The sequence below is a fragment of the Streptomyces sp. NPDC086080 genome, assembly GCF_044540255.1.
In the GTDB taxonomy this organism is placed as follows: domain Bacteria; phylum Actinomycetota; class Actinomycetes; order Streptomycetales; family Streptomycetaceae; genus Streptomyces.
The window spans coordinates 1-55,359 of the sequence record NZ_JBITRU010000005.1 but is presented as its reverse complement, the minus strand read 5'-3'; the positions used below and the strand labels follow the sequence as shown (position 1 = coordinate 55,359).

Below are 55,359 nucleotides of genomic sequence, written 5' to 3'. Positions count from 1 at the left end.
GGCAGGTCGCTGACATGCTGGGTGAGCAGCAGATGCAGCCAGGCCAGCCGCTCCGGCCCGGTGACGGTGACGACCCCGCGGTGGGACAGGTCGACGAAACCGGTGCCGTCGGCGAGGGCGCGCTGCTCACGGAACAGGTCGCCGTAGTGGGCGGCCACGCCTTCGTCCACGCCCTCGGCGGGGACGGCGCCGGGCAGGGTCAGCAGGGGGCTCTTCATATGCCAAGCCTACGACTCGGCTCCCGAGGCCTTCCGGGCGCAGTCCTCGCACCGGCCGAAGATCGCGAAGTGCTTCATGTCGGTGTCGAAACCGAAGGTGTCCCGCAGCTTCGCCGTGAACTCGGCGGCCACCCCGACGTCCGCCTCGATGACGTTCGTGCAGTCGCGGCAGACCAGGTGCAGATGGTGGTGCCGGTCCGCGAGGTGGTAGGTCGGGGCGCCATGCCCGAGGTGGGCGTGGCTGACCAGCTCCAGCTCCTCCAGCAGCTCCAGGGTGCGGTACACGGTGGAGATGTTGACCCCCGACGCCGTCTTCCGCACTTCCGCCAGGATGGCGTCGGGGGTCGCGTGCTCCAGGGTGTCCACGGCTTCGAGCACGAGTTGGCGCTGCGGCGTCAGCCGGTAGCCGCGCTGCCTGAGATCGCTCTTCCAGTCGGTGCTCACCACACCACGAGTCTAGGCGCTGCGGCCCTCGTCACGGTGCGGCGGTGAACGTTCCCGTCAACAACGCTTCCGCGAGTGTGCGACGGTACTCGCCGGTCACCCGGGCGATCTCGCTGTGCGCCCGGACCTTCTCGTCGAGCGCGGCCAGGGTCGCACCGATGGTCCGCTGTTCTGCTTCCGGTGGCAGGAGTACGGGCAGCTCACCCAACGTCCGGGTTCTCACCGACGGGATCACCGACCCGGCCGCCCGGCTGCGAATCCAGTCCTGGGCCGCCTCCGAGCCCAGGTACGCCGCCAGGTACGCCGCCTGAGCCGGTCCTTGGACCGCAAGCCGTAGCCTCACCAAGCCATGGTGATACAGCCAGCCGGCGTGCTCACCGGTCACCAGCGCGAGCCGTCCCGCCGTACCCGTCCGCGCGATGAGGATGTCGCCCTCCTGGAGCAAGTACTTCTCCAGTGTCCGAGCCCGTTCCCAGGGCATTGCGGGCACGGCGGCGGGGTCCGCGGTGATGACGCGGTTTCCGCGCAGATCACGCGGCAGCACGATCGGTACACCCCCGTCGGCTTGTGTCCGCCCTTTGTCCACGGGCCGTACCGCCGGGCCGGCCTGAACGGACTCGCACAGGTCCGTCAGCTGACTGCGGCTCCAGCCGCGCGGCACGAAGCGGTCCGGCGAGGTACTGCTGTCAGCCATCATCACAGGTCATACCTTCCGAGCTGCCGATTCACCTCGGCCTGGACGCTCTCCGCCCACGCGTGCAGGTGGTCGAGCTCACCGGCCAGTTCGCCGAGCCGGTGCCGTACCTCTGCCGGATCGGTCACAGGGAACGGGGCCGTCCCCGTCGGGCGCACGTACAACACAGGTTCCAGACTGTTGTCGTGCGCGGCGATCTCCGCAGGTGTCGCCACCTTGCTCAGTCCGGGTGTCCCGGCGTGGTCGCGCCCGGCTGCCGCCGCACACCATGAGCTGTACTCCCGAACCAGTCGTGCGATGTCGTCGTCCCTCAGGGCGCGCCGAGTCCGCGTGACGCTTTGCCCGAGGCCGGCACCCGCTACGAACAGCACGTTGCCTGCCGACGCGCCGGGGACATCCGGAGCCCGCAGGAACCAGATGTGTGTCCTGATCGCCGTGCGCTCGAAGAGCTGGGCGGGCAGCTCCATGACGCATTCGACAGCCCCGTTCTCCACCAGTCCTGTCCTGACCGCTCGAGCCGCTCCCGCGTTGAAGGCCGCGCCTGCGGGCATCAGCACGGCGGCCCGGCCACGTGGCGTGAGGCGGGAAGCGGCGTACTGGAGCCAGTCAAACTCGGTGCGACGGGCACGACCGTACTTCCAGTACGAAGGCGGGGGCACGTCGTCGGGCAGGCGCCCACCGAAGGGCGGATTGGTGATCACCGTGTCGAAGGAACCGGGCGGGTCCACCGGTCCTGTCGCGGGGGTGAACGGCCCCTCGGCGAGCTCCACGAGTTCCGGCTCCGCGCCATGTACACAGAGGTTCATGTTGACGTTGCGCAGGTCGCGTTCGTGGAGCACCCGGCCGCTGGCACCGCGTGTCTCCGAGCCCTGGGCTGCAGCGGCGTCCAGGTAGGCGGTGAGCAATTCTCCAGTCCGGCAGTACGGGTCGTGCGGCATCGACGCCACGGGCTGTACGGCGGCCAGAGCACCGGCCATGGTCCGGCTGACGGACGGCGGAGTGAGGAAGTCGCCGCCTTCGCGTGCGTCGGCATCGCGCAGGAGCCCGAGCACCAGGTCGAACGCCTGGCGGGCCTCCTCGGGAGAGCCAGGAGGGCTGTGGTCGATGAGTTCCTGAAACCCGTCCGGCAGCGAGCGAGGATACTTCTCCTCCGGCACCGCGCATTCATGCGCGAACCGGTCGAAGTCTCTCCGCCCAGCAGCCCCTCCGTCGGCTTCGACGATCGCGCAGTAGACGAAGTAGAGCAGCCACTCGAGATACACCTTCAAAGGAACTGGCCCACGCACCCGTTCCATGGCGGAACCCGTGAGCCCTCTGACCGCCGCGAGCAGTCCTCCGGCACTTCCACCCGCCAAGCCGGTACGGAACCGGTCGCCGTACGTGGTACCCGCCGGCTCGCCGGGGCGCCGCGCGTTGGCGGGCACGGTACGGACGGACAGCCAGGCCAGAACCTCGTCCGCGCGAAACCGCTCAGGTTCGGCGCCTGCCTGCCGGACAGCCGGAGCGGGATAGTCCGGGTGACGTCGCTCCCAGTTGCTGACCGCAGGACGTTCCACCCCTGCCATGCGCGCGATGGCAGACCGGGACACGAGCACACCCGCGAACTCTTTGTCACCGCTCTCATCGGGCCGCGAGTCGAAGTCTGACACAGCATCTCCTGAGGGTCCCGGCGGTCAGAACTGAGGTGGTCTGGTGCCGCGAAGGGCGTCTCCCCGGTTGGCAAGCACCTCTGGGAACCGGTCCATGACCTGCATCTCCTTGGCCAACTCGGGACTGAGGTAGCCGAGCACACGGTAGATCGTGCGGTGGCCTTCCGCTGGGTCCAGGTGCTGCCAACGAGGGCACCTGGATCGGCATCGGTGATCGACCGGCTCATGGTGCATGACCCTGTTACGGAGCCAGCACAGTGCCTGCAGGCTACGGTGCAGGTCCTTCCGTGGCCCGGAGTAGTGTGGAAACGCCTTGTGTGTGGCAGCCACCCAGAACCCTCGGTCGTAGCCCGGGGTGCTGCTCACCAACGAGACCCAGAAGCCGAAGGTCAATTCGGCGACGATGCTGCCCACAGGCGCCGGAGCCGTGCCGGTCTTCTCCACTTTCTCGCGCGCAGCATCGACAAGCCGAAGGCCATTCCGATTTAACGGAGCACTCACCCACCAGTCCGGTCTGCCATGCTGTCGCGCAAGCACGTCATGAAGGGCGTTGCGCAAAGTAACCTCCAGGCAGTGCAGCGGTCCGTACAGGGCTGCTGACGCCTCCAGATTCCACCAGTACAGACGCATCGCCACCTGGGGGTCGCCTCCCGCCGCCCCCAAATAGGCGGTCATCCGCGGTTTCGAAAAGGCCCGCACCATCCATTCCGGCAGATCACTCACCGTGTTCCCCCCTCCACTCACCCGTGACACGCGGCACTGCCCCCTTCGGGAGCGCCGTGCTAACGTCGTATGCGTACGCCCTGGGTCCGCCTCTGCATCGCAAGCCGCCCGGAGCACAGTAGGTATCCGGGAGCCCCGGCTGCAGCCGTATTGCAGCCGGGGCTCTCCCTGTAGACGCGCGGATTCAGCATGCGCCCCCGACGCCATCGCCACTCTAGCCACAGACACCCCTTCCCTGCAAGCGCATTGCAGTGCGCTTGAAACTGTTAAGGCAGGAAGGGGTTAACAAAAACCAAGCGCTCATCGCGATCACCAATTGGCGCCACCCTCAAATTGGTGGACACCCCCCTCAGCCAGTGCCCGAGGCATCTCTCACGCGATGCCCCGAACATCGCCGAGGTCGGTACCGTCGTCAGCAGCACCGGCTCTTGACCCGGAGGACTCTCCATGACCGCTCACCGCCCGGAACCACTCACCGAACCCATCGCCCCCATGCCCGCTCTCACCCCCGAGGCGCTCCGTACTGCGGTCGAGAGGCTGACGCCGAGCCGGGTACCCGCATTCGTTCAGGACCTCGTCGAGGCGACGACCAACGCGCAGCAGGCGCAGTCCCTCGCGCCTCTGCGTACCTTCGTCCACACCTGGGGGGTGTTCGTCGCGATCCAGCGCCGGCCGTCCCGCGCCGCACGCCTGCGTCACCTGGAAGACATGGTGAGCGCGGGTGCGGACGATCCGGCGGACGCCATCGCCGAGATTCGGCAGATCCACGCTGAGGCAGAGGCGGAGGCCGGCCTGTGAGCGACTGGAAGTGGGACTACAACCCGAGCGAGGAGTACCTCACGGCGGGTCTGCCCGTGGGCGTCGTGGCCGAGGTGGAGCGCATCGCCACCGAACTCGCCGACCTCGGCCGCGATGCCGAGACCGCGGGCAGTCGGCCGGAGGGGAAGCCCGGCGGGTTACGGAACTTCCCCATCTTCGGCGGACGTGGCTTCATCCAGTTCCTGGCGGTCCCCCGGCACGAGTGCGTCTACATCTGCGCCATCGTCTGGAGCGGGTGAGCCAGGCGAACAAGGAAGTGGGGAACTACTTGAAGAAGGCGATCCCGTCGTCCGGCATGTCGTCCGGCAGGGCCTTGGCCCAGCGCTCGACCTCCTCCGGCGTGACGACCTTCTTCAGGTGCGCCGACATGTAGGGGCGCAGCTCGACCTCGGGGGTCTGCTTCTCGCCGACCCACATCAGGTCGCTCTTGACGTAGCCGTACAGCCGCTTGCCGCCGCTGTAGGGGCCCGAGGCGGCGGTGCGCGCCACCGCGTCCGTGACCAGGTCGATCTGCGGCTTCTGGTCGGCCAGCTCGCCGTACCAGATCTCGACGACGCCGTCGTCGCGGGTCATCGTCACCTCGACCTTGCGGTCGGCGTCGATCCGCCAGAAGCCGTGCTCGGACTCCAGCGGCCGGACCTTGTTGCCGTCGTTGTCCAGCACCCAGGTACGGGAGGCGTACTCCAGGAAGTCCCGGCCGTCGTGGGTGAAGCTGACCTCCTGGCCGAAGTTGCACTTCTCGGCACCGGGGAAGTCGTGCACGCCCGCGCCCGCCCAGTCACCGAGCAGGAAGGCGAGCGGGACGAGGTCCTTGTGCAGGTCGGACGGGATCTCGATCATGAGCGGTACTTCCTGGCGTCGGTGATCAGCGCTGGCCCTGGTACAGCTTCTTCACGGTCAGCCCGGCGAAGGCGAGAACGCCGACGGCGACCAGGACCAGCAGGGCTTCGAAGAAGATAACCACGAGGTGCTCCTTGAGCGGGGGGGGTGCGAGGGTGTGTGCACGGGGCCGGACCCCAGCTTACGCGGCCGGGGCCGGCCCCCGTCGTGCGAGGTCCTGCCCCGCCGCGCACCTCAGCCCAGCAGCTGGCTCTGCAGCACCACCGTCTGCTGGAACGGCACCGCGTGGGCGGTCCCCTTCCGGGACTGCAGCACCACGGCGAGCACGTCGCCGGCGGCGAGGTAGGCGTACCGCTCCCGCTCCCACATCGAAGCGAGCATTCCGAGTCCGCGCGCACAGGAGACCCGCAGCCGGCGACCGAGGTTGTGGCGATCTTGATTACGATTCGGTCATGGCCAAGAAGCTTGTGATCAAGGTGACCGCGGGAACCGACGCACCCGAACGCTGTTCGCAGGCGTTCACGGTGGCGGCGGTGGCCGCGGCCAGCGGTGTCGAGGTCTCCCTGTGGCTCACCGGGGAGTCCGCGTGGTTCGCGCTGCCCGACCGTGCCGCCGAGTTCGAGCTGCCGCACTCCGCCCCGCTGCCCGATCTGCTGGACTCGATCCTGGCGAGCGGCCGGGTGACCCTGTGCACCCAGTGCGCGGCCCGCCGCGACATCACGGAGAAGGACGTCCTGGAGGGCGTACGCATCGCCGGCGCGCAGGTCTTCGTACAGGAGGCCATGACGGACGGCACCCAGGCTCTCGTCTACTGAGCACCCCGCACCCACAGACAGAACGGATGCCCGGAAGGGTCGAGCAGCACGCGCACGTCGTCCTGCGGCTGATCGTCGGCGAGCGTCGCCCCCTCCGCCACCGCGCGGGCCGTCCCTGCCTCCAGGTCGTCGACCTCGACGTCGAGGTGGAGCATCATCTGCTGATCGCCGGCTTTCCGCGTGGGCCAGACCGGCGGGACGTACTCGGGCTCGGTCTCGAAGGCGAGCGCCGTGCCCGCGGCCCCGTCCGGCGGTCCGATGAGCACCCAGTGGGACTCCTCGGCGCGCACCGCGTAGTTGAGAAGCCGTGCGTAGAAGTGAGCCAGCTCGTGCGCGTCACGCGCGTCGAGCACTACGGTGGACAGTCTTGCCGACGGCGGCACGGACGCTGAGGACATGCCCCCTTCCTAACGGGGGCGCTTCTTGCCGTCCAGTTCGTCCCACCACTCGTCGGACTGCGGGTCGCCGGAGGGGTCGTCCCACCAGCGGTCCTCGGGGCCGCGCCGGTTGGCGACCACCGCGGCGAGCGGCGGGATGACCATGGCGACCAGGCACATCGCCACGGCGGCCGGCGTCGACCAGAGCCGCACCACACCCCACGCCAGGACGAACAGCCCGATACAGGCGCCCATCATGACGAAGTAGGCATGCCGCCTGCGCGCGTACATACGCCCAGCGTAGGTCCGCGGACGCCGAAGGGCCGCATCCCGGGCGTCCAACCCGTGGGATGCGGCCCTTGCGCCGTGCTCGTGTCCTCAGACCGCGATCGCGACCTCGGCCAGACCGCCCTGCTGGGCGACGACCGTGCGGTCGGCGGTGCCACCGGGCACCAGCGCGCGGACGGTCCAGGTGCCCTCCGCCGCGTAGAAACGGAACTGACCGGTGGCGGAGGTCGGGACCTCCGCGGTGAACTCGCCGGTCGAGTCCAGCAGACGGACGTAGCCCGTCACCGGCTCGCCGTCACGGGTCACGGAACCCTGGATGGTGGTCTCACCGGGCTTGATCGTCGAGGCGTCCGGGCCGCCGGCCTTCGCACCGCACATGTCGTACTCCTGAGGGGGTCTGGAAAGGTCGGTGGTGGGGATTACTTGGCCGGGCCGAGCTCGATCGGCACGCCGACGAGCGAGCCGTACTCGGTCCAGGAGCCGTCGTAGTTCTTGACGTTCTCGACACCGAGCAGCTCGTGCAGCACGAACCAGGTCAGCGCGGAGCGCTCACCGATGCGGCACAGGGCGATGGTGTCCTTGGACAGGTCGACCCGCTCGTCCTCGTAGAGCGCCTTGAGCTCGTCGTCGGACTTGAAGGTGCCGTCGTCGTTGGCGTTCTTGGACCACGGGATGTTGCGGGAGCTCGGCACGTGGCCGGGACGCTGCGACTGCTCCTGCGGCAGGTGGGCCGGGGCGAGCAGCTTGCCGGAGAACTCGTCGGGCGAGCGCACGTCGACGATGTTCTGGTTGCCGATGGCGGCCACGACGTCGTCGCGGAAGGCGCGGATGGACGCGTCCTGCGGCTTGGCCTTGTAGTCGGTCTTCCGGCGCTCCGGCACCTCGTCACCGGGGACCAGCTCGCGGGCGTCCAGCTCCCACTTCTTGCGGCCGCCGTCGAGCAGCTTGACGCTGTCGTGGCCGTACAGCTTGAAGTACCAGTAGGCGTACGACGCGAACCAGTTGTTGTTGCCGCCGTACAGCACGACCGTGTGGTCGTTGCCGATGCCTCGGTCCGACAGCAGCTTCTCGAAGCCCGCCTGGTCGACGAAGTCACGGCGGACCGGGTCCTGAAGGTCCTTCGTCCAGTCGATCCGGATGGCGTTCTTGATGTGGTTCTTCTCGTAGGCGGACGTGTCCTCGTCCACCTCGACGATGGCGATGGTCGGGTCGTCCAGGTGCTCCTGGAGCCAGTCTGCGTCGACCAGGACGTCGCTGCGGCTCATGCTGTTCTCCTCCGGGGCAGTTGCGGCGGGGCGTGCGAACAAGAGGGTGCGCGCCCAGGGCGGGCAGGCGCACGGATGCCCTCAGCGGGGCGGGGTGAGAATGCGGACGTCGACGCGTCCGCTCAGAAAGTGCGACAGAGCATGGCGGCGACGCGGCAGAGGTCCACTGCCCGCCGCTTCGTGAGATCCGCCCGTCCACGCGACTGGAGGACGACGTGTGTCTGCCACTGCATGGGGTCGATCGTAGGGACGACAGGGCAGGTGTGTCACCGGCGTGTCGCATGCTGAGACGAGATCGTCCGCCATCCGGGACGTCTGCCCCGGGAAGTCGCTCCCCGGCCGCCCCGGCCCCCGGCCGCCCGCCCCTCACATCTGGATGACGGACATCGCCGTCTCGCCTGGCGGACAGGACTCCCGGCCGAAACGATCCCTACCCGACCAGACGGACGTCGGAACCCTTCACCATGATGTCCACGCCGTTCTCGCCCGCCTCGACCTTGTCCAGCCGGATCCCGCCGGGCAGTCCGTCGATGCGCTGCTCGAAGTCCGTGATCCGCCGCAGCCGCGACTCGGCGAGCGCGACCCCTCCGAACTCGGGCAGGGCGTCGGCCTTGACCCGCACGGTGTTGCCGTCCACCACCGTCACCGAGCTCAGCACGGAGACCGGCTCAGGGAGTTTGTTGCCGAGCACGGTGGCCTCCACGGTGACCTCGATCTTCCCGTTTCCTCCGTCGGAGAGGCCGATGACCTCGGCGGTGACACCGGGGGCCACCTGGGTGGACTCGGACTTCGCCTTCTTCAGCAGCTCGGCGTAGGCGACGGTCGCCGTCCCGGTGGCGCTGTCGGCCACGGCGGAGCTGAAGTCGCTGGAGAACTCGACGCCCGTCATGTCGGCGCGCAGATCACCGATACGGATCTTCTCGGCACCGTCGCCGGTGTTGGCCTCGTACCCCTCGATGCCGACCTCCACCGCGTCGAGGGAGCCGCCGGCCACCTGGGTGAGGAAGGGGAAGCCCTTGATGGACACGTCGGGGGTGGACGCGAGATTCTCGTTCGCCTTCAGGCGGTCCGCCGCCTCGCCCTCGGCGACATTGACCGCGATGCGATCCGCGATCACGAAGATTCCGCCCAGGATCACGAGGACGATGAGCAGTATTCGCAGTGCACGCATGCGGTGTTTCCCCCACCTGGGCTGTTGACGACGGCGTTCCGCAGGACGACCGGGTGGCCGTCCTGCGCGAGCGTAACGCGCAGGTGTGTGTCAGCCGCGGGAAACTGTCGATCACTCTTGAATCCTCCCCCAGCTGAAGCAGGGGGATTCCTGGCTCACGCCGCCTGCGGGTCAGCGACCCGACAGGTCTTCCACGATCAGCACCAGCCGGGTTGAAACCAGCCCGGGGTCATACGGCAAAGCTCGGAGGTGCATGTGCTGTCTTGGCTCTCGATCAGCACGACGTACGCGCTTGGTTCTCGCAACGTACGGCGTGCAGTTCACCCGGCCGGGTGGGCGGTCTTTCGCCCTGACGGCAAAACCCCGTTTCCTGCCCTGCTTCGCAGGGGTCCGATTCTCCCCCGCAAGCGGGAGGTACCCCCACCCCGGCCTGAAGGCCGGGGCATCCTCGGGGGAGCCAGGTGACAGGAGAGCCCGTTCGCGGGGGCACGGGCGCGCGGGACGACCCCGGGGGCGGGGGGTACGGCCCGGCCGCCCCTCCGCCCGCCCGGCCGTCAGCCGACGACGCGGCCCAGGATGTACACCGCGGGCCCCGCCGCCGCCAGCGGCAGTGCGACGCCGGCCGTGAAGTGCACGAACCGCGAGGGGTAGTCGTAGCTCGCGACCCGGTGACCGATCAGCGCGCAGACCGCCGCGCCCGCGCCCAGACCCGCACCCGCGGCCTCCATCCCCCCGGCCGCGAACCCGGCCCCCGCCGCGACCGCGAGCGCGACCACCACGGACGCCGCGGTCGGCAGCGGCAGCGCCCGCGCCACCACCGCCGCCGCCACGGCGACCGCACCCACGGTCACCGCATCCGCGTCCGCCGCCAGATACCCGCCCGCCGCGATCGCCAGCGCCGCCGCGACGACCGTCGCCATCAGCCCGTACATCCGCTCGTCGGGATCCGCGTGCGACCGCAGCTGCAGCACCAGGGACAGCAGCACCCACACCCCGAGCGTCCCCAGGATCGCCGCGGGCGAGCGGTCCGACGCCAGCAGCGCCGCATCCGCCACCAGCGCGCCCAGGAACCCCAGCGCGATGCCCTGCCGGGCCGGCCACATCCCGTTCAGCCGGAACCAGCCCGCCGCCGTGACCCCCTGGAGCACCACCAGCGGCACGAGCAGCGCGTACGTACCCAGCGCCGCCCCACCCGCGAGCAGCAGCCCCAGCACCGCGGTGAGCACCGCGGGCTGCATCCCGGGCTCGATGACGGGCGAACGTCCCTCCGCCCGCGCCCGCTGCGCGTCGGTGACCCGCGAGTTCCCGCCCAGGGTGGCCGGCCCGTACTCCTCCTGAAGCGGACGCGCCGGCGCGTCCGCCGCCTCGGGCACCGGTACGGCCTCGGGCACGGGCGCAGCGGCCACCGGCGGCTGCATCGTCGTCTCCCAGGTCTGTCCCTGCCACTGCTGTGTGTGCTGCTGATCGGCGTACGGATCGGCGTACGCCTGCTGCTGCCCGGGCCACGCCTGCGGCTGCGGCTGCGGCTGCGGCTGCGGCTGCGGCTGCTGGTAGGGCTGCGGCTGCTGGTAGGGCTGCTGGTACGGGTCGTACGACTGACCCGGGTCGTACGACCCGTACGGCTGGTTCGTCATCAACACCCTCCTGCGAACGGCGGAAGCACCTCGACCGTGCCGCCGTCGGCCAGCCGTACCGCGTCGTGTGCGCGCTTGCCCACGGGATCACCGTCGACAAGGAACGAGCACCGCAGCAGGACGCGCGTCAGTTCGCCGGAGTGCCGCTCACGCGCGGCGTCGAGCGCGTCGGCGAGCGTGTCCGCGTCGTACGCCTCCTCGGCCACCCCGGCCGCGGCCTTGGCGGCGGCCCAGTACCGCACCGTGACCTTTGCCATCTGCTGGTTCCTCAATCGGAAATCGGTTGACGGTGAACACGGTCAGGCTAGCCCGCCCGGGCGACCACCCAGTCCCCGATCCGCCCGAGCAGCGGCTCCGGCACCGCGTTCTCCGCGTGCCCCATCCCGGGCTCGACCCACAGCTCCCCCTGCTCGCCTGCGGCAGCGGCCAGCATCCGCGGGTGGTCGAGCGGGAAGTACCCGTCCTGGTCCCCGTGCACGATCAGCAGGGGGGTGGGCGCGATCCGCGGCACCGCCTCGACCGGCGACAGCGGCACCGGGTCCCACCGCCGGTGATGGATCCGCGTACGCAGCCCGTAGCGCCCCACCAGCCGTCCGGAGGGCCGGGTCACGAGCCAGTGCAGCCGCCGCATGGGAGCGGTGCCCCGGTAGAACCACCGCGCGGGAGCGCTCACGGACACCACGGCGTCCACCCCGGTCCCGGCCCCGGCCTCCGCATCCGCCCCCGCCCCCCGGCTGATCGCGGCGTGTCGCAGCACCACGGAGCCGCCCATGGAGAACCCGACGGTGGCCACCCGCGCGTATCCCAGCCCACGCGCCCACCCCACCACCGCCGCGAGGTCGAGCACCTCCCGGTCCCCGACGGTGGACCGCCCGCCCGACGCCCCGTGCCCCCGGAAGGAGAACGTCACGACGCCACCGTGGCGCGAGAAGGCCCGCGCCACCCGCCGCACATGAGGCCGGTCCGCCTCTCCGGTGAACCCGTGCGCGATCACGAACACAAGATCGGAACGGGAGGAGGAATCGGTTCCCGGTTCGTATACGGAATCGATCGCGACGCCGTCCGCAGTGCGCAGGAACGTCCGCAAAGACCCACCGCCGCGCGTTACCCCATGCGTCTCGGAATATGGACGAGTGACCGGGGGAACGCGGGCTCGATCGGTGGATCGCGCCACATGACCTGCCGTACCGGTGCTCATGTCGGCTATTCTGCTGCGAAGAGGACTCGGGCAGTGAAGCCCCCGGGTCCTTTTGTGCTTTCGGAAGCGTTGTATACGAACGCGGGAAACCGCCGGTGTACGGGTTGTCGAACGCACGCAGCAATGCCGTAAACGTCCTCGCAGGGACCGAGGAGGAACCAGACGTTATGGGCGAGCGAACCGTGCACGACCGCAGAACGGACCGAACGGCCCCGACCCGAGCAACCCGGATCCAGGCAGGTGAGGAGACTCGATGAGTTCGCTGCTGCTCCTGACCAACGCGCTCCAGCCGTCGACGGAGGTGCTCCCCGCCCTCGGCCTGCTCCTGCACAACGTGCGCGTGGCGCCCGCGGAGGGCCCGGCCCTGGTCGACACCCCCGGCGCCGACGTCATCCTCGTCGACGGCCGCCGCGACCTCCCGCAGGTCCGCAGCCTCTGCCAGCTGCTGCGCTCCACCGGCCCCGGCTGCCCGCTCGTCCTGGTGGTGACGGAGGGCGGTCTCGCGGCCGTCACCGCGGACTGGGGCATCGACGATGTGCTGCTGGACACCGCGGGCCCGGCCGAGGTCGAGGCCCGTCTGCGCCTGGCCATGGGCCGTCAGCAGATCGTCAACGACGACTCCCCGATGGAGATCCGCAACGGCGACCTGTCCGTCGACGAGGCGACCTACTCCGCGAAACTCAAGGGCCGGGTCCTCGACCTGACCTTCAAGGAATTCGAACTCCTGAAATATCTCGCGCAGCACCCCGGCCGGGTCTTCACCCGCGCCCAGCTGCTCCAGGAGGTGTGGGGCTACGACTACTTCGGCGGCACCCGCACGGTCGACGTGCACGTCCGACGCCTGCGCGCCAAACTCGGCCCCGAGCACGAGTCGCTGATCGGCACGGTCCGTAACGTCGGTTATCGATTCGTTACGCCGGAAAAGGTGGAGCGCCCGGCCGACGAGGCGAAGACCCGGAGCGACCGGCAAAAGCCGTCGGATACGGACGAGGCGGCCGCGGAGGCGCCCACCGAGGCGCCGTCACGGAGGTGACCGTCGCACGGATGAGCGTTGCGTTCGCACATACGAGCCGTCTCTGTGCTGTTCGGCACCCTCTTCACTCCCTGCCCAAACGGAATATATCCGCGTAGACTCCGCGCGTGGCCAAGGTAACCAGGGATGATGTGGCGCGGCTGGCGGGTACGTCCACCGCCGTCGTCAGCTATGTCATCAACAACGGACCCCGGCCGGTCGCCCCGGCCACGCGCGAGCGCGTTCTCGCCGCGATCAAGGAGCTGGGGTACCGGCCCGACCGCGTCGCCCAGGCGATGGCGTCTCGGCGCACGGATCTCATAGGCCTGATCGTGCCGGACGCGCGCCAGCCCTTCTTCGGGGAGATGGCGCACGCGGTCGAACAGGCTGCGTCCGAGCGCGGAAAAATGGTGCTCGTCGGGAACTCCGACTACATCGGCGAGCGCGAGGTCCACTATCTGCGCGCGTTCCTGGGGATGCGTGTCTCCGGACTGATCCTGGTCAGCCACGCGCTGAACGACCTGGCCGCCGCGGAGATCGAGGCGTGGGACGCCCGGGTCGTCCTGCTGCACGAGCGCCCGGAGGCGATCGACGACGTCGCGGTCGTCACCGACGACCTCGGCGGCGCCCAGCTCGCCGTGCGCCATCTGCTGGAGCACGGGTACGCGTATGTCGCGTGCGTCGGCGGCACGGCGGACACCCCCGCCGTCGGCGACCCCGTCTCGGACCACGTCGAGGGCTGGCGGCGCGCGATGGAGGACGCCGGTCTGCCGACCGAGGGCCGCCTGTTCGAGGCCCCGTACAACCGCTACGACGCCTACCGCATCGGCCTGGACATCCTCTCCGGCCCCGACCGCCCGCCGGCGATCTTCTGCTCCACCGACGACCAGGCGATCGGCATCCTGCGCGCCGCGCGGGAACTGCGCATCGACGTGCCGGGGGAACTCGCGGTCGCCGGGTTCGACGACATCAAGGAGGCGGCGCTCGCCGACCCGCCCCTGACCACCGTGGCCTCCGACCGTTCGGCGATGGCCCGCGCGGCCGTCGACCTGGTCCTCGACGACGGCCTGCGGGTGGCGGGCTCGCGCCGGGAACGCCTGAAGGTGTTCCCCTCCCGGCTGGTGCTGCGCCAGTCCTGCGGCTGCCCGTAGCCCGGCCCGCACACCGAACCCCCGCGCCGCGGACGTTCACCCGGCCTCGCCCGGCCCGCGCCCCGCCCCCCGTCCGGCGCGCGCCCCGCCGCCCGTCCGGCCCTGCACCGCGGCCCCCGTCCGACCCCGCACCACGGGGCCCCTCCAGCCCCGCGCCGCGGCAGCCCCCTCCGACCCCGCACCGCAGCCCGCCTCCCATCCCCGCACCGCGGCCCCCTCCGACCCCGCACCGCAGCCCGCTTCGGCCCCGCACCACGGCCCCCGTCCGACCCCGCACCGCGGCAGCCCCCTCCGACCCCGCACCGCAGCCCGCCTCCAATCCCTGCACCGCGGCCCCCTTTCGACCCCGCACCACGGCCCCCGTCCGACCCCGCACCGCGGCAGCCCTCTCCGACCCTGCATCGCAGCCCGCCTCCCATCCCTGCACCGCGGCCCCTTCCCGCCCCGCGCCACGGCGCGCCCGTCCGGTCCCGCACCCCAGCCCTCGTCCGGCCCTGCACCACGGGCCCCTCCAGCCTCGCGCCACGCCCCCTTCGGCCCCGCACCACGGCCCCCGTCCGACCCCGCACCCGGTGGGCCTTTATGTCGGGCATACGAGGTTCTGTCGTGCTTCTCAGCGAGCACTCAGGATGCTCTCATCGTCCGGCGCGAGGCTCATGAGCATGACCGAGAGCCCCCGCCCGAGCGGCGCGTACGACAGCAGCCCCCAGCAGGTGAACCCCGAGTGGCCGCCCCCGCCGGCGTACGCGCCGACGCCCGCGCGCCCCTCGGACCCGGACCCGTCGGCCGCCCCCGCGCGGAGGCGGAAGCGCACCCGCGGCCCCGCCGGCCTGCTCGCCGCCGTGGCGATCGTCGCGGCGGCCGTCGGCGGCGGCACCGCCTACGGCGTGCAGGAGCTGACCGGCAGCGACACGGTCGCCTCGTCGAGTTCGACCGGCACCAACGTCGTACCGTCGAGCCAGAAGGACACGGTGGCCGGCGTCGCCGCGGCGGTCAGCCCGAGCATCGTCGAGATCCGCGCGGCCTCCAACGCAGGCTCCTCCACCGGCTCCGGTGTGATCATCACCGACGACGGCGAGATCGTCACCAACCACCACGTCGTCGCCGGGGCCTCCTCGGTCAAGGTGCGCACCGCCGACGGCACGACGTACACCGCGAAGGTCGTCGGCACCGAGAGCGAGAAGGACCTGGCGCTGCTCAAGCTCGAGAACGCCTCCGGCCTGAAGGCGGCCACCCTCGGCGACTCCGACGGCGTGCAGGTCGGCGACCAGGTCGTGGCGATCGGCTCCCCCGAGGGCCTGACCGGCACGGTGACCAGCGGCATCGTCTCCGCCCTCGACCGGGACGTGACCGTCTCGACGGACCGGAGCCAGGCGCGGCAGGGACAGCAGGGCGGCGGCTGGCCGTTCGAGTACGGCGGCCGGCAGTTCAACGGCGACACGGGCTCCTCGACCACCACGTACAAGGCGATCCAGACCGACGCCTCCCTGAACCCCGGCAACTCCGGCGGCGCGCTGATCGACATGAACGGCAACATCATCGGCATCAACTCCGCGATGTACGCGCCGAGCGGCGCCGACTCCTCGGCGGCGGGCAGCGTGGGACTGGGCTTCGCCATCCCGGTCGACACGGTCAAGGCGGATCTGCCGGCCCTGCGCTCCGGTGCCACGAACTGACGCGCGACCCGGGAAACGTGCGACGCTGAAGACCCTGGGAGACCGGCCCTCCCCTGCCCTCCCCCTCCCCGCCGCACGCCCCGTCCAGACGAAGGACCCGACACACCATGAGCCCCGCCCCCGCAGAAGGCGACCGTGCCCCCCAGCGCATCCTGATCGTCGACGACGAGCCGGCGGTGCGTGAAGCGCTCCAGCGCAGCCTGGCCTTCGAGGGGTACGGCACCGAGGTCGCCGTCGACGGCGCGGACGCGCTGGAGAAGACGGCGGCGTACCGGCCGGACCTGCTGGTCCTCGACATCCAGATGCCCCGCATGGACGGCCTCACCGCCGCCCGCCGGATCCGCGCCACGGGCGACACCACGCCCATCCTGATGCTGACGGCCCGCGACACCGTCGGCGACCGGGTGACGGGGCTGGACGCCGGGGCCGACGACTACCTGGTCAAACCGTTCGAGCTGGACGAGCTGTTCGCCCGTATCCGGGCGCTGCTGCGCCGCAGTTCCTACGCGGGCGCGGTGGCCGCCTCCGCCGAGTCGGACGACGTCCTCACCTTCGCCGACCTGCGCATGAACCTGGCCACGCGGGAGGTCGCGCGCGGCGACAGGACCGTGGAGCTGACCCGTACGGAGTTCACCCTGCTGGAGATGTTCATGGCCCACCCGCGCCAGGTGCTCACCCGTGAGCAGATCCTGAAGGCGGTCTGGGGCTTCGACTTCGAGCCGTCCTCCAACTCGCTCGACGTGTACGTCATGTACCTGCGCCGCAAGACCGAGGCGGGCGGCGAACCGCGTCTGGTGCACACGGTGCGGGGGGTGGGGTACGCGCTGCGGCAGGGCGGCGCGGAGTGACGGGTCCGGTGCGCCGCTTCCGCGCGCTGCCCATCCGGGCGCGGCTGTCCCTGCTGGTCGCGGCGGCGGTGGCGTTCGCGGTGGCGGCGGTGTCGGTGACCTGCTGGTTCATCGTGCGGGGCAAGCTGTACGACGAACTCGACGACGATCTGAGGTCGTCGGTGCTCACCCTCCAGCAGGAGGAGTTCGAGCAGCTCACCGACGCCTGTGTGCCGGAGCCGTCCGACACGGGCGTCATCACCCCGCGCAGCAACCAGTACGCCCAGCTGGTCCGCGCCGACGGCCGGGTGTGCGTCCTGCCCTATTCCGCGGCCGCGATCGACGTCACCAGCGGCGACCGGGCGGTGGCCGCGCGGCCCGACCCCGAGAAGGGCACCGTCCGCGACGGCACCGACAGCGACGGCGAACGGGTGCGCGTGCTGACGACGGCCGTCGTCGTCAAGACCGGCCCGCTCGGCCGGGCCGTGGTGCGGGACTACGCCTTCGTCGTCGCCCTGCCGCTCGGCAACACCCAGTCCACGCTCAACGAACTGGCCCTGCTGCTGCTCCTCGTCTCCGGTGTGGGCGTCGTCGGCTCCGCCGCCGCGGGTCTCGCCGTGGCCCGCGCCGGACTGCGCCCGGTCGACCGGCTCACCGAGGCCGTCGAACACGTGGCCCGCACCGAGGACCTGGGCATCCGCATCCCCGTGGAGGACGACTCCGAGGACGAGATCGCCCGCCTCTCCCGCTCCTTCAACTCCATGACGTCCGCCCTGGCCGGCTCCCGCGACCTCCAGCAGCAGCTCATCGCGGACGCCGGCCACGAACTGCGCACCCCCCTCACCTCGCTGCGCACCAACATCGAACTCCTCACCCGCAGCGAGGAGACGGGCCGGCCCCTGCCCGCCGAGGACCGCAAGGCCCTGCTCACCTCGGTCAAGGCCCAGATGACGGAACTCGCCGCACTCATCGGGGACCTCCAGGAACTGTCCCGTCCGGACACCGATCCGCACGCGGGCCGCGCCCAGATCGTGGCGTGGCAGGACGCCGTCGAGTCGGCCCTGCGCCGCGCCCGGCTGCGCGGCCCGGAGCTGACCATCACGGCGGACGTCCGCCCCTGGTACGTACGGGCCGAACCGGCGGCGCTGGAACGGGCGGTGGTCAACGTCCTCGACAACGCGGTGAAGTTCAGCCCGCCCGGCGGCACGATCGAGGTCCGCCTCACCGACGGGGTCCTCACCGTCCGCGACCACGGCCCCGGCATCCCCGCCGACGAACTCCCCCACGTCTTCGACCGCTTCTGGCGCTCCCCCACCGCCCGCGCCCTCCCGGGCTCCGGCCTCGGCCTGTCCATCGTGGCCCGCACGGTCCAGCAGGCGGGCGGCACCGTCACCCTGACCCCGGCCGACGACGCCGGCACCACGGCCACGATCCGGCTCCCGGGGGCTCCGACGCCACCACCGGAAGCATCGTGATGTCGCCTCGGACGGAGGTGCCCACGCCTACCGAGTCCTGGCTGCCGTAGCGCTGCCATAGTGCTGCCGTAGCGCTGCCGCAGCCCGTCCGGTGCGGGCTCCGTGCGGTCGGTGCCGGTCGACGGCACGGTCGGGCGTGGGCTCGTCCGGAGGAGCTTCGCCGGCCGGGTCCGGCACGGGGCGACCGACCGCTCTCGCCCACTCGGACGACGGGTGTGGCACCGTGGGGGCATGTCGACACCACCGGACGGGCTGCCCGAGTACCGCGTACTCACCGGACCCGATGACGCGGCGTTCTGCCGGCGCGTCAGTGAGGCCTTGGACATGGGGTACAAGCTCCATGCCGGACCCGCCGTCACCTTCGACGGGGAGCGGGTGATCGTCGCGCAGGCGGTGGTGTGGGCCGGGTAGGGCAAGGAATGGCCCGGAGGCCTACGGCGTGCTGATCCACCGCCTCAGCACATCGATCGTGTTCCCGGGCTCCGTGTTGAAGCCGAGCCGGATTCCGGGTACCGCCTCGGTGAGGACGTCGACCAGCCGCTCGAACAGCAGAGTGTGCTCGGGGAACAGGCGGACGCCACCGCCGATCACCGCCACGCCGAACGCCTGCTTCCCGAGATGTTCCCGGACGGTCGCCTCGGCCTGATCCGGGGCGGGGTCGACCGGGCACCAGACGACGTCGTACCCCGCCTCCCTCAGCGCCGCGTTTCCCGCCTCGATCCGGGCGGTGAGCGTCACCTCGTCCAGCCCGTCGGGAATCCGGCTGTAGTCGAGGGTGCTCGGGTGCAGGCCGATGTACAGGACCTTCGTGTCCTTCGGCAGCGGAGTTGACGTCGTCGGTCGGCTCATGGTGGGGCCCTCTCAGCTCGGGGCGGTGGCCTTCCCGGTGGACAACGCGCGCCAGGTGGTCCGTATGCCGCGATGAGCATGCGAAAGGGCCGGTCCGAGGTGCGCGTCGGCGTCCTCGGACCGGCCCCCTCGGTGACTGCTACCGCACGATCGTGATGCGGTCCGCCGCCGGCGGGGCGAGCGGGGTGGTGGCCGAGGAGTTGGCCGTCAGGTACTGCTCCAGGGCCGTCAGGTCGTCCTCGCCGACCAGGTCGTTCGTGCCCTCACCCAGGGTGGGGAAGCCGTCGCCGCCGCCCGCGAGGAAGCTGTTCGTCGCGACGCGGTAGGTGGCGGCCGGGTCGATGGCCGAACCGTCGAGCCTGATCGAGTCCGTGACCACCCGGTCCGCGCCCGTCTTCGTCAGGTCCAGGGTGTAGGTCAGTCCCGAGGAGATCTGCAGGATCTTCGGGGCCGCCTCGTTCGGGCCGCTGACCTGCTCCTTCAGCACCTGGATCAGCTGGGCGCCGGTGAAGTCCTGGAGGTTGACCGTGTTGGCGAAGGGCTGGACGGTGAAGCCCTCGGCGTAGGTCACCACGCCGTCGCCCTCGGTGCCACTGGCCGTGTGGGTGAGCGAGGCGCGGATGCCGCCCGGGTTCATCAGCGCCAGGTCGGTCTCCGCGTCCAGCGTCCTGCCGTACGCCAGTTGGGCGTCGGCGATCAGGTCGCCGAGCGGGGACTCCGTGCCGTCACGGACGATGTCGCCGGAGATGTGGCCGATGGCACGGTTGCCGATGGGAGCGGCGAGCGTGTTCCACCGGTCGATCAGGCGGGTCATGTCGGGCGCCTTGGGGACGTCCCGGGTGACGACATGGTTCGCGGACTTCACGGCCGTACGGGCGATGTCACCCGTCCAGCGGTCGTACGTCAGCGTGGTGTCCGTGTAGAGACGGCCGAAGGACGCGGCCGAGGTGACCGTACGGGGCTTGCCCGACGGGTCGGGGACGGTGCAGGCGTACGCCGCGTGGGTGTGGCCGGTGACCAGCGCGTCCACGTCCGGCGTGACGTTCTTCGCGATGTCCGCGATGGGGCCGGAGATGCCGTCGCCGGCGCCCGGGGAGTCGCAGTCGTAGTTGTAGGAGGACGAGGCCGGGAAGCCGCCCTCGTGCAGGAGGGCCACGATGGACTTCACGCCCTTGCGGCGCAGCTCCTTGGCGTACTTGTCGATCGTCTCGACCTCGTCCTTGAAGGACAGGCCCTTCACACCCTCGGCGGAGACGATGTCCGGGGTGCCCTCCAGGGTCACGCCGATGAAGCCGACCTTGACGTCGCCCCGCTTCCACACCCAGTAGGGCTTCAGCAGGGGCTTGCGGGTCTTGTCGTTCACGACGTTCGCCGCGAGGTACGGGAAGTCGGCGCCCTTGAACCTCTTGTCGGTGTAGCAGCCGTCCACCGGGTGGCAGCCGCCGTACTGAAGGCGGCTCAGCTCGCGCGCGCCCTCGTCGAACTCGTGGTTGCCGACCGAGGTGACGTCCAGGTCGAGCCTGTTCAGCGCCTCGATGGTGGGCTCGTCGTGGAAGAGGCCCGAGATGAGCGGGGACGCGCCGACCATGTCACCGCCGGCCGCGGTGATGGAGTAGCGGTTGCCCTTGCGGGCCTCGCGCAGGTGGGTGGCCAGGTACTCGACGCCGCCCGCGTCGATGGTCTTCGTGGTGCCGTCCGGCTGGAGTTCGGTGACCCGGCCGGAGGAACCCGCCGGGGGTTCCAGGTTGCCGTGCAGGTCGTTGAAGGACAGCAGCTGCACGTCCTGGTAGCGGCCGTGACTGTGGCCGTGCGGCTTGCCCTTGGTCCCGTGGTTCTCGCCCGCGCTCGCCGCCCCGGGCAGGGCGGCCGCGGCCAGCGCGCCGGCGGTGAGGACACCGGCGGCGGTCGCGAGAAGTCGGTTCGTACGGCGTCTGCGGCGCGGGTGGTGCGGGTGGTGCGCCGGGGATGTGGCTGGCATACGTCCCCCTGTGGGTCCGAGTGGGTACCGGCGCAGCCTAGAGTCAACGCGCGTAGCTCGACTAGGTATTCAGGGTTACGAGCTGGTTTATCTTTCGCCGACGGCATTGCCGTCCGTTGTGCGCCCCCTTCGGCACGGTCCCCTTACCCTCGTACGCATGACCAGCGACGACTTCGCACGGCCAGGCCGGCCCCGTTCCCTCCAGACCTACGCCGCGCTCTCCCCGGAGCAGACCGAGACGGTGCTCGCCCTGCTCGCGGAGGCCGCCCGGACCGACGGTCAGCAGGCGGTGTCCGAGCAGGGGCGGCTGCAACTGCGCGGCGGGGAGCGGGAAGGGGTCTCGCATCTGCTGCTGTCCGTCGACGACGAGCTCGTCGGATACGCCCAGTTGGAGGACACCGATCCGGTGGAACCTCCCGCCGCGGAACTCGTCGTGCATCCGTCCCACCGGGGCCACGGGCACGGGCGGGCCCTGGGGAACGCGCTGCTCGCCGCCTCCGGCAAGCGGCTGCGGGTGTGGGCGCACGGCGGCCACTCCGCCGCCCGCCATCTGGCGCAGGTGCTCGGGCTGACGCTGTTCCGGGAACTGCGGCAGATGCGGCGGCCGTTGGCCGGGCTCGACACGCTCGAACCGGTGCTGCCGGACGGCGTGCGCGTCCGTACGTTCGTCCCCGGCCGGGACGACGCGGCCTGGCTCGCGGTGAACGCCGCCGCCTTCGCCCACCACCCCGAGCAGGGCTCACTGACCCAGCGCGACCTCGACGACCGCAAGGCCGAACCGTGGTTCGATCCCGAGGGGTTCTTCCTCGCGGAACAGGGGGACCGGCTCGTCGGCTTCCACTGGACCAAGGCGCACGCGGCGGAAGGGCTCGGCGAGGTGTACGTCCTCGGCGTGAGCCCGGATGCCCAGGGCGGCGGGCTCGGCAAGTCCCTCACCACGATCGGGCTGCGGTATCTGGCGGGCAAGGGACTACCGACGGCCATGCTGTACGTCGACGCGGACAACAAGGCCGCGGTGTCCGTCTACGAGCGGCTGGGGTTCGTCACCCACGAGACGGATCTGATGTACCGGACGGAGACATGAGCCGGCCGAGCGTGCGGCGTCGTACCGGCTCCGTGGCACTCGCCGCCCCCGTCAGCAGCACGGCGCACAACAGCACCGTCCAGCGGTCGTGGGCGGCCGGCCACCTCGGGTCGCCCGCGCCCGCGAACAGGGCCCAGCTCTCGGGGCCCAGCAGCGGCGCCAGGATCGCGGAGCCGAGCAGGAACCCGGCGACGGCCTGACCCGGCCGGGCGCTGTCCCCGCGGCGGACCGCCAGCGCGGCTCCGGTCAGGGCGATGGCCAGGATCGTCGCCGCCTCCACGGTGATGTCGGCGACCGGCGGACGTATCCGCTCCGGGGCCAGGAGCAGGGCCGCGGTCCACCACAGGGCCGCGACCGGAAGCAGCAGGGCGAGGCGCAGGGCGTGACGCAGGGCACGGCGGGTGGGTACGGCGGCCGTGGTGTGCCGGGCCGGGTCGTCCAGCAGGAAGCCCGCCCCCAGCGCGAAGGCCAGGGCGGACGCCCGCAGCGCGGTCAGCGCCGCCTGGCCGTTCGCCTCCTCGCCCATCAGCCTGGGCCACGCGGCGAACAGCAGGCCGAGTCCGCCGCCCGCCGCGATCATCCGCCAGGGCACGGTCCGTACGACCGGCCGCAGCAACACCCGCACCAGCCCCGGTCCCGGCGGACCACCGACCACCGCGCCACGGGCCACGGGCCGGCCGCCCACCGCGCCACCGTGCGGCGTTCGGCCGCCCACCGCGTCACCGTCCACCCCTCGGCCGCCCACCGCGCCACCGTGCGGCGTTCGGCCGTCCACCGCTCGGCCGCCCACCGCGCCATCGTGCGGCGTTCGGCCGCCCACGGCGCCACCGTCCACCGCTCGGCCATCCACCGCGCCGCCGTGCGGCGTTCGGCCGTCCACCGCTCGGCCGCCCACCGCGCCATCGTGCGGCGTTCGGCCGCCCACGGCGCCACCGTCCACCCCTCGGCCGCCCACCGCGTCACCGTGCGGCGTTCGGCCGCTCACCGCGTCACCGTGCGGCGTTCGCTCGTTACCCGGCCCGGCGTTCACAGGCACTCGTCCTCCTCTGCCGGGCCCTCCGGCACGGCCATGCCGAGCATCCGCGCCACCTGTTCCGTCGTCACCTTCGGGGCCGTCAGCCCGGCCCAGTTGGCCCGCACCTTCGCGGCGACCGCGTCCCGGGGCTGCTTCAGCAGGCCGACCACCAGATCCGTGTGCGCGGAGGTCATCCGCAGCGGTTCCGTCTGCGAGACGACGATCGCCGAACCCGAGTCACTGTCGTCCAGACGCACACCGCGCAGATCGGCCACCGGGTCGGGGCGGTCGGCGAGCGCCAGCCACATCACGGTGACGATCCGGGCGTCGCACATCGCGCCGGCCGTCTCCTCCTTCCCCGTGACCAGCACCCCGGCGACGGCGACGGCGAACTCCGGGACCCGGTTGCCGCCCCAGGCCGTGCCGACGGTCACCTCGTCCGGGCGGGCGGACGGGTCGAGCGCGGCGTCGCCGTCCAGGCCGTAACGCGCCTCGATCCGCTGCCGTACGGTCAGCGGCCGGTCCGCCGCGCCGGCTCCCGCCAGGGAGCGGACGTCCTCCACGATCCGCGCCCAGTCACCGGTGCGCGGCCCCCATTCGGGGTAGGCGCAGTAGGTCGTGGCGTCCCGTTCGACGCACTTCTGCGTCTTCTCCGGGGCGACCGTGGCCTGCTCGCGCGCCTCGGTCACCTCGTCGGGCACGCCCCGGGACTGCCCCACCGCACCGACCAGGGTCAGCGCCACCGCCGCGGCGACGCCCGCTTGGACGGTCCGCAGCCGGGCGGCCCCGGAGAGCAGTACCGCCAGCAGGGCCACGCTCAGGGCGAGGCCGGCGAGGTACAGGGCGTGCCAGGCGGCGGGGCGGCCGATCAGGTCGGAGGGGAGGGTGGCGAAGCTGTACTCGCCGACCGACGGCATCAGCCACCGTGTCCAGCCCTCGCTCGCGGGCCCCGAGGTGAGCGTGAAGAAGAGCAGCATGAGGACGATCAGCAGCGGGGCCCCGATGGGCGCGGGCAGCAGCCGGGCCAGCAGGACGCCGAACGCGCCGAACAACAGCACGGACAGCGGCCCGACCAGGAGTTCACCCGGGGAGCCGTGCCCGACGGCGCCCGGCCTGAGCTCATGCCAGGTGAACTGGACGCCCACACAGAGCGCGACGAGCAGCACCACGGGCACCAGGGACAGCAGATGCGCGACCGTACGGCGCCACGGCTGGACCACCAGCACGGACAGGTGCCGGTCGGTGTCGTGCCGGCGGGAGCGCAGTACGGCGTGGTGGACGCTCAGCAGCACCGCGAGGCCGACGAGCAGCGGCCCGGCCTGGGTGTCCCGGTCGACGTCCTGCAGCGCGGGGAAGCCGCCGTACGCGTCAGGGGTGCGCCACCCGGTCCAGGCGAGGTAGACCGCGAAGGCGACGAGGACGGGCACGCTCCGCAGGAGTCTGCGGGCCTCGAAGCCGGCCAGGGTGAACACGGTGGTCCAGGAGGTGCGGTGGGCGGTCGTCACCGGGACCGGGGAGGGCAGCTCGGTCGTCGTGGTCATGCCGTCACCGCCGCGCTGGTGCCGTCGAGGGTGAGCAGGTAGCCGTCCTCCAGGGTGGGTGCGAGCAGGCTGGCACCGGCGGGCGGGTCGCCCACGTTGCGGAAGGTGCCCGTTCCCGTGCGCCATCCGGCCTTCGCACCCGCGTCCCGCTCCGCGCTGCTCCACACCCGCCCGGCGGCCCGTGCGGTCAGCTCGGTGGGGGTCCCGTCGAAACGGACGGTGCCGTCGGCCAGAACCACCACCCGGTGGCAGAGCATCGCCACGTCCTCGGTCTGGTGCGTGGACAGCAGCACGGTACGGCCCTCGCCGGCCCGGGCGATCAGCTCACGGAAGCGCAGGCGCTGTTCGGGGTCCAGTCCGACGGTGGGCTCGTCGAGGACGACGAAGGCGGGGTCGCCGACGAGCGCGGCCGCCAGCGCCACCCGCTGCCGCATCCCGCCGGACAGCTTCTTGACGCGCTTGCCGCGTACGTCGCCGAGGCCGACCTCGTCGAGCGTCCGCCGCACCTCACGGTGCCGGGCGGTGCGGTCGGTGAGCTCCTTGAGGATCGCCACGTAGTCGACGAACTCGAAGGCGGTGAAGTCGGGGTGGAAGCCGGGGGTCTGTGGCAGATAGCCGAGGTGGCGCCGCACCTCCTGCCGGCCGCGCGAGGTACCGGGGTCGTGGCCGAGCACCGTGAAGGCGCCCCGGTCGGCCGGTACGGCGGTGGCGAGCACCCGGAGCAGCGTGGTCTTGCCGGCGCCGTTGGGCCCGAGCAGTCCGGTGACGCCGGGGGACAGGCGCAGTGAGACGTCGTCGAGGGCGCGGGTGCGGCCGTAATGGAGACTCAGCCCGGAGGCGGAGACAGTCGGGGTCATACGGAACTCCGTACAGGTAGAGGTACGTCGGACGGTCGGGAGCGGTGGCACGCACCGCGCTCCTCCGCGGAGGAAGGGGCCGGGGCGCCCTGCCGGGCGTGAGCACCGTCGGCCTCGGCGTGGAGGGGCCGGGGCGTCGTCCCCGGCTCCTCCACGGCGGGCCGGGAGCGGGGACGCCGGGCTGCGTCGCCTTGGCGCGGAAGGGGCCGGGTGTCCTGGCCCCGTCACCCCGGCTCGGAGGGGGATCGGGTGTCCCGGCCCGTCGCCCCGGTGGCCAGAGGGGCTCAGGGTCGGCGCCGTCGCCCTGGTGTGCGAGAGGCTCGGGGTCGGCCCCGTCACCCCGGTGGGCAAGAGGCTCAGGGTCTCCCGGCCCCGTCACCCCGGCCGGGGCGGAGCCGGGGGACGGTCAGGCCGTGTCCCCCTGGCTGTGGTCGAAGCGGTCGCGGAGCAGGACGAGGATTCCGGCGGCGAGTACCGCGACCACCGCGGACACGCCCTGACCGGCCGCGGTGAACGGGGCGAGCGGGTCGTTCCCGCCGGCCCGTACCGCTTCCGCCGTGAGCATCAGCGCGACCCAGCCGCCGCCGACGAGCAGCGGCGCGAGCGCCGGGCCCAGCCGGGCCGTGAGCGCGAGGGCGGTCGCGGTGAGCGCGAGGGCGGGCAGCAGCCAGGTCAGGGCGCGCAGTCCGTACCCGGGCAGCGCGAGCGTGGCCAGCCCGTTGAGGCCGAGCCCGGCACCGAGCGCCGCCACCGTACGGATCATCAGCAGCCGGAAACCGTGCATCGGGGCGACGACCGCCACCTCGTACGTCGGGTCCAGCCGGGGCCCGTACGACAGTGCGACCCCGGCGAGGGGCAGCAGCGGCGCGAGGGCGAGGAAGAGGGTGGGTGAGCCGGTGGTGTCCTGGCCGGCGGCGACGGCCACGGTGACCAGGAGGACGGCGACGACCGCGCCGATCCAGGAGCGGCGCAGTGCCGGGGTGGCCGCGAGCAGCCGTGCGGTGTGGTCGGCGATGCCGAGCCGCAGGAGCAGCAACTCCAGGAACCTCGGGCGGGGCACGTCGAGTTCGGCGTCGAGGCGTGCCCAGCCGGCGTCGAGGGCGACGGGGTCGCAGGCCGCGGCGAGGACGGCCCGGCAGTGGGCGCAGGCCGTGAGGTGGGTGTCGGCCGACCAGAGCATGGGCGGCGTCAGGTCGCCCCGGGCGTAGGCGCGCAGATCCTCTTCGGGGACGTGCCAGCCCGTTGTCGCGTTCGTCATGCCAGCGCCTCCCTGAGTTGCCTGCGGGCCCGCATCGCCCGTGTCTTGACCGTGCCCGGCGGTATGCCGAGCAGGACGGCGGCCTCGCGGGTGGTCAGCCCGTCGACGACCGTGGCCTGGAGCACCGCGCGCAGTTCCGGCGACAGCCGGACCAGGGCACCGGCGAGGTCCCCGTGCTCCACCCCCGCGAGCACGCGCTCCTCCGCCGACGCCTCGTCCCGGTGCCGCAGCCGGGCGAGGCTCTGCCGCAGCCGGCCGCGCGCGCCGGCGCCGCGCAGGGCGTCGACCAGCCGGCGCGAGGCGATCCGCCACAGCCATCCGGCGGCGTCCGCGCCGGGCGTCTCCCCGCGGTACCGGGCCGTTCCGCGCCACACCGCGAGGAACGTCTCCTGGACGACGTCGTCGACGATGCCCGCGTCGGCGCACCGGCTGCGCATCCGGGCGGTCAGCCACGGCGCGTACCGCCGGTACAGCTCCTCGAAGGCGCGCCGGTCCCCGTCCGCCGCGACAGCGCGCAGCAGCTCCCCGTCGCTTCTCGTTTCGCTCACGTCTCCCTCATCGGACGAGCCCGGCCGATCGGTTCACGGCACCGCGGTTTGACTTTTGCATCTCACTGCATCACCCTTTCACTACTTAACTAGTGGAAGGGTGGTTGCTGAGTGGTCGAATACCACATCAACCGGCACAGCGGCGTGGCCACCTACGTCCAGATCGTCCAGCAGACCAAACAGGCGCTGCGTCTGGGCCTGCTCGCCCCCGGTGACAAACTGCCCACGGCCCGCGAGGTCGTCGAAGCGACCGCCGTCAATCCCAACACCGTGCTGAAGGCCTACCGCGAGCTGGAGCGTGAGGGCCTGGTCGACGCCCGGCGCGGCCTCGGCACCTTCGTACGGCGCTCCCTGGGTACCGCCCCCACCGACTCCCCGCTGCGCGCAGAGCTGGAGGACTGGGCATCCCGGGCCCGTGAGGCCGGGCTTGAGCGGGAGGACGTCGCCGCGTTCTTCACCGCCGTACTCGAGACCCACTACCCGGCCCGACCGCCGGACTCCGCACGAACACTGGACCCCGCACATCCGAATACCTCTCAGGGAGACCCGTCATGACCGTCCCTGCCATCGAGGCGGACGCGCTCGGCAAGCGCTTCGGCCGGCGCGCCACCTGGGCGCTGCGCGACTGTTCCTTCCGGCTGCCCGCCGGCCGCGTCTGCGCCGTCGTCGGCCCCAACGGCGCGGGCAAGTCCACGCTGCTCGCCATCACCGCCGGACTGCTGGCCCCCACCGAGGGCACGGCCACCGTCCTCGGCACGAACCCGGCGACGGCCCGCGCCCGGGTCGGCTTCGTCAACCAGGACAAGCCGCTGTACCCGCAGCTCAGCATCGCCGAGACGCTGCGCATGGGCGCCGATCTGAACCCGGGCCGCTGGGACGCCGCCACCGCCGGGCAGATCGTGGCCGGCGGCGACCTGGACCCACAACAGCGGATCCGCGCGCTCTCCGGCGGCCAGCGCACCCGCGTGGCCCTCGCCCTCGCCCTGGGCAAGCGGCCCGAGCTGCTGCTCATGGACGAGCCGATGGCCGACCTCGACCCGCTGGCCCGGCACGAGCTGATGGGCGTACTGATGGGGCAGGCCGCCCTGCACGGCACGACGATCGTGATGTCCTCGCACGTCGTCGCCGAGCTGGAGGACTCCTGCGACCATCTGCTGCTGATCGGCGCCAGCCAGGTCCGTCTTGCCGGCGAGATCGACGACCTGCTGGCCGCCCACACCCGCGTCTCCGCCCCGGCGAAGACCGAGCTGGCCCCGCACGAGGTCGTCGAGTCCCGCACCACCGGCCGCCAGCTCAGCGCGCTGCTCCGCCCGGCCGGACCGCTGCCCGGCGACTGGCACACCGCCGCGCCGTCCCTGGAGGAGCTCGTCCTGTCCTACCTGCGCAACCCGGGCGCCCCCGCCCTGGCCTCGGCGCCCGACACCACGGAGGCCGCCGCGTGAGCACCACCCCGACCACCACCCCGACCGTGCCCACCGCCGCCGGCCCGGCCCACGCCCCCCGCCAGCTGCGCTGGCTGATACGGCTGCACCGTCCGGCCCTCCTCGCCGGTGCGGCGCTCGTCCTGCTGACCGGCGCGGCGCTGCTGTGGCTCGGCGGCCCGCTGACCGACGCCTCGGGGGCGGCCTGGAAGCAGTACAACGCCTGCGCCGGCAACTCTCTCTGCGCCTACGACCAGGACGCGGTCGTCCGCTACGACGACGTGTACAACTACACGACCGTCGCCGTGCTCGCCGTGCCGTTCCTGATCGCCGCCTGGGCAGGCGGCGCACTGACCGGCCGTGAGACGGAGTCCGGCACGGCCCACTTCGCCTGGACCCAGGGCGTCTCGCCGACCCGCTGGCTGGCCTCCCGGCTGGCCTTCCCTGCCGCACTGGCCGTCGCCGCGACGGGCCTGCTGGTCTGGCTGCACCGTCTGGCCTGGAAGGAGGCCCACGGCCGCGTCGACAGCGTCCCGTCGTGGTCCGAGACCGCCACCTTCTACGCCAACGGCATCGTCCCGGTGGCCTTCGCCTTGGCCGGACTGGCCGCGGGCGCCCTCGCGGGGCTGCTGCTGCGCCGCGCCCTGACCGCACTCGCCACGGCCGCCGTAGCGCTCGGAGCGCTCTGGGTGGCCGTCGACGCCGCCATGCCGCATCTGTGGCCCGCGGTCACCAAGGTCAGCGGCCTGCGGGACGGCCCGGACGGGACGGGCCTCTGGATCGGCGAAGGCATCCTGACCGCCGACGGCGACCGGCTGGCCGTTCCCTGCTACAACGGCATAGTGCCCGAGTGCGAGGCGGCACTGGCGGACCTCGACGCCGTCAACTTCTACCGCGAGTTCCACCCCGCCACCCACTACTGGCCGCTCCAGCTGGTCACCTCCGGCATCGTGCTCGCCGTCGCCGCGCTGCTGACCTTCGCCGCCTTCCGGCTGCTGCGCCACCGCACCGGCACGGCGCGACGGAGCGCCGGGTAAGCCGTACGGGCACGACGGCGCGGGCCCCGGCCGGCGTCACGGCCGCACCGCCGTGACGCCGCCCCGGGGCCTTCGCCGCGGGCCTCACCATCCGTCCGGCCCGGCTGACCGGAAGCACCGAGGCCGCGGTGCGTGCCGCGAGGGCCGCATGCTCACACGGCCCCTGGAGCCACGTAACCGCCGTCGAGACCCCATCAGCGGCGTCGGCCCCATGCGCACACCCGTACGTACCCCTTCCACACACCTCCGTCCCTCCACAGCCCTCCCGGGCCACCCCCACCCCCGGGGGCCGGAGGGCCCACAGGTTTGGGGGACCGGAGGCCCGAGAGACCAGGGGCCCAGGAGACGGGGGCCCGGGCCGCGGACCCACGGGCCCCGCTCCCCGCGCACCCCCGCGAGCCGCCGCCCGGCATCCCGCACGTCATGTCTCCGTAACCGTTGATTCAGACAGACTTGCGACGCTCGGCCCATGCATCCCGCCGTGCCAGAACCCGCACCGCCCCGACGGGTGAACGGGGGGAGCGGGGGCGCCTCAGGGCCACCACCGCTCCCACCCGCGCTTTCCGACGCGCCCGTGATGCCCCGGGCGCGGAAGAATGGGGTCATGAGCCAGCCCAACGCCCAGGCACAGGTACAGCACCCGCAGCCCTCCGTGGGCTCCATCGCCGCCCACCGCCCGCACACCGTGGCCGGAGTGGTCTCCGACCTCGAACCCGACATCGACGCGGACCTCGACGGTTACGAGGAGGCGCAGACGGGCGGCGCCCCCCTGCCCCAGGGCCGCTTCCTCGACCGGGAACGCAGCTGGCTCGCGTTCAACGAGCGCGTGCTGGAACTGGCCGAGGACCCCGACACCCCGCTGCTGGAGCGGGCGAACTTCCTCGCGATCTTCGCCAGCAACCTGGACGAGTTCTTCATGGTCCGCGTGGCCGGCCTGAAGCGCCGTATCGCCACCGGTGTCGCCACCCGCTCCGCGTCCGGACTCCAGCCGCGCGAGGTGCTGGAGATGATCTGGGCCCGCTCCCGCGAGCTCATGGCCCGGCACGCCGCCTGCTACCACGAGGACGTCGCGCCCGCACTCGCGGAGGAGGGCATCCACCTGGTCCGCTGGAACGAGCTGACGGAGAAGGAGCAGGCCCGGCTCTTCACGCTCTTCCGGCACCAGATCTTCCCGGTCCTCACCCCGCTCGCGGTCGACCCCGCGCACCCCTTCCCGTACATCTCGGGCCTGTCGCTGAACCTGGCCGTCGTCGTCCGCAACCCGGTCACCGGGCACCGGCACTTCGCCCGGGTGAAGGTGCCGCCGCTGCTGTCCCGCTTCCTGGAGAGCTCCCCCGGCCGCTACGTCCCCATCGAGGATGTCATCGCGGCCCATCTGGAAGAGCTGTTCCCGGGCATGGAGGTGCTCCAGCACCACGCGTTCCGGCTCACCCGCAACGAGGACCTGGAGGTCGAGGAGGACGACGCGGAGAACCTCCTCCAGGCACTGGAGAAGGAGCTCATGCGGCGCCGCTTCGGGCCGCCGGTGCGCCTCGAGGTCGAGGAGTCCATCGACCGGGAGGTGCTGGACCTGCTGGTGCGCGAGCTGAAGGTCGGCGAGGCGGAGGTGTACCCGCTGCCGGGACCCCTCGACCTCACGGGGCTCTTCCGCATCCACAGCCTGGACCGGCCCGAACTGAAGTACGAGAAGTTCATCGCGGGCACCCACCGCGACCTGGCGGAGGTGGAGTCGGCGTCCGCTCCCGACATCTTCGCCGCGCTGCGCAGCCGGGACGTGCTGCTGCACCACCCGTACGACTCGTTCTCCACCTCCGTGCAGGCGTTCCTGGAGCAGGCGGCCGCCGACCCGGCCGTCCTCGCCATCAAGCAGACCCTGTACCGGACGTCCGGCGACTCCCCCATAGTCGACGCGCTCATCGACGCCGCCGAGTCCGGCAAACAGGTCCTCGTCCTGGTCGAGATCAAGGCCCGCTTCGACGAGCACGCCAACATCAAGTGGGCGCGCAAGCTGGAGGAGGCGGGCTGCCACGTCGTCTACGGCCTGGTCGGTCTGAAGACCCACTGCAAGCTGTCCCTGGTGGTCCGTCAGGAGGGCGAGACGCTCCGGCGCTACAGCCACGTCGGCACCGGCAACTACCATCCGAAGACGGCCCGGCTGTACGAGGACCTCGGCGTGCTCACCGCCGACCCGCAGGTCGGCGCGGACCTCTCCGACCTGTTCAACCGCCTCTCCGGCTACTCCCGCCGCGAGACCTACCGGCGCCTCCTCGTCGCCCCCAAGTCCCTGCGGGACGGCCTGGTCTCACGGATCGACAAGGAGGCCCAGCACCACCGTGCCGGGCGGCCCGCGTACGTACGCATCAAGGTCAACTCGATGGTCGACGAGGCGGTCATCGACGCCTGCTACCGGGCGTCGCAGGCGGGCGTGCCGGTCGACATCTGGGTCCGGGGCATCTGCGCGATCCGGCCCGGCGTGCCGGGACTGTCGGAGAACGTCCGGGTACGGTCCGTCCTCGGCCGCTTCCTCGAGCACTCCCGCGTCTTCGCCTTCGGCAACGGCGGCGAGCCCGAGGTGTGGTTCGGCAGCGCGGACATGATGCACCGCAACCTCGACCGCCGGATCGAGGCGCTGGTACGGATCACCGACCCGGCTCACCGTGCCGCTCTCAACCGGCTGCTGGAGACCGGCATGTCCGACACCACGGCGTCCTGGCACCTCGGCCCGGACGGCGAGTGGACCCGGCACTCGACGGACCCGGACGGCAGGCCCCTGCGCAACGTCCAGGAGATGCTCATTGACGCCCGGAGGCGCCGGCGTGGCACAGCAACACCTTGATCCGACGGACCCCATGGCCGGTCCCGTACCGGCGGACGCCCTGGCCCGCTATCTGCGGGACCGGGCGACCGAGTTCCTCCGCGCGCTGCGCCTCCACCGGGAGACCGGTGCGGGCGCGGCCGCGTCGGAGGAGTCCGTCGAGGCGGCCCGCGCACTGCGCCGCGCGGCCCGCCGCATCAGCGCCAGCCTCCACACCTTCCAGCCGGTCCTCGACCGGGACTGGTCGGAGGCCCTGCGCCCCGAACTGGCCTGGGTCTCCGGCACCCTGGCCCAGGAACACGCCTGCGCCGCCCGCCTGGACCAGCTCCTCCTGGCCCTGCACCGCCTGTCGGGAGCGCCCCCGTTCCCGACCCAGACCGCAGCCCCCGCACGGCACACGGCCACCACCACTGCCCGCCCGCCGTCCAGCGGCGGGCCGAAGCGCTCCCCCGGGCCCGCCACCGCCCCGCCCGGCACGAGAGGCGCGGACTCCCGCGGGGAGGCGTTCCCGGCCACTCCCCAGGTGACCGGCACCACCGCCGCCCCGGCCACCGCCGCGACGAGCACCCCCCGGCCCACCGCGTCCGGTACGGCCGGCCCCACCGGCCCCACCGGCCCCACCGGCCCCACTGGCCCCACCGCCGCGCCCGACGACGCCCCGCGCACCCCGGCCGGCCCGCCAGGCATCGCCCCCGCCCGCCCGGCGCGCACCGTCCCCGCCGCCGACGGCCTCACCGGCGCGGCCCGGCGTACCGTGACCGTGACCGCGACCGCCACGGTGACCGCCCCCGCCACCGAACCGCCCCGCACCGGCGCGCCCACCCCCGACGTCGCCCGTGCCGCCCGGCCCGTGCCCGCCCCGGACCGGGGCAATCTCACCGTCGGTGCCGCCAAGGCCGGTGCCCTGCTGGACCGGCAGCTGACGCTGGCCCGGACGCGGGCGCACTCCACCGCGCTGCAGGCTCTGGGGTCCTCCCGGTTCCACGGGGTCGCCGACAAGGTCGCCTTACTCGCCAGCGAGGTGCCGCTGACCCCGGCGGCCGACGGCGTCGACCTGCGCCCGTACGCCGACGCCGCGCGTGAGCGGCTCACCGACGCCGTCGCCGCGCTTCCCCTGCTCACGGCGGGCAGCCCGTACAACGCGGCAGCGCTGATCCACGGTCTCTCCCCGGATCCCTCCCCCCACCCGCAGGACGCCCCCTGGCACCAGGTGCGCCTCCTCCTGCGCCTGTACCGCTACGCCCGCGAGGTCCTGGACACGAGCACCGGCACTGGCACCGACCTCCACCTCCTCGCCGCCGGTGAGGCACTCGACCGGCACCACGACGCCTCCGAGGCCGCCGCCGCCGCGGCGCAGGCGGCCCGCACCCCGCGGATCGCCCCGGCCACGGCCTACGCGCTCGGCGTGCTCCACGCCGATCAGCGGCATGAGGTGGAGGCAGCGCGGTACGCGTTCCAGCGCGCCTGGCAGAAGCAAGCCCTCAGCACGCCGTGGAGGCACACGTAGGAGGCACACGCAGGAAGCACACGCGGGATCCACGCATAGGAAGCACGCCGCAGGAAGAGGGAGACACACCGTGAGCACCCCCCGCTCCGGCAAGACCCGCACCCTCACCGTCCGGGCCGCGGGCTGCGTCCTGTGGCGCCGCTCCCCCGTGACCGGCACGCTCGAACTGTGCCTCGTCCACCGGCCCAAGTACAACGACTGGTCCTGGCCCAAGGGCAAGCTCAAGCGCGGCGAGGACCCGCTGGTCTGCGCCCTGCGCGAGGTCGCCGAGGAGACGGGCCACACCGCCGTACCGGCCGCCGAACTCCCCACCGCCCGGTATCTCGCGAACGGCCGTCCCAAGCGGGTCCGCTACTGGGCCGCCGAAGCCGTCGCCGGCACCTTCACCCCCAACGACGAGGTCGACCGCGTGCTCTGGCTCCCCCCGGACGCCGCCCGCGCCCACCTCACGAGGCCCGACGACGCCGACCTCGTGGACGCCCTCCTCGCCGCCCTCCGTACGTCACAGTGATCCGGCGGAATCACCCCGTGTCCTCGACGTAAGCGTTCCGTGACCTCACCGCACCGTCCTCAGGGGTTCACCCCTCGTTCATGTACGGCCATCGGACGCTTCACCTGTTCTGCCTAATTTCGGCCTTACCCGATGGGGATCGCCCGCCGAAGAGGAGGCGACCGCATCACCCACTTCGCACGCCGCCGAATTCAGGACGGCGGCCACTGGAAGGAACTCAAGTGAAGCTTCAGCGCAAGAACCGGCGGGCCCTCGCTCTCGGTGCTCTCGCCGTCTCCGGCGCCCTGGCCCTCACGGCGTGCGGCTCCGACGACACCGGCGGCAAGACCAACGGCGGCGACGCCTCCGCCACCGCGCAGGCCGGCAACATCGATTGCGGTGACGCCAAGGGCCAGCTCCAGGCATCCGGCTCCTCCGCGCAGAAGAACGCCATCGACGCCTGGGTGAAGCAGTACGCCGCGGCGTGCAAGGGCGTGCAGGTCAACTACAACCCGACGGGTTCGGGCGCCGGCATCACCGCGTTCCTCCAGGGCCAGACCTCGTTCGCCGGCTCGGACTCCGCGATGGACCCCGAGGAGATCACGGAGTCCAAGAAGGTCTGCGCCGACGGCCAGGCCATCGACCTGCCCATGGTCGGCGGCCCGATCGCCGTGGGCTACAACGTGCCGGACGCCGAGAACCTCGTCCTGGACCCCTCGACCCTCGCCAAGATCTTCGACAGCAAGATCACCAACTGGAACGACGAGGCGATCGCCAAGCTCAACCCCGACGCCAAGCTTCCCGACCTGAAGATCCAGGCCTTCCACCGCTCGGACGAGTCCGGCACCACGGACAACTTCACCACCTACCTCCAGGCCGCCGCGCCCAAGGACTGGAAGTACGAGCCGGGCAAGTCCTGGGCGGCCAAGGGCGGCCAGTCCGCGCAGGGCTCCTCCGGCGTCGCCCAGCAGGTGAAGCAGACCCCCGGCGCGATCTCCTACATGGAGCTGTCCTACGCCAAGGACGGCATGAACACGGTCTCCATCAAGACCGAGGCCGCCGAGCCGGTCGCCGCCACCGTCGAGAACGCGACCGCCGCCATCGGCGCCGCCAAGGTCGTCGGCACCGGCAAGGACCTCGCGCTGGAGCTGGACTACACCCCGTCCGCCGAGGGTGCCTACCCGATCGTCCTCGTCACGTACGAGATCGTCTGCGACAAGGGCAACAAGGCGGAGACCCTGCCCACCACCAAGTCCTTCCTGAACTACATGGCCTCCGAGGACGGTCAGTCCCTGCTGGCCGACGCGGGCTACGCCCCGATGCCCGAAGAGATCATCACCAAGGTCCGCGAGACCATCTCGAGCCTCGCCTGACCCGAGAGTGCGGACCGGCCCCGACCACGGAGCCGGTCCGCACCGTCCGGTGCACCGCCAACAGGAGCCCCCGGACCCGGACGGCTCCGACCGAGCCGCCCGCCCCGGCGGCTCCGCAGACCGGAGAACCCGATGGACATCACCACACAGAAACCCGTCGCACCCCCTGCCCCCGGGCCGGCCGCGCCCGCGGACCCGCGTGCCGCGCGCGGCGCCACCCGCCCCGGTGACCGGATCTTCCTCGGGCTCTCCCGCGGATCCGGCATCTTCGTCCTGGTCCTCATGGCCGCCATCGCGGCCTTCCTGACGTACCGGGCATCCATAGCCATCAGCAAGGACGAGGCGAACTTCTTCACCACCTTCGAGTGGAACCCCACCGGGGTCCCGCCGGAGTTCGGCATCGCGGTCCTGGCCTTCGGCACCGTCGTGTCGTCGGTCATCGCCATGGTCATCGCGGTCCCGATCTCGGTGGGCATCGCCCTGTTCATCACGCACTACGCCCCGCGCCGGCTCGGCGGGGCGATCGCGTACGTGATCGACCTGCTCGCCGCCGTCCCGTCCATCGTCTACGGCCTGTGGGGCGCCCTCGTCCTGGTGCCGCACCTGAACGGCCTCTACGGCTGGCTCGACGACTACCTCGGCTGGACCGGCGTCTTCGAGTGGAGCGAAGGCGCCCCGCGCTCGCTGTTCACCGTCGGCATCCTGCTCGCACTGATGATCCTCCCGATCATCACCAACGTCAGCCGCGAGGTCTTCCGCCAGGTCCCGCGGATGCACGAGGAAGCCGCCCTCGCCCTCGGTGCCACGCGCTGGGAGGTCGTCCGCATGTCGGTGCTGCCCTTCGGCCGCTCCGGTGTCATCTCCGCCTCGATGCTGGGCCTCGGCCGGGCGCTCGGCGAGACGATGGCCGTGGCGATGGTGCTCTCCCCGTCGTTCGACATCAACCTCAGCCTGCTCGACACGGGCGGCGGCACGTTCGCGCAGAACATCGCGAGCAAGTTCAACGAGGCCACCGTGATGGGTCAGGACGCGCTGATCGCCTCCGGCATGGTCCTCTTCGTCATCACCCTGCTGGTCAACGGCGCGGCCCGCCTGATCATCGCCCGCCGCAAGGAGTACTCGGGGGCCAACGCATGAGCCACGCAACCCTTTCCCCCCAGCGCAGCTCCCTGCGCGGCGCGACTCTGCCCAAGTGGTTCGCCTGGGCGGTCGCCGCGGGCTCCGTCGCCCTCGGTCTCGGCATCAGCACCGCGGCCGGCCTGAACAGCAGCATCCAGTGGGCGCTGATCGCCGCCCTCCTGTTCGTCCTCGGCTCCTACGGCATCTCGGCCAAGGTCGAGGGCAGCCGCCAGGCCAAGGACCGCACCGCGACCAGCCTGGTCTGGGTCTGCTTCCTCCTGGCCGTCCTCCCACTGGCCTCCCTGATCTGGGAAACGGCCGAGCGTGGCATCAAGGTCCTCGACGGGTACTTCCTGACCCACTCGATGGGCGTGGTCGCCGACGCCGAGCCCGGCGGCGGTATCTACCACGCCATCCTCGGCACCCTGGAGCAGGTCGGCCTGGCCACCCTGATCTCGGTCCCGGTCGGCGTGCTCACCGCGATCTACCTGGTCGAGTACGGGCGCGGCAAACTCGCCAAGGCGGTCACCTTCTTCGTCGACGTCATGACGGGTATCCCGTCGATCGTCGCCGGTCTGTTCATCCTGAGCCTCTGGGTCCTGATCCTGAAGATGGGCCCGTCCGGCTTCGCCGGCTCCATGGCCCTGTCGATCCTGATGATCCCGGTGGTGGTCCGCTCCACCGAGGAGATGCTCAAGCTCGTCCCGAACGAGCTGCGCGAAGCGTCACTGGCACTCGGCATACCGAAGTGGCGCACCATCCTGAAGGTGGTCCTGCCGACGTCGATCGGCGGCATCGTCACGGGTGTGATGCTCGCGATCGCCCGTATCACCGGCGAGACGGCCCCCGTGCTGTTGCTGGTCTGGGGCACGGACTTCATCAACGCCAACCCGTTCCAGGACCCGCAGGAATCGCTGCCGATGTACATCTATCTGCAGTTCGCCAACAGCGGCGGGGTCGGCCCGGCGTACGACCGCGCCTGGGCAGCGGCCCTGACGCTCATCGCGATCATCATGATCCTCAACCTTGCAGCCCGCGGCATCGCCCGCTGGAAGGCCCCCAAGACCGGTCGCTGAGGCCACCCGGACCCGAAAGAAGAGTGATATCCATGGCCAAGCGCATCGACGTCAGCGGCCTCAACGCCTACTACGGCTCCTTCCTGGCCATCGAGGACATCTCGATGACCGTGGAGCCCCGTTCCGTGACGGCCTTCATCGGCCCGTCCGGCTGCGGCAAGTCCACCTTCCTGCGCACCCTCAACCGCATGCACGAGGTGACGCCCGGCGGCCGGGTCGACGGCAAGGTCATGCTGGACGACGAGAACCTGTACGGCGCCGGAATCGACCCGGTGGCGGTACGGCGTGAGGTCGGCATGGTCTTCCAGCGCCCGAACCCGTTCCCCACCATGTCCGTGTACGACAACGTCGCGGCGGGCCTGCGCCTGAACGGCAGGTACAAGAAGTCCGAGCTGGACGACGTGGTCGAGAAGTCCCTGCGGGGCGCGAACCTCTGGAACGAGGTCAAGGACCGTCTCAACAAGCCCGGCTCGGGCCTCTCGGGCGGTCAGCAGCAGCGTCTGTGCATCGCCCGCGCCATCGCCGTCGAGCCGAACGTCCTGCTGATGGACGAGCCCTGCTCCGCCCTGGACCCGATCTCCACCCTGGCGATCGAGGACCTGATCGGCGAGCTGAAGGAGCGGTTCACGATCGTCATCGTGACGCACAACATGCAGCAGGCGGCCCGCGTCTCCGACCGCACCGCGTTCTTCAACCTGGCGGCCGTCGGCCAGCCGGGCAAGCTGATCGAGATCGACGACACGGAGCGCATCTTCTCCAACCCGTCCGTCCAGGCCACCGAGGACTACATCTCCGGCCGCTTCGGCTGACCGATCCCCTCGCGGTGCTGCATGGCGGTGCCACCGCGAGGCCAAAGGGCCCGCCCCCTACCGGGGGCGGGCCCTTCCACATACCACCAACCAACCGTGCCACGTGCGCAACCGCGGACAGCCATGCCGCCCAACCGCGGACAGCCGTACCGCCCAACCGCGGGCAGTCGTGCCGCTGGGGCGCTGGGGGTCCCCCCGCTCGAGCGAAGCCGAGAGTGGGGGAGGGTGGGCGCGGCGGCACCCCGCAAACGCCGGGCTGCGCAACACCCCCCGCCCGGCCCACCCGTGCTACAAGAACAGCAGATTCACCACCCCGTACGACACCGCAGCCACCCCCGCCGCCGCCGGCATCGTGATGAACCACCCGAGAACAATGTTCTTGGCGACCCCCCACCGCACGGCGTTGACCCGCTTCGTCGCCCCCACACCCATGATCGCCGACGTGATCACATGCGTAGTGGAGATCGGCGCGTGAAACAGGAACGCCGACCCGAACATGATCGACGCCCCCGTCGTCTCCGCGGCGAACCCCTGCGGCGGATCCAACTCGATGATCTTCCGCCCCAGCGTCCGCATGATGCGCCAGCCCCCCGCGTACGTCCCCGCGGACAGCATCAGCGCACAGGCGATCTTCACCCACACCGGGATCGGATCGCCGTAGTCCTCGACATCGGCGATGACCAGCGCCATCACCACGATGCCCATCGTCTTCTGCGCGTCCTGCAGACCGTGCCCCAGCGCCATCCCCGCCGCGGACACCGTCTGCGCGATACGGAAGCCCCGCTTCGCCTTGTGCGGATTGGTCCGCCGGAACATCCACATGATCGCGGTCATCACCAGATAGCCGGCCAGCAGACCGACCACCGGCGAAACGAACATCGGGATGACGATCTTGTCGACCACCCCGTGCCAGTACACCGTCGTCCCGCCGGCCAGCGCCGCCCCGACCATGCCTCCGAACAACGCGTGGGAGGACGACGAAGGCAGCCCGAAGTACCAGGTGATCAGGTTCCAGACGATCGCTCCCACCAGCGCGGCGAAGAGGATCCCCATCCCTCTCGACCCCTCGGGTGTCTGGATCACACCCTCACTGACGGTCTTGGCGACCCCGGAGCCCATGAACGCACCGGCGAGGTTCATCACGGCGGCCATCGCGAGCGCCGCCCGGGGCGTGAGCGCCCGTGTGGAGACGGAGGTGGCGATCGCGTTCGCCGAGTCGTGGAAACCGTTGGTGTACGTGAAGAAGAGCGCGACCCCGATGGTCACGACCAGTGCGAAGGTGTCCATGGAAGGGTTCAGGACTCCTTGACCGCGATGGTCTCCACCGTGTTGGCCACGTGCTCGAAGGCGTCGGCCGCCTCTTCCAGTACGTCCACGACCTGCTTGAGCTTCAGCACCTCGATGGCGTCGTACGTGCCGTTGAAGAGGTGGGCCAGCAGCTTGCGGTGGATCTGGTCGGCCTGGTTCTCCAGACGGTTGACCTCGATCCAGTACTCGGTGAGGTTCTCCATGGTGCGCAGGTGCGGCATGGCCTCCGCGGTGAGCTCCGCGGCCCGCGCCAGCACCTCGATCTGCTGCTCGACGCCCTTGGGCAGTTCCTCGATGCTGTAGAGGACGACGAGGTCGACGGCCTCCTCCATGAAGTCCATGATGTCGTCGAGGGACGACGCGAGGGCGTAGATGTCCTCGCGGTCGAAGGGCGTGATGAACGAGGAGTTCAACTGGTGGAAGATCGCGTGCGTGGCATCGTCACCGGCGTGTTCCGCGGCCCGCATACGCTCTGCGATCTCGGCCCGGGCGGAGGTGTCCGCCCCGAGCAGTTCCATCAGGAGCTTGGAGCCCGTGACGATGTTGTCCGCGGACGCGGCGAACATGTCGTAGAAGCTCGTCTCCCTGGGGGTCAGACGAAAGCGCACGTGGGGTCCTCGGTCTGCATCGGTGTCGGTCAGGCTGATGCTAAGCACATCATCCGGCCACGTGTAACGGGCCGCCCTCCAGTGTCGCCCATCAAGCACAGCGATGAGCACGGGGGCGGCCCGCGGTCCGTTTCCGGCCGGAGCGCACGGCATCAGGCAACAGGCCTATACCCAGCAAAGTTCGGTACCATATACCCGCCAGGGGTATATGTCGCCCATCAGCACACCAGGAGGACGCGATGACGACCACCGGAACCGGCGCGAACGCACCCTCCTCCCCGGACACGACGAGCACGGCGGACACCCCGGACGTCACGGGCGTGACGGGCGTGACGGGCGTGACGGAGGTCGGGGATGTTACGGACGTCACGGAAGTGACGGGCTCCGCGGACATCGTGACCGACCACGACCGGGGCATCCACGGCTATCACCAGCAGAAGCAGGAGCACCTCAAACGCCTGCGCCGCATCGAGGGCCAGATCCGCGGACTGCAGCGGATGGTGGACGAGGACGTCTACTGCATCGACATACTCACCCAGGTGTCCGCCTCCACCAAGGCCCTGCAGTCGTTCGCGCTGCAGCTGCTGGAGGAGCATCTGCGCCACTGCGTCGCGGACGCGGCCGTCAAGGGCGGCGACGAGATCGACGCGAAGGTCAAGGAAGCGACCCAGGCCATCGCCCGCATGCTGCGGACCTGACGGGTTCCGACCGGCCCTGACAGGCCGGAACGCGTCGCCCTCAGTACTCCTCCGCGGGCTCCGTCCGCGCCTCGGCCACCCGTAGCACCTCGTCGATGCTCTCCAGGCTGAGCCGGTCCTCGGCCGCGGAGGCGGCGATGATCAGCTCCCCGCACAGCTCGATCTCGGCGAGTGCCACGCGGTCCTGAACCGTCCCGCCCCTGCGCGGAGCCACGCGCCTCACCTCATCTCCGTCGTCACCGACTTCCTAGAGTAGGGAGCGCCCTACGGACCGCGCATGGCACGGAAGGGCTAGTTCGCGCCGGTCACTCCGGGCCGCTCACTCCTCGGCGATCCGTCCGGCGTAGATGTCCCCGGCCTCGGGCAGCCGTACCTCGGTGGGGACCCCGAAGTCGTACAGCAGGGTCGTCGAGGCGACCGCGACGGGCTCGGCCTGCCGGCCGTTGACGAAACTGAACCGGTGCCGGACCTTCCGGATCCGCCCCTGGTCGTCGAGGTAGACGTCGAACGGCACCCGGGCGGTGGCGAACCCCTTCGCCGCCGCGCCCAGCGGCCCCCGGTTCGCGTCCGAGGCCACCCGCGAGGCGTTCTCGAGGTCGGCGGTCCCCCGGTAGTGGCGCACCTTCGTCCCCGCGACCTCGGTCCGCCCGACGAACGTCACCGACCGCGTCCCGCGCAGCACCTCGGCGGCGGCGAACGGATCGGTGGCCCCGCCGGTGACGAGGTTCCCGTCGGACAGCGTGCCGGTGTCCACCCGTACCCACTTGTCGGCGGGCACTCCGGCCCCGCGGTTCTTCATGAACAGCGCTCCGGGAGCGAGCAGTTCGGTGATGGGCCGCCGCACGGTCTGCCCCGCCGGATCCTGCGGGAGCAGCACTTTCAGCCGTCCGAGCCGCTTGCGGTAGTCGTAGACCCCCTCGCCCCTGATGGTGACCCGGGTCCCGCCGGTGGCCATCTCCAGCGACGTACGCGCCTTGGAACTGCCGGCGTCCACCAGCGCGTCCGCCGCGCCGCGCACCGCCGCCACCGCCGCCGGGCCGCCGGAATCGCCACCGGTCGCGGCACCGCTGCTGCCGCATCCCGCGAGGCCGCCGAGCGCGAGACACCCGGCGGCTCCGAGAGCGACGACGGCACCACCGGTCCCCCGGCGCCGCAGTTCTCGTCCTGCCATGGTCCGCCTACCCCCGCTACGTCCGACACGGGCCGCCTTTCCTCCGGTTAACGACCGGTGGCCGACCCCGTCACGCGGACACGCCGGAGCGGTACCGTGGTCGGGTGGACGAGCAGGATGGCGCGGCAACCCTCCAGGAACACCGGACCACCACATCCGAACGGGGGCCCTTCTGCGTCGCCTGCTGCACCTGCGGCTGGCGCGGCCCCGCGAGAAGAGCGAGAAGCCAGGCCCGCAAGGACGCCACGGACCACGCGGCGGAGTGACGCGGGCCTTACCGGCCATGAAGAGGCCGGCCTGCGGTCGGCGGGTCGGGCGGCCGCCCGTCGACCGGTCCCGCGAGGTGGAGCAACGGCGAGGCCGGCAAGCTCGTGGAGCTCACCGGCCTCGCCTTCGACGGAGCGGTCTCACGCCGCCAGGTCGCGCTCCCCCGGCTCGGTCGGACGGGCCTCTCCCCTGCTCATCCGCGCTTCGGGCCCACGCCCTTTGATCAGCCACCCGCCCCGCGGCGACCGCTCGATCGCGCGCATCAACGGCGTCAGCAACGCCATGGCGAGCGGCGAGAGCAGCAGCGCGACGGCCGTACCGAGCGCGAGCCCACCCACGACGTCCGTCGGGTAGTGCACGCCCATGTAGACGCGGATGAAGCCGCCCACCAGCCCGAGCACAAGGGCGACGATCCCGAGCCGCCGGTTGGCCAGGAACAGCCCCACCGCCAGCGCCATGCAGAGCGTCGCGTGATCGCTGACGAACGAGTAGTCGGTCTTGCCGTCGACCAGGACCTCGAGCCCCTCGTGGTCGTTGAAGGGCCGGGGCCGCTCCACGAACCCCCGTATCGGGACGTTCACCAGAACCGCGACGCCCGCCGCGAGCGGAGCCCACACCAGGGCCGCGACCGTCGGAGCCGCGTCCTCGCCGCCCCGTCGCCTGACGCCCCACCAGCACCACACCAGCATCCCCAGCAAGGCGAACAGGACGCCGAACTCGCCCACGAACTCCATCACGTGGTCGAACCAGGGCGGCGCGGCCTTGGCGAGGCCATTGATGTCGTAGAGCAGGTCGACGTCGGGGTTCGACCCGGAATCGGCGAGTCCAGCCATGGTGCTGCGGCCCCTTCGTCATATCTCCCGGCGTACCGTTCGCACGCCGTCTCCAACCACCCCCGTGGTCCGTAGATCCGCTCATCGGCTCGGCTACGACAACAGGAACGCATGGCTCCCGTTGATACGTTCCACGCTCAACCGAATGATCACTCAGACGTTACCGAAGAGAGATTCATCTCCGCAGCTCAGGGGGAGGGTCAACGCTCCGCTCACACCGCCGTGGGGAGTGCTTTCGCGCCATCTTCGGTGACACGGGTGGCACCAAAGTAGTCAGGAGTGTCGATCGGGTCGAATCGGATCACGGCACCCGTGCGCGGCGCGTCGATCATGTACCCGCCGCCGACATAAATACCCACATGCCGGATGGCCCGTGAATTGGTCAGGTCGTCCGAGAAGAACACCAGATCGCCGGGGAGGAGTTCCTCCCGCTTCGGGTGCGGCCCCGCGTTGTACTGGTCGTTCGCCACGCGCGGCAGCGTGATCCCCACACTCTCGTACGCCGCCTTGGTCAGCCCCGAGCAGTCGAAGCGTCCGCCCTGCTCAGGCGTGCCGTTACCGCCCCAGAGATAGAGCGTGCCGAGCTTCGTCTGCGCGTACGCGATGGCCCCGGCAGCCTGCTTCGAGGGGTCGACCCGCCCAACCGGCGCGGCGAAGCTCTTCTCCAGCGCCCGGATGCGCTTGACGTAGTTCTGTGTCTCGCTGATCGCGGGGACCCCACCCGAGCTGATGACCCGGTATGCCCCCGCATTGTAGGCGGCGAGCATGTTGTTCGTTTGATCCCCGGGTACGTCCTTCACGTACTTCGCGAGCTCGCAGTCGTACGACGCCGCCGATGGAATCGCGTCATTCGGGTCCCAGATGTCACGGTCGCCGTCGCCGTCCCCGTCGATGCCATGGGCGGCCCAGGTGCCGGGAATGAACTGGGCGATACCGCGCGCGTCCGCGTGGCTGACGACGTCCGGATCCCACCCGCTCTCATGGTAGAGCTGTGCGGCGAGCAACGCCGGGTTGATGGCCGGACAGAGGTTGCCCCACTTCTGAACGAGCGTCTGGTAGGCGGCGGGCACTGCCCCCTTGGCGAGCGTCTTGCCCACGCCGCCACTCATGTTGCCGCCGACGACGTACACGCCGACGACCAGCAGCATGACGAAGCTCAGTCCCGCGCCGGTGGCGGCGGCACCGGCCACCCATACTTTTCGCACGCTCCAACTCTTCCCTACCGCGACCCGGTCCATGGGTCATTTACCAGCCTGAAGGACGCCCGTGTGAGCTACTTCGCGACAAAGCCGCGGCAATCGATGCTGGCGTACTGCTTCGGCCCCTGGACGTGCAGGAAGAGCACGGTCCAGTTGCCGGGATCGTTCTCGACCGGAATGGCGTCCGTGTACTTCTCGCCGTCCTTGACCGCCTGGAAGTCGTCCGGGTACGTCAGCCACACCCACGGAGCGGACGGCTCGTCGCGAAGGCCCTCGTAGAGGTCGACCGGCTTGCTGGTGTAACCGAGGCTCAGATTCTCGAACCGTGCGCCCTCGATCGGCCGGCCCGTGTCCGCGTCGATCTCGTGCGGCGGCTTGACGGCGACCGACACGTAATACGACGCCCCGTCCTCCGGTACGACGTCCTTCATACGGATCCCGATCCGCCCCTTTCCGGAGGTGTACGGCGCGTCGGACTCCGCGTCGGTGACGGAAGTCTGGAAGTACTGGTTGCGCTCCTCGGCGGGCAGCTGACATGTTCCCGAACCGTCCGGCGAATCAGCGTCCGGCGTCCAGTAGTCGCGGTTCGCGTTCGTCGCCTGCACGTAGGCCGGCGGCTGGACCTTCGGCTGTCCGCTGCCCGGCCCGGTGGGGGCCTTCGACGTGGCACCTGGCCGCGCGGCCCCGGTCGCCTCCCTGCCGTCCCCGCCCGTGTCGCCCTCACCCCGATCGGGCAGCAGGAAGAACGCCGCCGTCACCGCTCCGACCACGAGCACCGCCGTCACGGCGATGAGCCAGGGCGCCGGACGGCGCCGCGCCCGTGGGGCCGGAGAACTCACCTGCGTGGGTGTGTACCCGGGCGCGTGGGGGGACGCGGACGTGGGCAGATCGTGCAGCCCCATCGCCGGCGGATGTGCCGGCGGATGTGGATCAGCCGCACCCGCCATCGGCAGTGCCTCGGCCAGAGCGGCCAGAGAGGTGTAGAAGGGGTCCTCGACCAGGGCCGCCAGCACCCGGCACCGGGCGATGACCTCGGCGAGCCGCGGGCGCGCCGCCGGGTCCTTGGCCACACAGTGCTGGATCAGGCCCGCCAGTTCGGGCTCCACACCGGCGAGCTCGATCGGTTCGTGCACCGCGCGATAGCTGACCGTGGCCGGTTCGCCGGACCCGAACGGGGGCCTGCCCGTCGCCGCGTACGCGATCGTCGCCCCGAGCGCGAACACGTCGGCAGCGGGCCCCACCTCATTGCGCATCAGCACTTCGGGGGCGGTGAAGCCGGGCGTGCCGGGGGCCGTCCCCACCTCGGTGAGTGCCGTCTGCCCGACTCCTCGGGCGATGCCGAAGTCGATGAGCTGCGGCCCCTGCGCCGCGAGGAGCACGTTCTGCGGCTTGAGGTCCCGGTGCGTCACCCCCTGCTCGTGCACGGCCGCGAGTCCTTCCGCCAGCGCGGCGAACAGCCGCCGGCACGTTTCCGCCGGCATCGGCCCGCGCGCGCACACGGCCTTGCTCAGCGTCGGACCCGACACGTACTCGGTCGCCAGCCAGTAAGGAGCCGAGTCCAGCGACGCGTCGATCAGGTTCGCGGTGTAGGCGCTCCGGACCAGGCGCACGGTCTCCACCTCACGCCTGAACCGGGCCAGTGCCTCGGGGTGGTCCGTGATCTCGTCGCGGATCACCTTGATCGCCACCAGCCGGCCGCCGGGCGACCGTCCGAGGTAGACCTGCCCCATTCCGCCCGCACCGAGGCGGGCCAGCACCATGTACGCGCCTATCTGCGCGGGATCTTGAGCCTTCAACGCCTCCACGGATCCGACTCTGCCACACGGGTCGGCGGGAATGGGCAGGAGCTGAGACCGGCCCAGCCGCATTCCGCCCACAGCCCCTTCCCGCTGGTTGATCCCCCTTGCCCGGCCCGTCCCACACACCCCCCGAGGCGGCCGGACCCGGTCAGGCAAACGTGGAGGGCGTACGAGCCGGAAAGTTCGACCACTTCGTCACCCTGGGGCGGTCCGAATGGTCATCAGAAGAGGTAGGTGGAAGCCTCGTTGCTCGATGTGACACTCCGTGATACACAGAGTGACGATACGACTCTTCACCCATCGGAGCGCGCCCCTGCCGGGGTCCGGCGCGCGCCGGTGGCAAGCTGTTCCCACGAAACCCGCCAACCGATGACGCCGAGTCGACATACGACAGCGTCATTGTCGGCGACAATGGAGCCTGACCTCTGCACCCCGCAGAGGGAACGGAACTACCCATACAGGGGCGGTGACTTACGTGTTCTTCGCGGCCGACGAGGGAGACATCAACACCATTATCGGCGGGATCGCCCCGGACTGGGGCCCCTTCGGCAGCCTGGGCAACGAGGCCAAGATCATGATCGAAGTGGTCATGGCGGTCGCCATCCTCCTCTGCCTGGGCATCGCCATCTGGGGGGCGGCCAAACAGCGTATCGGCGCGACCGCCTTGAGGGACACGTTCAGCGCCGAACAGGGCAAGGGCCTCATCATCGCGGGGCTCACGGGCGTCTTCATCATCGGCTCACTCGGCACGCTGTTCACCATCGTGTACGGCATGGCCGTATAGGTCGCGCTCCATCGGTCCGACCGGGCACGCCCGGCTCCCCCTCCATCCCACCCGCCCGTCGTGCCCATCGGCTGAGGTTGCGTCTCCCTGATGTCCAGTCACCACACCGCGCCCGAACGGGAGCCCGCGAGGCTACCGTCGTACGTGGCGTACCCGGAGTACGAGGTGTTTCCGCACGACGCTGAGGGGGCGTACGCGGCATGAGTCCCGGAGACGACACCGGTCAGACCCGCACCCGCCTGCCGGAAGGGGGCGGCGACCCGTACGGCGGCGGGCGCAGAGGCGCCCGTTCGTCGTCGCGCAGCCTTGTCACGGTGGTCGGCGTAGTGGTGCTCCTCATCGCCGCGATCGCCTTCGCGAACCGTGGAGGAGACGATTCCGCAGCGGACGAGGGCGGCTCGGGCGACTCCCCGAAGTCGGCGGCGACGGCCCCTTCGGGGAAGAAGCCGGTGGACGCGAAGACATCGGGCATCCCGTCCGGCTTCGCCCACGACAAGCAGGGGGCGCAGAGCGCGGCGGCGAACTACACGGTGGCGCTCGGCTCCGCCGAGATGTTCGACAAGGACCGGCGGCGCGAGATCGTGGCCACCGTCTACGCCCCGAACGACGCCGACGCCCGGCAGGCGGACCTGGACCGGGCTTACTCGAACGCGGAGTTCCTGGCCAACATCGGCCTGGACAAGGACGGTAAGGCGCCCACCGGACAGACCTTCGTCTCCCGTGTGATCCCGGTGGGCACCAAGGTAACGTCGTCCAGCTCGAACGATGCCTCCGTGGAGGTCTGGTACACGTCACTGTTCGGCCTGTCCGGTGAGGGCTCGACCAATCCGGTCACCGAAAGCTGGTACACCACGACGTACCAGCTGAAGTGGACCGAAAACGACTGGAAGGTCATCGACTTCCAGCAGAAGGACGGACCGGTCCCGGTCGGGCACGACCAGAGAGCCTCCACCGCCGACGACATGACGAAGGCTGTCGAGGAGTTCGGAGGGTTCACGTATGCGCGCTAACCACGGCTTCCTCAAACTCACGGCAGCCGTAACCGCCGTGCAGGTCAGCGCAGTGCTGCTCGCCGGCCGGGCCTTCGCCGATCCCACGCCCACCCCTACAGGAACAGGCGCTCCCTCTCCTGCGCCCACCGACAGCAACAATCCCTGCGACCTCATCCGGGGCCGCGCCAAGGACTACTGCGAACGAGGCGAGGCCGCCTCCGACGGTGCCACCACCCTCGACGACCCCTCCACCACCCTCGACCCCCTCGCCTCCCTCGCCCAGGGCTGCGCCGACGCCGCCTCCTGGACGATCAAGCAGCTCAGCGGGGCCGTCGAGGACACCGCGAACGTCGACTTCACCAACGACACGTTCCTCCAGCAGTACGCCGTCGTCTTCGCCGCGTCGACGATCCTCACGCTGCTCCTGTGGCTGCTCGCGGTCGCCAAGCGCGCGGTGCGCGGCGTCCCCCTCGCCACCGCCCTCTCCGAGGCGATCGGCTTCCTCTGGCTGACCGTCCTCGCCTCCGCCTTCACCCCGCTGATCCTCTACACCGTCGTCTCCGCCACCGACAGCGTCACCGACGTACTGGCGAAGGCGACCGGCGACCAGACGGACACGTTCTTCGGCACGTTCGCCGGCGCGCTCGAGAAGGGCGACGACATCGGCGGCGGCCCGATCATGCTGATCGTCGTCTCGCTCGTCTCCATCCTCGCCGCCGGCATCCTCTGGCTGGAGCTCGTCATCCGCGCCGCCCTGCTCTACGTCGGCGCGCTCCTCGGCACCGTCGTCTACGCGGGCCTGGTCGACAAGAACCTGTGGGGCCACGTCCGCCGCTGGGCGGGCATCATGATCGCGGTGATCCTCGTGAAACCCGTCATCGTGATCGTGCTCGGCCTGGCCGGGGCGCTGTCCGCCGAGGACGGCCCCGACGCGTTCTCCGCCGTGGTCTCCGGACTGGCGATCATCCTGCTCGCCATCTTCGCCTCCGCGATGATCTACCGCTTCGTACCCGGCTTCGGCGACGAGATCGCCGGCTCCCGCAACAACCGCCTCATGCAGGGCGCCGAAAGCAAGGCCGCCGCCGTCATCAGCTCCCCGGCGACCCTGGTCGCCCAGGGCATCAAGACGCACAGCACCCGGGCCGACAACAACGGCGGTGGCGGCCAGTCCTCCGGCGCCCGCCCCTCCAACCCCGCCTCCGGCGGAGTCGCCGCGCACAGCTCGCGCACGCCGAACGGCGGCGGAACGGCCGCGGCCCCCGCGCCCCGTTCGAGCAGCCCGGTGAACACCCCCCACGCCGGCAACACCCGCAACAGCAGCAACAACCGCACGGGAGGTGAAGGGCGTTGACGACCGAGACCCATCTGTCCCATCCGGTCACGCCCCGCCGTACGTATCTCATCGGCCGCGCCCGGCCGAACGCGATCGTCGGCCGCAATCGCGAGACCGGTGAGATCGCGCTGATCGTCGTGGGCGCGTTCCTCGGCATGATGTGCGGGCTCCTCGTCCCCGTCCTGTCCGCCCGGATCGTGCTGCTCGCGGGCCTGCCCATGCTGGGACTGGCCGCTGTCTACGTGCCCTACAAGGGCCGCACCTTCTACAAGTGGTTCGAGATCAACCGCAGCTACAAGCGCACCGTCCGCCGCGGCACCACCTACCGCTCCGGCGTCATCGAGGCGGGCACCCGTCTCGACGGGCGCGAGGTGGAGATCGGGCCGCCGCCCGGAATCGGGCGGATCACCTGGCTCGCCGCCCCCTTCGGCCCGGACGAGATCGCCGTACTGCTGCACGCCGACCGCAAGACCGTCACCGCCGCCATCGAGATCGAGGGCCCCGGCGTCGGCCTGCGTGACTCCGAGGACCAGGAAGCCCTCGTCGACCGTTTCGGCACCCTGCTCAAGCACGTCGCCAACGGCGACGGCTTCGTGACCCGCATCCAGATGCTGGCCCGCACCCTGCCCGCCGACCCCGACGCCCACGCCAAGGACGTCGCCGTCCGGGGCGACGAGAAGTCACCCACATGGCTCCAGCAGTCGTACGACCAGCTGCAGTCGATGGTGTCGACCAGCAGCGAGCAGCACCGCGCGTATCTCGTCGCCTGTATGCACTACAACCGCGAACTGGCCGCCGAGGCGAGCACCATGGCCCGCGCGATGCGCAGCCAGGGCGGCGGCAAGGTGGACCGGGACGCGGGACTCGCCGTCGTCATGGCCCGTGAGCTGACCGACATCTGCTCCCGGCTCCAGGAGGCCGACATCCGCGTACGGCAGCCGCTCGGCCAGAGCAGACTGTCCTCGCTGATCCACTCCATGTACGACCCGGACCACGCGATCGACCACATCCAGGCGATGACACAGCGCAACGCCTGGCCGGCCGAGCTGGACGCCATGGAGCCCACCTACCTCCAGGCCAAGACCCGCGAGTCCGCCACCCGCGCCCCCTGGTGCCACGCCACGGCCTGGGTGAAGGAATGGCCGATGACCCCGGTGGGCGTCAACTTCCTGGCCCCCCTGCTCGTCCACACCCCGGACGTGATCCGCACGGTCGCCGTCACCATGGACCTCGAACCCACCGAGATCGCCATCGAGCGGATGCTGACCGAGAAGACCAACGACGAGGCGGAGGCGTCCCGCGCCGCCAAGATGAACCGCACCGTCGACCCACGCGACCTCGCCGCCCACAGCCGCCTGGACCAGCGCGGCCAGGACCTCGCCAGCGGCGCCGCGGGCGTCAACCTCGTCGGCTACATCACCGTGTCCTCCCGCACACCCGAGGCCCTGGCCCGCGACAAGCGGACCATACGGGCATCGGCCGGAAAGTCGTACCTGAAGCTGGAGTGGTGCGACCGCGAGCATCACCGCGCGTTCGTGAACACACTCCCGTTCGCCACCGGCATTCGAAGGTAGGGGCTGAGTTCTGATGCGGGATCCGCTGTCCGTCGTCACCGACGCCTTCACGTCCTTCCTCTTCGGGAAGGTCGAGACCACGCGGCTGCCGGTGCGCACGTCCACGGGCCAGGCCCAGGCGGTCTATCTGCCGACCGCCGCGCCCGGCCTCGGCGACTCCGGCGTCATCATCGGCCGCGAGGTCTACTCCGGCAAGGGCTACATCTACGACCCCTTCCAGCTCTACGGCCAGCAGCTGCCCGCCCCGCACTGGCTGGTGCTCGGCGAGTCCGGCAACGGCAAGTCGGCGCTGGAGAAGACGTACGTCCTGCGGCAGCTGCGCTTCCGCGACCGCCAGGTCGTCGTCCTGGACGCACAGGGTGAGGACGGCGTCGGCGAGTGGAACCTCGTCGCGCAGAAGCTGGGGATCACCCCCATCCGTCTCGACCCGATGGCCGCTCTGGACCACGGCATCCGGCTCAACCCCCTCGACCCGTCGATCACCACGACCGGCCAGCTCGCCCTGCTGCGGACCATCATCGAGGTGGCGATGGGCCACGGCCTGGACGAACGCGCCGGCTTCGCCCTCAAGGTCGCGCACGCCTACGTCAACGAGACGATCGTCGAACGCCAGCCGGTCCTCTCCGACATCGTCGAATGCCTGCGCCACCCCGAACCGGAGTCGGCGGAGGCGATGAACGTCGCCATAGACGACGTACGGGCATGGGGCCTGGACGTCGCCCTGGTCCTGGACCGGCTGGTCGACGGTGACCTGCGCGGCATGTTCGACGGTCCGACGACCGTCGGCATCGACCTCGACGCGCCGCTCATCGTCTTCGACCTGTCCCACATCGACCGCAACTCCATCGCCATGCCGATCCTCATGGCGATCGTCGGCGTGTGGCTGGAGCACACCTGGATCCGCCCCGACCGGAAGAAGCGCATCTTCCTGGTCGAGGAGGCCTGGCACATCATCAACAGCCCGTTCGTGGCCCAGCTGTTCCAGCGGCTGCTGAAGTTCGGGCGGCGGCTCGGTCTGTCCTTCGTCGCCGTCGTCCACCATCTGTCCGACGTGGTGGACGGGGCGGCGGCGAAGGAGGCGGCGGCCATCCTGAAGATGGCGTCGACCCGGACCATCTACGCCCAGAAGGCCGACGAGGCGAGGGCGACCGGCCGCGTCCTCGGCCTGCCCAGATGGGCGGTGGAGATCATCCCGACGCTCACCCCCGGCATCGCGGTCTGGGACGTCAACGGCAATGTCCAGGTGGTCAAACACCTGGTCACGGAGACCGAACGCCCTCTGGTCTTCACCGACCGCGCGATGACCGAGTCCTCCGCCGACCACCTCTCCGACGACGCCCTGCGCGCCGCCGAGCTGGAGGCGGAGGAGCGGGCGGCGGCGTTCGTGGAACAGCACGTGGGTGACGCCGAATCGACGGTGGCGTAAGGGGAACAACGCGTGAGACCGGACGATCACCGTACGCACGGCCGGGCCGGCGGCGGCCAGGGCGGTATTCCCGACGGACTGCTGATCGGCATCCTCGTTCTCCTCCTCGGCCTGACCGCGATGGTGTGGACGGCCACCGGCCTGGCGGCTCTCTTCGCCCATGGCCGGTGGCCCTCGGACGTCACCTTCACCCGCACCCCGGTGGCCATGCGCCATCTCGTCGCCGACCCGCAGAACATCCCCGCCGCCTGGCCGGACACCCCGGAGACCGCCCTCTCGGGCTACGGCCTCTTCTGGGGCCTGTTCATCGGCCAGCTGATGGTCCTGATCGTCCTGACGGTGTTCGTCCTGGGCACGGTGGCCCGCTGGAGAGCCCTACGGCTCCGGCGCCGGACGGCACGCGCGTCCGGGCCGGCACAGCGCCCCACGGAACCGGAGACGGACCAGAAAACCCAGCCCGAACAACCGCCAGCACCGGCACATGCACCGGCGCCGAAAGCCCTGCACGAGGTACCGGTCCCGAGGACACCCGAGCAGGACACACCGTCGCCCGACGAGCCAGTTGCCGCCCGCGCACCCCTCGGTGAACGAGCCGGTGGCTGGTCAACAGACCGCGCCGAAGGAACGGTGCTCTACGGTCCCCCGGCCACCCGCCACACCACCGCCCTCCAGGCGGTCCGGGACGCCGAGGGCCCCACCCTCGTCCTCACCTCGAACCCCACCCTCTGGCACGACACCAAGGACGCCCGCGCCAAACTCGGCCCCAGCCACCTCTACGACCCCACCCACCTCTGCGACACCCCCGCCCGCCTCCACTGGTCCCCCACGGCCGGCTGCGAGGACAAACGGACAGCCGCCTCCCGGGCGGCAGCCCTCCTCGCCCCGGTCCGCCCCACCTCCCGCCTCGACCAAGCGGTCAGCGACACCGCCGAGACCCTGCTCCGCAGCTACGTGCACGCCGCCGCCATCGACGGCCGTACCGTCCGCCATGTCCACCGCTGGTCCCAGGGCATCCAGGTGCACGACGCCGTACGCATCCTCCGTACCAGCCCCAAGGCCGCCCCCGGTTCCGCCGGTGAACTCGAAGCGGCCCTCACCGCGCACCCCGAGCGCCGTGACATGGCCCAGCAGCTGACCACCCGCGCCCTGTCCGCACTCTCCACGCTCCATGTCCGCGAGGCCTGCACTCCCAACCGAAATGATGCGCTCGCCTTGGATTCCTTCATCGATGAAGGGGGCACGCTTTATGTTGTGGGCGAATCCATCGAGGATCCCCGCACCAGCCCGGGCGCGATGCCCCTGCTGACGGCGCTCGCCTCACACGTGGTCGAGCACGGCCGGCGCATGGCCGAACGGTCATCCTCCGGTCGGCTCGACCCACCACTCACCCTGGTCCTGGACGACGTGGCGGCCGTGGCCCCGCTTCCCCAGCTCCCGGACCTCCTCACCACCGGCGCCGACCGTGGAATGCCCACCCTGGCCCTGCTCCGCTCCCGCGAACAGGCCCGCACCCGCTGGCCCCACACCGAACTACCGGCCTGACCCGGGCCGTTCGACGACCATCTCCCACTCGCGCTCATCCGGCTTCCCCGCCAATGGCACGGTCACCCCGCTCTCCACGAAGCCCGCCTTGCGGTAGAAGTGCAGCGCCCGCGCGTTCTCCGGGTGCACGATGAGCCGCGCGCGATCTGTCCCGCACCCCCACGCCCACTCCAGTGCGGCGTCGAACAGCACCTTGGTCAGCCCGCTCCCTCGATGCTCGGGTGCCACATACACCCCGACGACATGCCCCTGCCGCCGCTCCACGGGCAGCCCGGCCCAGTCCGTCGTGCCGGCCTCCTCGATCAGCACGGTGACCGTGCCCACCCAGCTCCCGTCACCCGCTTCGGCGACGAACTGCCGCGTCCTGCTACCGCCCTCCGTGCTCCCCGCCGCGCGCTCCCGCCAGAACGAGTCCGGCCGGGCCGCGGCCTCTTCATAGGTCTCCACATAGGCGAGATGCGCCACCGGGTCCCGGAGCGCGGCGAGCCGCAGTTCCTTCACTGCGGCCCACTCCTCCTCACGTACCGGCCGGATCACACAGCTCTCGAAGAGCTTGGCACTGACAGTCATGGCCACCACCGTAATACCGGTGTACTACCTACCTCACCAGGACGACGAACCCGGTCCGAAAACGCAGAAAGCCCCCGTGCCGAATGGCACGGGGGCTTTCTCCAATAATTGTTCGGCGGCGTCCTACTCTCCCACAGGGTCCCCCCTGCAGTACCATCGGCGCTGTAAGGCTTAGCTTCCGGGTTCGGAATGTAACCGGGCG

At 71.0% G+C, this 55,359-nt stretch carries 59 protein-coding genes and 1 rRNA gene (1 of these 60 only partly in view); 28 read left to right on the top strand and 32 right to left on the bottom strand.

The window, feature by feature from the left end; all coding sequences use genetic code 11:
* From ACIF9R_RS08050 to ACIF9R_RS08030, 5 genes are all read right to left on the bottom strand, one after another.
* Positions 1-218: the 5' portion of a YgfZ/GcvT domain-containing protein gene (locus ACIF9R_RS08050; protein ID WP_399975903.1), read on the bottom strand. The gene continues 748 nt to the left of window position 1, outside the view; only the first 218 of its 966 coding nucleotides appear in the window; the start codon lies at positions 216-218; the stop codon falls past the left edge of the window.
* Between the two features lie 9 nt (positions 219-227).
* A complete protein-coding gene (locus ACIF9R_RS08045; RefSeq protein WP_399975901.1) occupies positions 228-665 on the bottom strand; it encodes a Fur family transcriptional regulator in 438 nt (145 codons plus the stop codon).
* Between the two features lie 28 nt (positions 666-693).
* The gene (locus tag ACIF9R_RS08040; RefSeq protein ID WP_399975899.1) at positions 694-1,356 is read right to left on the bottom strand and encodes a restriction endonuclease subunit S; all 663 of its coding nucleotides are present in this window, start codon (positions 1,354-1,356) and stop codon (positions 694-696) included.
* Positions 1,357-1,358: 2 nt separating this feature from the next.
* Positions 1,359-2,921, bottom strand: coding sequence for an N-6 DNA methylase (locus ACIF9R_RS08035; RefSeq protein ID WP_399975897.1), 1,563 nt, complete (start codon positions 2,919-2,921; stop codon positions 1,359-1,361).
* Between the two features lie 108 nt (positions 2,922-3,029).
* Positions 3,030-3,728, bottom strand: coding sequence for a hypothetical protein (locus tag ACIF9R_RS08030; RefSeq protein WP_399975895.1), 699 nt, complete (start codon positions 3,726-3,728; stop codon positions 3,030-3,032).
* Positions 3,729-4,175: 447 nt separating this feature from the next.
* Between ACIF9R_RS08030 and ACIF9R_RS08025 the strand changes: the two genes are divergently transcribed.
* Together ACIF9R_RS08025 and ACIF9R_RS08020 are read left to right on the top strand one after the other, a co-directional pair.
* A complete protein-coding gene (locus ACIF9R_RS08025; protein ID WP_399975893.1) occupies positions 4,176-4,526 on the top strand; it encodes a DUF6247 family protein in 351 nt (116 codons plus the stop codon).
* The gene (locus ACIF9R_RS08020) at positions 4,523-4,786 is read left to right on the top strand and encodes a hypothetical protein (protein WP_399975890.1); all 264 of its coding nucleotides are present in this window, start codon (positions 4,523-4,525) and stop codon (positions 4,784-4,786) included. The genes ACIF9R_RS08025 and ACIF9R_RS08020 overlap by 4 nt, the downstream gene beginning before the upstream one ends.
* Before the next feature lie 25 nt (positions 4,787-4,811).
* Here ACIF9R_RS08020 and ACIF9R_RS08015 read toward each other — a convergent pair whose 3' ends face one another.
* Together ACIF9R_RS08015 and ACIF9R_RS08010 are read right to left on the bottom strand one after the other, a co-directional pair.
* Positions 4,812-5,387 carry an FABP family protein gene (locus tag ACIF9R_RS08015; RefSeq protein WP_399975887.1) on the bottom strand — a complete coding sequence of 192 codons (576 nt, stop codon included), beginning with the start codon at positions 5,385-5,387 and terminating at the stop codon, positions 4,812-4,814.
* A gap of 234 nt (positions 5,388-5,621) precedes the next feature.
* A complete protein-coding gene (locus ACIF9R_RS08010; protein ID WP_399976686.1) occupies positions 5,622-5,768 on the bottom strand; it encodes a hypothetical protein in 147 nt (48 codons plus the stop codon).
* Between the two features lie 71 nt (positions 5,769-5,839).
* Between ACIF9R_RS08010 and ACIF9R_RS08005 the strand changes: the two genes are divergently transcribed.
* Positions 5,840-6,202: a DsrE family protein gene (locus tag ACIF9R_RS08005; RefSeq protein WP_399975884.1), complete on the top strand. Its 363-nt coding sequence runs from the start codon at positions 5,840-5,842 to the stop codon at positions 6,200-6,202.
* On the opposite strand, the gene ACIF9R_RS08000 is transcribed toward ACIF9R_RS08005, so the two are convergent.
* The 9 genes from ACIF9R_RS08000 to ACIF9R_RS07960 all read right to left on the bottom strand — a co-directional run bounded on the left by ACIF9R_RS08000 (position 6,196) and on the right by ACIF9R_RS07960 (position 12,135).
* Positions 6,196-6,600, bottom strand: coding sequence for a VOC family protein (locus ACIF9R_RS08000; protein WP_399975881.1), 405 nt, complete (start codon positions 6,598-6,600; stop codon positions 6,196-6,198). The two genes, ACIF9R_RS08005 and ACIF9R_RS08000, sit on opposite strands and share 7 nt — an antisense overlap.
* Positions 6,601-6,609: 9 nt before the next feature.
* Positions 6,610-6,870 carry a DUF3099 domain-containing protein gene (locus tag ACIF9R_RS07995; RefSeq protein ID WP_399975878.1) on the bottom strand — a complete coding sequence of 87 codons (261 nt, stop codon included), beginning with the start codon at positions 6,868-6,870 and terminating at the stop codon, positions 6,610-6,612.
* Positions 6,871-6,957: 87 nt separating this feature from the next.
* Positions 6,958-7,245: a DUF1416 domain-containing protein gene (locus ACIF9R_RS07990; RefSeq protein WP_040908647.1), complete on the bottom strand. Its 288-nt coding sequence runs from the start codon at positions 7,243-7,245 to the stop codon at positions 6,958-6,960.
* A gap of 41 nt (positions 7,246-7,286) precedes the next feature.
* Positions 7,287-8,132 carry a sulfurtransferase gene (locus tag ACIF9R_RS07985; protein ID WP_399975875.1) on the bottom strand — a complete coding sequence of 282 codons (846 nt, stop codon included), beginning with the start codon at positions 8,130-8,132 and terminating at the stop codon, positions 7,287-7,289.
* A 122-nt stretch (positions 8,133-8,254) separates the two neighbouring features.
* Entirely contained in the window at positions 8,255-8,365 is a 111-nt protein-coding gene (locus ACIF9R_RS07980; protein ID WP_399975872.1) for a putative leader peptide, read from the bottom strand.
* Positions 8,366-8,562: 197 nt separating this feature from the next.
* Positions 8,563-9,303 (bottom strand): DUF2993 domain-containing protein, encoded by a 741-nt coding sequence (locus ACIF9R_RS07975; protein WP_399975870.1) that lies wholly within the window; start codon positions 9,301-9,303, stop codon positions 8,563-8,565.
* 554 nt (positions 9,304-9,857) lie between these two features.
* Positions 9,858-10,937: a hypothetical protein gene (locus tag ACIF9R_RS07970; RefSeq protein ID WP_399975867.1), complete on the bottom strand. Its 1,080-nt coding sequence runs from the start codon at positions 10,935-10,937 to the stop codon at positions 9,858-9,860.
* Positions 10,937-11,194: a MoaD/ThiS family protein gene (locus ACIF9R_RS07965; protein ID WP_399975865.1), complete on the bottom strand. Its 258-nt coding sequence runs from the start codon at positions 11,192-11,194 to the stop codon at positions 10,937-10,939. Before ACIF9R_RS07965 ends, ACIF9R_RS07970 begins: the two co-directional genes overlap by 1 nt.
* Positions 11,195-11,241: 47 nt before the next feature.
* Positions 11,242-12,135 carry an alpha/beta hydrolase gene (locus ACIF9R_RS07960; RefSeq protein ID WP_399975862.1) on the bottom strand — a complete coding sequence of 298 codons (894 nt, stop codon included), beginning with the start codon at positions 12,133-12,135 and terminating at the stop codon, positions 11,242-11,244.
* A gap of 253 nt (positions 12,136-12,388) precedes the next feature.
* On the opposite strand from ACIF9R_RS07960, the gene ACIF9R_RS07955 reads away from it, so the two are divergent.
* From ACIF9R_RS07955 to ACIF9R_RS07930, 6 genes are all read left to right on the top strand, one after another.
* On the top strand, positions 12,389-13,168 hold the full coding sequence (locus ACIF9R_RS07955; protein ID WP_399975859.1) for a response regulator transcription factor: 780 nt from the start codon (positions 12,389-12,391) through the stop codon (positions 13,166-13,168).
* A gap of 107 nt (positions 13,169-13,275) precedes the next feature.
* Positions 13,276-14,298 carry a LacI family DNA-binding transcriptional regulator gene (locus ACIF9R_RS07950; protein WP_399975857.1) on the top strand — a complete coding sequence of 341 codons (1,023 nt, stop codon included), beginning with the start codon at positions 13,276-13,278 and terminating at the stop codon, positions 14,296-14,298.
* A 662-nt stretch (positions 14,299-14,960) separates the two neighbouring features.
* Positions 14,961-15,974: a S1C family serine protease gene (locus ACIF9R_RS07945; RefSeq protein ID WP_399975854.1), complete on the top strand. Its 1,014-nt coding sequence runs from the start codon at positions 14,961-14,963 to the stop codon at positions 15,972-15,974.
* 107 nt (positions 15,975-16,081) lie between these two features.
* Positions 16,082-16,822 carry a response regulator transcription factor gene (locus ACIF9R_RS07940; protein ID WP_399975852.1) on the top strand — a complete coding sequence of 247 codons (741 nt, stop codon included), beginning with the start codon at positions 16,082-16,084 and terminating at the stop codon, positions 16,820-16,822.
* Entirely contained in the window at positions 16,819-18,276 is a 1,458-nt protein-coding gene (locus ACIF9R_RS07935; protein WP_399975850.1) for a sensor histidine kinase, read from the top strand. The genes ACIF9R_RS07940 and ACIF9R_RS07935 overlap by 4 nt, the downstream gene beginning before the upstream one ends.
* 231 nt (positions 18,277-18,507) lie before the next feature.
* Positions 18,508-18,687: a DUF1737 domain-containing protein gene (locus tag ACIF9R_RS07930; protein ID WP_399975848.1), complete on the top strand. Its 180-nt coding sequence runs from the start codon at positions 18,508-18,510 to the stop codon at positions 18,685-18,687.
* 21 nt (positions 18,688-18,708) lie between these two features.
* Here the strand turns inward: ACIF9R_RS07930 and ACIF9R_RS07925 are convergent, their stop codons facing one another.
* Both ACIF9R_RS07925 and ACIF9R_RS07920 read right to left on the bottom strand, forming a co-directional pair.
* Positions 18,709-19,125 (bottom strand): hypothetical protein, encoded by a 417-nt coding sequence (locus tag ACIF9R_RS07925; RefSeq protein WP_399975845.1) that lies wholly within the window; start codon positions 19,123-19,125, stop codon positions 18,709-18,711.
* A 139-nt stretch (positions 19,126-19,264) separates the two neighbouring features.
* A complete protein-coding gene (locus ACIF9R_RS07920) occupies positions 19,265-21,103 on the bottom strand; it encodes a bifunctional metallophosphatase/5'-nucleotidase (protein WP_399975842.1) in 1,839 nt (612 codons plus the stop codon).
* Positions 21,104-21,260: 157 nt separating this feature from the next.
* Here ACIF9R_RS07920 and mshD point away from each other — a divergent pair, with 157 nt between their 5' ends.
* Entirely contained in the window at positions 21,261-22,187 is a 927-nt protein-coding gene (gene mshD, locus ACIF9R_RS07915) for a mycothiol synthase (protein ID WP_399975840.1), read from the top strand.
* Here the strand turns inward: mshD and ACIF9R_RS07910 are convergent.
* The 5 genes from ACIF9R_RS07910 to ACIF9R_RS07890 form a co-directional block, all read right to left on the bottom strand.
* Positions 22,147-22,902, bottom strand: coding sequence for an ABC transporter (locus tag ACIF9R_RS07910; RefSeq protein ID WP_399975837.1), 756 nt, complete (start codon positions 22,900-22,902; stop codon positions 22,147-22,149). The genes mshD and ACIF9R_RS07910 overlap by 41 nt on opposite strands.
* A gap of 311 nt (positions 22,903-23,213) precedes the next feature.
* Positions 23,214-24,743: an ABC transporter permease gene (locus ACIF9R_RS07905; protein WP_399975834.1), complete on the bottom strand. Its 1,530-nt coding sequence runs from the start codon at positions 24,741-24,743 to the stop codon at positions 23,214-23,216.
* The gene (locus ACIF9R_RS07900; protein WP_399975831.1) at positions 24,740-25,600 is read right to left on the bottom strand and encodes an ABC transporter ATP-binding protein; all 861 of its coding nucleotides are present in this window, start codon (positions 25,598-25,600) and stop codon (positions 24,740-24,742) included. The genes ACIF9R_RS07905 and ACIF9R_RS07900 overlap by 4 nt, the downstream gene beginning before the upstream one ends.
* Positions 25,601-26,006: 406 nt before the next feature.
* Positions 26,007-26,858 (bottom strand): zf-HC2 domain-containing protein, encoded by an 852-nt coding sequence (locus ACIF9R_RS07895; RefSeq protein WP_399975829.1) that lies wholly within the window; start codon positions 26,856-26,858, stop codon positions 26,007-26,009.
* Entirely contained in the window at positions 26,855-27,406 is a 552-nt protein-coding gene (locus ACIF9R_RS07890; protein WP_399975826.1) for an RNA polymerase sigma factor, read from the bottom strand. The genes ACIF9R_RS07895 and ACIF9R_RS07890 overlap by 4 nt, the downstream gene beginning before the upstream one ends.
* A gap of 111 nt (positions 27,407-27,517) precedes the next feature.
* Here ACIF9R_RS07890 and ACIF9R_RS07885 point away from each other — a divergent pair, with 111 nt between their 5' ends.
* The 10 genes from ACIF9R_RS07885 (at position 27,518) to pstB (ending at position 39,053) form a co-directional block, all read left to right on the top strand.
* Positions 27,518-27,961 carry a GntR family transcriptional regulator gene (locus ACIF9R_RS07885; protein ID WP_399975824.1) on the top strand — a complete coding sequence of 148 codons (444 nt, stop codon included), beginning with the start codon at positions 27,518-27,520 and terminating at the stop codon, positions 27,959-27,961.
* Positions 27,958-28,848: an ABC transporter ATP-binding protein gene (locus tag ACIF9R_RS07880; RefSeq protein ID WP_399975820.1), complete on the top strand. Its 891-nt coding sequence runs from the start codon at positions 27,958-27,960 to the stop codon at positions 28,846-28,848. Before ACIF9R_RS07885 ends, ACIF9R_RS07880 begins: the two co-directional genes overlap by 4 nt.
* The gene (locus ACIF9R_RS07875) at positions 28,845-29,864 is read left to right on the top strand and encodes an ABC transporter permease (RefSeq protein ID WP_399975818.1); all 1,020 of its coding nucleotides are present in this window, start codon (positions 28,845-28,847) and stop codon (positions 29,862-29,864) included. The genes ACIF9R_RS07880 and ACIF9R_RS07875 overlap by 4 nt, the downstream gene beginning before the upstream one ends.
* A 469-nt stretch (positions 29,865-30,333) precedes the next feature.
* Positions 30,334-32,700, top strand: coding sequence for an RNA degradosome polyphosphate kinase (locus ACIF9R_RS07870; RefSeq protein WP_399975815.1), 2,367 nt, complete (start codon positions 30,334-30,336; stop codon positions 32,698-32,700).
* Between the two features lie 13 nt (positions 32,701-32,713).
* On the top strand, positions 32,714-34,186 hold the full coding sequence (locus ACIF9R_RS07865; RefSeq protein ID WP_399976626.1) for a CHAD domain-containing protein: 1,473 nt from the start codon (positions 32,714-32,716) through the stop codon (positions 34,184-34,186).
* 70 nt (positions 34,187-34,256) lie between these two features.
* Positions 34,257-34,697, top strand: coding sequence for an NUDIX hydrolase (locus ACIF9R_RS07860; RefSeq protein WP_399975813.1), 441 nt, complete (start codon positions 34,257-34,259; stop codon positions 34,695-34,697).
* 221 nt (positions 34,698-34,918) lie between these two features.
* Positions 34,919-36,049, top strand: coding sequence for a phosphate ABC transporter substrate-binding protein PstS (gene pstS / locus ACIF9R_RS07855; protein ID WP_399975811.1), 1,131 nt, complete (start codon positions 34,919-34,921; stop codon positions 36,047-36,049).
* A gap of 132 nt (positions 36,050-36,181) precedes the next feature.
* Positions 36,182-37,186 carry a phosphate ABC transporter permease subunit PstC gene (gene pstC / locus ACIF9R_RS07850; RefSeq protein WP_399975808.1) on the top strand — a complete coding sequence of 335 codons (1,005 nt, stop codon included), beginning with the start codon at positions 36,182-36,184 and terminating at the stop codon, positions 37,184-37,186.
* Positions 37,183-38,244 (top strand): phosphate ABC transporter permease PstA, encoded by a 1,062-nt coding sequence (gene pstA / locus ACIF9R_RS07845; protein WP_399975805.1) that lies wholly within the window; start codon positions 37,183-37,185, stop codon positions 38,242-38,244. The genes pstC and pstA overlap by 4 nt, the downstream gene beginning before the upstream one ends.
* A gap of 32 nt (positions 38,245-38,276) precedes the next feature.
* Positions 38,277-39,053 (top strand): phosphate ABC transporter ATP-binding protein PstB, encoded by a 777-nt coding sequence (gene pstB / locus ACIF9R_RS07840; RefSeq protein ID WP_399975802.1) that lies wholly within the window; start codon positions 38,277-38,279, stop codon positions 39,051-39,053.
* Between the two features lie 288 nt (positions 39,054-39,341).
* On the opposite strand, the gene pitH is transcribed toward pstB, so the two are convergent.
* Positions 39,342-40,340 (bottom strand): low-affinity phosphate transporter PitH, encoded by a 999-nt coding sequence (gene pitH / locus ACIF9R_RS07835; RefSeq protein WP_399975799.1) that lies wholly within the window; start codon positions 40,338-40,340, stop codon positions 39,342-39,344.
* Positions 40,341-40,348: 8 nt separating this feature from the next.
* On the bottom strand, positions 40,349-40,969 hold the full coding sequence (locus ACIF9R_RS07830) for a DUF47 domain-containing protein (RefSeq protein ID WP_399975796.1): 621 nt from the start codon (positions 40,967-40,969) through the stop codon (positions 40,349-40,351).
* A 239-nt stretch (positions 40,970-41,208) separates the two neighbouring features.
* Here ACIF9R_RS07830 and ACIF9R_RS07825 point away from each other — a divergent pair, with 239 nt between their 5' ends.
* Entirely contained in the window at positions 41,209-41,667 is a 459-nt protein-coding gene (locus tag ACIF9R_RS07825; protein ID WP_399975794.1) for a metal-sensitive transcriptional regulator, read from the top strand.
* 40 nt (positions 41,668-41,707) lie between these two features.
* On the opposite strand, the gene ACIF9R_RS07820 is transcribed toward ACIF9R_RS07825, so the two are convergent.
* Together ACIF9R_RS07820 and ACIF9R_RS07815 are read right to left on the bottom strand one after the other, a co-directional pair.
* Positions 41,708-41,890 (bottom strand): hypothetical protein, encoded by a 183-nt coding sequence (locus tag ACIF9R_RS07820; protein WP_399975792.1) that lies wholly within the window; start codon positions 41,888-41,890, stop codon positions 41,708-41,710.
* A 96-nt stretch (positions 41,891-41,986) separates the two neighbouring features.
* The gene (locus ACIF9R_RS07815) at positions 41,987-42,838 is read right to left on the bottom strand and encodes a hypothetical protein (protein ID WP_399975789.1); all 852 of its coding nucleotides are present in this window, start codon (positions 42,836-42,838) and stop codon (positions 41,987-41,989) included.
* A 104-nt stretch (positions 42,839-42,942) separates the two neighbouring features.
* Between ACIF9R_RS07815 and ACIF9R_RS07810 the strand changes: the two genes are divergently transcribed.
* Positions 42,943-43,104, top strand: a complete 162-nt coding sequence (locus tag ACIF9R_RS07810) for a DUF6349 family protein (RefSeq protein ID WP_399975787.1) — start codon at positions 42,943-42,945, stop codon at positions 43,102-43,104.
* A 141-nt stretch (positions 43,105-43,245) separates the two neighbouring features.
* Here the strand turns inward: ACIF9R_RS07810 and ACIF9R_RS07805 are convergent, their stop codons facing one another.
* From ACIF9R_RS07805 to ACIF9R_RS07795, 3 genes are all read right to left on the bottom strand, one after another.
* Complete coding sequence (locus tag ACIF9R_RS07805) at positions 43,246-43,938, bottom strand: phosphatase PAP2 family protein (protein ID WP_399975785.1); 693 nt, start codon at positions 43,936-43,938, stop codon at positions 43,246-43,248.
* A gap of 212 nt (positions 43,939-44,150) precedes the next feature.
* Positions 44,151-45,176, bottom strand: a complete 1,026-nt coding sequence (locus ACIF9R_RS07800; RefSeq protein ID WP_399975782.1) for an NlpC/P60 family protein — start codon at positions 45,174-45,176, stop codon at positions 44,151-44,153.
* A 35-nt stretch (positions 45,177-45,211) separates the two neighbouring features.
* Complete coding sequence (locus ACIF9R_RS07795) at positions 45,212-46,942, bottom strand: serine/threonine-protein kinase (protein WP_399975780.1); 1,731 nt, start codon at positions 46,940-46,942, stop codon at positions 45,212-45,214.
* Positions 46,943-47,411: 469 nt separating this feature from the next.
* On the opposite strand from ACIF9R_RS07795, the gene ACIF9R_RS07790 reads away from it, so the two are divergent.
* From ACIF9R_RS07790 to ACIF9R_RS07765, 6 genes are all read left to right on the top strand, one after another.
* Positions 47,412-47,720: a hypothetical protein gene (locus ACIF9R_RS07790; protein WP_004929725.1), complete on the top strand. Its 309-nt coding sequence runs from the start codon at positions 47,412-47,414 to the stop codon at positions 47,718-47,720.
* Positions 47,721-47,920: 200 nt separating this feature from the next.
* A complete protein-coding gene (locus tag ACIF9R_RS07785; RefSeq protein ID WP_399975778.1) occupies positions 47,921-48,730 on the top strand; it encodes a hypothetical protein in 810 nt (269 codons plus the stop codon).
* Positions 48,720-50,063, top strand: coding sequence for a hypothetical protein (locus ACIF9R_RS07780; RefSeq protein ID WP_399975776.1), 1,344 nt, complete (start codon positions 48,720-48,722; stop codon positions 50,061-50,063). The genes ACIF9R_RS07785 and ACIF9R_RS07780 overlap by 11 nt, the downstream gene beginning before the upstream one ends.
* Positions 50,060-51,619, top strand: a complete 1,560-nt coding sequence (locus ACIF9R_RS07775) for an SCO6880 family protein (protein ID WP_399975773.1) — start codon at positions 50,060-50,062, stop codon at positions 51,617-51,619. Before ACIF9R_RS07780 ends, ACIF9R_RS07775 begins: the two co-directional genes overlap by 4 nt.
* A 13-nt stretch (positions 51,620-51,632) precedes the next feature.
* Entirely contained in the window at positions 51,633-53,045 is a 1,413-nt protein-coding gene (locus tag ACIF9R_RS07770) for an ATP-binding protein (protein WP_399975771.1), read from the top strand.
* Between the two features lie 12 nt (positions 53,046-53,057).
* The gene (locus tag ACIF9R_RS07765; protein WP_399975768.1) at positions 53,058-54,587 is read left to right on the top strand and encodes a type IV secretory system conjugative DNA transfer family protein; all 1,530 of its coding nucleotides are present in this window, start codon (positions 53,058-53,060) and stop codon (positions 54,585-54,587) included.
* Here the strand turns inward: ACIF9R_RS07765 and ACIF9R_RS07760 are convergent.
* Together ACIF9R_RS07760 and rrf are read right to left on the bottom strand one after the other, a co-directional pair.
* Complete coding sequence (locus ACIF9R_RS07760) at positions 54,576-55,157, bottom strand: GNAT family N-acetyltransferase (RefSeq protein WP_399975765.1); 582 nt, start codon at positions 55,155-55,157, stop codon at positions 54,576-54,578. The genes ACIF9R_RS07765 and ACIF9R_RS07760 overlap by 12 nt on opposite strands.
* A 110-nt stretch (positions 55,158-55,267) precedes the next feature.
* Positions 55,268-55,359: ribosomal RNA gene (rrf, locus tag ACIF9R_RS07755) — 5S ribosomal RNA — on the bottom strand; the annotation flags it as partial.

Coding starts and splice junctions, on each gene's coding strand:
- ACIF9R_RS07770 (WP_399975771.1), top strand. CDS start 51,633: ATGCGGGATCCGCTGTCCGTCGTCACCGACGCCTTCACGTCCTTCCTC.
- ACIF9R_RS08015 (WP_399975887.1), bottom strand. CDS start 5,387: ATGATCGAGATCCCGTCCGACCTGCACAAGGACCTCGTCCCGCTCGCC.
- ACIF9R_RS07995 (WP_399975878.1), bottom strand. CDS start 6,870: ATGTACGCGCGCAGGCGGCATGCCTACTTCGTCATGATGGGCGCCTGT.
- ACIF9R_RS07940 (WP_399975852.1), top strand. CDS start 16,082: ATGAGCCCCGCCCCCGCAGAAGGCGACCGTGCCCCCCAGCGCATCCTG.
- ACIF9R_RS08025 (WP_399975893.1), top strand. CDS start 4,176: ATGACCGCTCACCGCCCGGAACCACTCACCGAACCCATCGCCCCCATG.
- ACIF9R_RS07990 (WP_040908647.1), bottom strand. CDS start 7,245: ATGTGCGGTGCGAAGGCCGGCGGCCCGGACGCCTCGACGATCAAGCCC.
- ACIF9R_RS08010 (WP_399976686.1), bottom strand. CDS start 5,768: ATGCTCGCTTCGATGTGGGAGCGGGAGCGGTACGCCTACCTCGCCGCC.
- pstA (WP_399975805.1), top strand. CDS start 37,183: ATGAGCCACGCAACCCTTTCCCCCCAGCGCAGCTCCCTGCGCGGCGCG.
- ACIF9R_RS08035 (WP_399975897.1), bottom strand. CDS start 2,921: ATGGCAGGGGTGGAACGTCCTGCGGTCAGCAACTGGGAGCGACGTCAC.
- ACIF9R_RS07800 (WP_399975782.1), bottom strand. CDS start 45,176: ATGGACCGGGTCGCGGTAGGGAAGAGTTGGAGCGTGCGAAAAGTATGG.
- pstB (WP_399975802.1), top strand. CDS start 38,277: ATGGCCAAGCGCATCGACGTCAGCGGCCTCAACGCCTACTACGGCTCC.
- ACIF9R_RS08040 (WP_399975899.1), bottom strand. CDS start 1,356: ATGGCTGACAGCAGTACCTCGCCGGACCGCTTCGTGCCGCGCGGCTGG.
- ACIF9R_RS07870 (WP_399975815.1), top strand. CDS start 30,334: ATGCATCCCGCCGTGCCAGAACCCGCACCGCCCCGACGGGTGAACGGG.
- ACIF9R_RS07945 (WP_399975854.1), top strand. CDS start 14,961: ATGACCGAGAGCCCCCGCCCGAGCGGCGCGTACGACAGCAGCCCCCAG.
- ACIF9R_RS07980 (WP_399975872.1), bottom strand. CDS start 8,365: ATGCAGTGGCAGACACACGTCGTCCTCCAGTCGCGTGGACGGGCGGAT.
- ACIF9R_RS07895 (WP_399975829.1), bottom strand. CDS start 26,858: ATGACGAACGCGACAACGGGCTGGCACGTCCCCGAAGAGGATCTGCGC.
- mshD (WP_399975840.1), top strand. CDS start 21,261: ATGACCAGCGACGACTTCGCACGGCCAGGCCGGCCCCGTTCCCTCCAG.
- ACIF9R_RS07815 (WP_399975789.1), bottom strand. CDS start 42,838: ATGGCAGGACGAGAACTGCGGCGCCGGGGGACCGGTGGTGCCGTCGTC.
- ACIF9R_RS07780 (WP_399975776.1), top strand. CDS start 48,720: ATGCGCGCTAACCACGGCTTCCTCAAACTCACGGCAGCCGTAACCGCC.
- ACIF9R_RS07920 (WP_399975842.1), bottom strand. CDS start 21,103: ATGCCAGCCACATCCCCGGCGCACCACCCGCACCACCCGCGCCGCAGA.
- ACIF9R_RS08000 (WP_399975881.1), bottom strand. CDS start 6,600: ATGTCCTCAGCGTCCGTGCCGCCGTCGGCAAGACTGTCCACCGTAGTG.
- ACIF9R_RS07905 (WP_399975834.1), bottom strand. CDS start 24,743: ATGACCACGACGACCGAGCTGCCCTCCCCGGTCCCGGTGACGACCGCC.
- ACIF9R_RS07965 (WP_399975865.1), bottom strand. CDS start 11,194: ATGGCAAAGGTCACGGTGCGGTACTGGGCCGCCGCCAAGGCCGCGGCC.
- ACIF9R_RS07760 (WP_399975765.1), bottom strand. CDS start 55,157: ATGACTGTCAGTGCCAAGCTCTTCGAGAGCTGTGTGATCCGGCCGGTA.
- ACIF9R_RS07925 (WP_399975845.1), bottom strand. CDS start 19,125: ATGAGCCGACCGACGACGTCAACTCCGCTGCCGAAGGACACGAAGGTC.
- ACIF9R_RS07805 (WP_399975785.1), bottom strand. CDS start 43,938: ATGGCTGGACTCGCCGATTCCGGGTCGAACCCCGACGTCGACCTGCTC.
- ACIF9R_RS07975 (WP_399975870.1), bottom strand. CDS start 9,303: ATGCGTGCACTGCGAATACTGCTCATCGTCCTCGTGATCCTGGGCGGA.
- ACIF9R_RS07880 (WP_399975820.1), top strand. CDS start 27,958: ATGACCGTCCCTGCCATCGAGGCGGACGCGCTCGGCAAGCGCTTCGGC.
- ACIF9R_RS07955 (WP_399975859.1), top strand. CDS start 12,389: ATGAGTTCGCTGCTGCTCCTGACCAACGCGCTCCAGCCGTCGACGGAG.
- pstC (WP_399975808.1), top strand. CDS start 36,182: ATGGACATCACCACACAGAAACCCGTCGCACCCCCTGCCCCCGGGCCG.
- ACIF9R_RS07865 (WP_399976626.1), top strand. CDS start 32,714: ATGGCCGGTCCCGTACCGGCGGACGCCCTGGCCCGCTATCTGCGGGAC.
- ACIF9R_RS07930 (WP_399975848.1), top strand. CDS start 18,508: ATGTCGACACCACCGGACGGGCTGCCCGAGTACCGCGTACTCACCGGA.
- ACIF9R_RS07960 (WP_399975862.1), bottom strand. CDS start 12,135: ATGAGCACCGGTACGGCAGGTCATGTGGCGCGATCCACCGATCGAGCC.
- ACIF9R_RS07970 (WP_399975867.1), bottom strand. CDS start 10,937: ATGACGAACCAGCCGTACGGGTCGTACGACCCGGGTCAGTCGTACGAC.
- pitH (WP_399975799.1), bottom strand. CDS start 40,340: ATGGACACCTTCGCACTGGTCGTGACCATCGGGGTCGCGCTCTTCTTC.
- ACIF9R_RS07825 (WP_399975794.1), top strand. CDS start 41,209: ATGACGACCACCGGAACCGGCGCGAACGCACCCTCCTCCCCGGACACG.
- ACIF9R_RS07785 (WP_399975778.1), top strand. CDS start 47,921: ATGAGTCCCGGAGACGACACCGGTCAGACCCGCACCCGCCTGCCGGAA.
- ACIF9R_RS07985 (WP_399975875.1), bottom strand. CDS start 8,132: ATGAGCCGCAGCGACGTCCTGGTCGACGCAGACTGGCTCCAGGAGCAC.
- ACIF9R_RS07900 (WP_399975831.1), bottom strand. CDS start 25,600: ATGACCCCGACTGTCTCCGCCTCCGGGCTGAGTCTCCATTACGGCCGC.
- ACIF9R_RS08005 (WP_399975884.1), top strand. CDS start 5,840: ATGGCCAAGAAGCTTGTGATCAAGGTGACCGCGGGAACCGACGCACCC.